Origin of the sequence: Janthinobacterium sp. Ant5-2-1, assembly GCF_001445815.1 — a bacterium.
Classification (GTDB): Bacteria; Pseudomonadota; Gammaproteobacteria; order Burkholderiales; family Burkholderiaceae_D; genus Janthinobacterium; species Janthinobacterium lividum_E.
This window is the reverse complement of the sequence record NZ_LNCE01000034.1, coordinates 1-57671: the sequence shown is the minus strand read 5'-3', so window position 1 is coordinate 57671 and position 57671 is coordinate 1. Positions and strand designations below refer to the sequence as shown.

Below are 57671 nucleotides of genomic sequence, written 5' to 3'. Positions count from 1 at the left end.
AACTCGGGCCGCCGCGAAATCCGCGAAATGAACGATGGCTGGACCATCAAAACCAAGGACCGCAGCCTGTCGGCGCAATGGGAGCACACGGTGCTGGTCACGGAAACGGGCTATGAAGTGCTGACCGTTTCGCCCGGCATGCCGCCACCACCGGCCTTTATCACCAGCAAAGCCTGATCCATACTGCCAGACCCCACCCGACCCACCGCCACCCAGAGCCCAGATGAAAAAGCAAGTTCGGGAACAGCTGAAACAGCAACTGAAAGCCGACCGCCAGGTCGTCATTGCGGCCTTCCAGGCCGACGGCAAGCCTGAAAAACTGCTGCGCAGCCTGCGCCACAGCGTCGATGGCGTGCTGGCGCGCGCCTGGCAGGAAGCGGGCTTGCCGCCAGGCACGGCTCTGGTGGGCGTGGGCGGCTATGGCCGCGGCGAACTGTTTCCGTATTCCGACGTCGACCTGCTGATCCTGCTGCAACAGGCGCCGGACGCCGCCACGCAGGAAAAGCTCGAGGAACTGGTGCAACTGCTGTGGGACCTGGGCCTGGAAATCGGCCACAGCATTCGCACGGTCGATGAATGCATGGTCGAATCGAAAGCCGACATCACCGTGCAAACGAGCTTGCTCGAAGCGCGCCTCGTGTGCGGCAACGCGGACCTGTTCGCGCAATTGCAGCAGCGCTATGACGCGGCCATGGACCCGCAGGCCTTCTTCCAGGCAAAAACGGCGGAAATGCGCCAGCGCCATGCCAAATACGAAGACACGGCCTTCAGCCTGGAACCGAATTGCAAGGAAAGCCCGGGCGGCCTGCGCGACCTGCAGGTCATCCTGTGGGTGGCCAAGGCGGCCGGCCTGGCCAACTCGTGGCGCACCCTGGCCACGGGCGGCCTGATCACCTTGACGGAAGCGCGCCAGCTGATGGAAAAGGAGCGCGCCTTCAAGGATATCCGCGTGCGCCTGCACCTGCACGCGGGCCGGCGCGAAGACCGCCTCGTGTTCGACGTGCAGACGGCGATCGCCGAATCGCTGGGCCTGCAAGCGACGGGCAGCGGGCCGCACATGCGCCGCGCCAGCGAATTCCTCATGCAGCGCTACTACTGGGCCGCCAAGACGGTGACCCAGCTCAACACGATTTTGCTGCAAAACATCGAGGCACGGCTGTTTCCGCAAGACGACGTGGCCGTGCCCATCAACGAGCGCTTCAATGAAGTCAACAGCCTGATCGACATCAGCGCCGACGACACGTTCGAGCAATACCCGTCGGCCATGCTGGAAATCTTTGTCCTGATGACGGAGCGCCCGGCCCTGAAGGGCATGACGTCGCGCGCCACGCGGGCCCTGTGGCATGCGCGCTTCAAGATCGACTCCGCCTTCCGCCAGGACCCCGTCAACCGCGCCCTCTTCCTGCGCATCATGCAGGCGCCGGTCGGCATCATCCACGCGCTGCGGCGCATGAACGAGATGAGCATCCTGGGGCGCTACCTGCCGAATTTCCGCCGCATCGTGGGCCAGATGCAGCACGACCTGTTCCACGTGTACACGGTCGACCAGCACATTTTGATGGTGGTGCGCAACATGCGCCGCTTCACGATGAGCGAACACGCGCATGAATACCCGTTCTGCAGCCAGCTGATGGCTGATTTCTCGCAGTCGTGGTTGCTGTACGTGGCGGCCCTGTTCCACGACATCGCCAAGGGCCGCGGCGGCGACCACTCGAAGCTGGGCGTGGCCGACGCCACCCAGTTCTGCCAGGACCACGGCCTGTCGCAAGAAGACACGGAACTGGTGGCATTCCTTGTGGAAAATCATCTGACCATGTCGCAAGTGGCGCAAAAGCAGGATCTGTCCGACCCTGACGTCGTCCAGGCGTTTGCGAAGGTGGTCAAGGACGAGCGCCATCTGACGGGCTTGTACCTGCTGACGGTGGCCGACATCCGCGGCACCAGCCCGAAAGTGTGGAATGCCTGGAAGGGCAAGCTGCTGGAAGACTTGTACAAGATCACCCTGCGCGTGCTGGGCGGCGAGCCGCACACGGCCGACCGCGAGCTGAAAAACCGCCAGCAGGAAGCGCTGGCCACCCTGCGCCTGTACGGCTTGCCGCCGGACGCCCACCTGAAACTGTGGCAACAGCTGGACGTCGCGTACTTCCTGCGCCACGACGCGTCCGACATCGCCTGGCAGACGCGTTCGCTTTATGACAAGCTCGACAGCAAGTTGCCGGTGGTAAAATGCCGGCTGGCGCCCATCGGCGAAGGCTTGCAGGTGGCCGTGTACATTCCCGACCAGCCCGACCTGTTCGCGCGCATCTGCAGCTATTTCGACCGCAAGAATTTCAGCATCCTCGACGCGAAGATCCACACGACGAAAAACGGCTATGCGCTCGACACCTTCCTAGTCACCGAGCAGAACTTCGCCAAGAGCTACCGCGACATCATCAGCCTGATCGAGCATGAACTGGGCGAGCTGCTGCAGTCGCAGACGCCGCTGCCGCCGCCGGGCAAGGGACGGCTGTCGCGCCTGTCGCGCACCTTCCCCTTCCAGCCGACGGTCGACTTGCGGCCTGACGAACGGGGCCAGTATTACCTGCTGTCGGTGGCGGCCAACGACCGCACGGGCCTGCTGTATGCGATCGCCAACGTGCTGACCAAGTACCGCATCAACTTGCACACGGCCAAGATCATGACCCTGGGCGAGCGGGTCGAAGACGTTTTCCTCGTCGACGGTCCCGCGCTCAACAATGCCCGCAACCAGATATTGCTGGAAACCGATTTACTCGATGCGCTGAAGGTGTGATGACCTCCTGTGCAACGCCTACCCTTACTGAAACTGAAACAACATGACCGAAGAATTATTACGCTTGTCCAAACGCATGTCCGAACTGGGCCTGTGCTCGCGCCGCGAAGCCGATGAATGGATCGCCCGCGGCTGGGTCCGCGTGGATGGCAAGGTGGTGTCCGAGTTGGGCAGCAAGGTCTACCCGAGCCAAAGAGTCACCGTGGAACGCCAGGCGGCGGCCGAGCAATCGAAGCGCGTTACCGTGCTGATCAACAAACCGGTCGGCTACGTCAGCGGCCAGGCCGAAGACGGCTACACGCCCGCCGTGGCCCTGATCAAGGCGGAAAACCGCTGGGCGGAAGACCGCAGCCCGGAACAGTTCCACCCGACCCAGCTGCGCAGCCTGGTCGCCGCCGGCCGCCTGGACATCGACTCCGTCGGCTTGCTGGTCCTGACCCAGGACGGGCGCGTGGCCAAGCAGTTGATCGGCCACGATACCGATATCGACAAGGAATACCTGGTGCGCGTGAGCTACACCAAGGGCGGCACCCTGCCCGACAGCGAGCTGAAAAAGCTCAACCACGGCCTGTGGCTCGACGGCAAGCCGTTGCTGCCGGCCAAGGTGCGCTGGCAAAACGAAGACCAGCTGAGCTTTACCCTGCGCGAAGGTAAGAAACGCCAGATCCGCCGCATGTGCGAAGCCGTCGGCCTGAAAGTGCTGGGCTTGAAACGCGTGCGCATCGGCAAGGTCAAGCTGGGCGATTTGCCGACGGGCCAATGGCGTTACTTGAGCGCAGACGAACAGTTTTAAGCGGCGACGTCAAGGTGGCCTGTCAGGCCAGGCCACATAAGCAACAGGAATATAGTGATATAAAAACAATTATTGTGATTTAATTAGTAAATATTGCTTTAAACCTATACACTATTCCCATTAGAACAAAAGAGATACGCTGTCGTGAACGATCCCATCCCCAATCCCCTGCGCAAGGGCGCGCCCAGCCTGGCCGACGTGGCCGAGCCGATGGCACCCGGCACCAAGCCGCACCACATGAGCGATCCGTGGGATATCGGCGAAACCCTGTGCAGCCTGGCTGACAACGGCGACGCCATTTCCATCTACCCGACGGGCGGAGAAGACGTCATCCTGGGGCGCATCCTGTCCGTCGACGATGACTTGCCGCAATTCGTGCTGGAACTCAATGAAGGCGCGACCCTGCCGCCTGGTGGCGCCACGTTCGTATCATGGGTGCAAAGCGCCAAACTGCAATTCACCATCAATGGCGAATGGCAAGCGTATCCCGACCGTCCGAACGTCTACCTGACGAACTTCCCCAGTCATTGCCTGGTGCTGGAACGGCGCGAATCGACGCGCCTGGAAACCCCGCTGGGCGTGTACTACCTGGCCGCCTTCGTGCTCGAAGGTCGTCCGTATGAATTGCAGCTGTATGATTTCTCGGCCGGCGGCATCGGCATGCGCGCCCATCCGCGCGATACGGTCGGCCTGTACGTGGGCCGCAAGCTGTCGCGCGTGCGCCTGGAACTGGGACCGAACAAGGTCATGATCGCCGACCTGGAAATCCGCCTGTCGCGCACCTTCCGCTCCTTCCTGCTGGGCGAACAGGTGCAGATCGGCTGCCGCTTCCTGAATCTGACGGACGCCATGCAGGATGAACTAAAAACCTTGCTCGATAACCTGGGCAGCAGCCGCAAGGTGCGCTAGGTTTGCTTCGCATATAAAAATGGCCGCCCAGCTGATCGCTGCGCGGCCATTTTTTATTTGATAGTGACAGCCACGAGGCGCCTGAAAAACGCTCAGGGCAAGGCGCATTGCCGAAGACAGTACGAATAGTACGGCGAGGCAATGCAACGCCGCCATGGGCGTTTTCTCAGGCGCCGATCAATCGTCGTCGTTCGGATCCAGGTCCGGAAACATGACCTCGGTATAACCGAACTGCGTAAAGTCGACGATACGCATCGGATACAGAATGCCGTGCAGGTGATCCACTTCATGCTGCACCACGCGCGCATGGAAGCCGTCGCAGTCGCGGCTGATGGGCTGGCCGAACTGGTCCACGCCTTCGTAGTGCAGCTCGCTCCAGCGCGGCACGCTGCCGCGCAAGCCGGGCACGGACAGGCAACCCTCAAAACCCTCTTCCTTGCGCTCCGACAAAGGCGTCAGCACCGGATTGATCAAGACGGTTTCCGGCACTTGCGGCGCGTCGGGATAACGCAGATTCTGCTTGAAGCCGTAGATCACCAGTTGCAGGTTGACGCCGATCTGCGGCGCCGCCAGACCCGCGCCGTTGGCCGCGTGCATGGTGTCGAACATGTCGGCGATCAAGGCGTGCAGTTCGGGCGTATCGAACTCACGCACGGGCTCGGCCATCCGCAACAGGCGCGGATCACCCATCTTCAGAATCTCGCGTACTGTCATTTTTCTTCTACTGCCGATTGCAGTTCTTGCAGATAGGTGCGGAAGGCCGCACCCGTTTCCGGATGTTTCATGCCCATTGCCGTCGTGGCCTTCAGATAGCCCAACTTGGAGCCGCAATCATAACGCTGCCCCTGATAGCGGTAAGCCAGCACGCGCTCTTCGCGCATCAGGGCGGCGATGCCGTCCGTCAACTGGATTTCGCCACCGGCGCCCGTGCCGATATTTTCCAGGTGATTAAAGACACGGCTGGTCAGCACATAGCGGCCCACCACGGCCAAGGTCGATGGCGCTTCTTCAGGCGCAGGCTTTTCCACGATGGCCGAGACCAGTTCCAGGTCAGGCTGATAATTCTTTGCCGATACGATACCGTACTGCTTGGTTTCCGCGCGCGGTACGTCCTGCACCGCCAGCAGCGAGCAATTTTCATACTGGAAGACATCGGTCATCTGCGCCAGCACGGGGCGCACACCCTCTTCCACGTCCATGAAGTCGTCGGCCAGCAAGACGGCAAACGGCTCGTCGCCGATCACGGGACGGGCGCACAGCACGGCATGCCCCAGGCCCAGCGGCGCCGACTGGCGTATGTAAATGCAATTGATGTGCTTGGGAATGACGTTTTGCACCATCTCGAGCAACTGGCGCTTGCCGGCCGCTTCCAGTTCCGACTCGAGCTCATAGGCGGTATCGAAATGGTCTTCGATGGCGCGCTTGTTGCGGCCCGTGATGAAGATCATTTCCGTAATACCTGCCGCCACGGCTTCTTCCACCGCGTATTGGATCAATGGCTTGTCAACGATGGGCAACATTTCCTTCGGTTGCGCCTTGGTCGCAGGCAAGAAACGGCTGCCCAGGCCGGCGACGGGAAAGACTGCTTTTCTAATTTTTTTCATAGATCTTCTGCAAGTAAAATGTTGAGATTCGATATTATTCAGGTGCAAATGGATCGGATTAATCGATCAACTTATTGCTGAGCCAGCAATACTAGCAGACCAGCCTCGTCAAGCAAAGTCACACCCAGTTCCTGGGCCTTGGCCAGTTTGCTGCCAGCGTCGGCGCCGGCCACGACATAATTTGTTTTCTTCGACACGGAACCGCTGACCTTGCCGCCGGCCGCCTCGATCAGCTCCGCGGCTTCGTCACGGCTCATGTTGGGCAAAGTACCCGTCAGGACAAAGGTCTTGCCGTCCAGCTTGCCGCCAGCGGCTGGCATTTCAGGCAATTGTGACAGTAATTCATTTCTCAGGGCGTCCAGTTGAACCAGCAGCTTGACATGGTTTTCATCGGCCAGCCATTGCGCCAGCGACTCGGCCACGGCGGCCGGCAAACCCGCGTGGAAACTGGCGCCTTGCGCGGCCAGGCTGGCCAGGGTCACGCCCCGCTCCACCAATTGCTTGCTGCGCGGCTCCGTCAGCTTCGGAATGCCGATGGCCGCCAACAATTTGGTTTCCTCGAGCTGCGTGCGCAGCTTGGCGCTGGGCGCATGTTCACCCTGTGGCGTCACGCCAGCGTCCAGCAATGCCTGCAGCGCCTGCTGGTTCTTTTCTTCGGCAAAGAAATCGGCAATCGATTCCGCCACCGTGCCGCCGATGTCGGGCAGCACGCGCAGCAAGGCCGCTGGCGCTTTCCGCACATACGCCAGGCTGCCCAGCCACTCGGCCAGGGTCTTGGCCGTCGATTCGCCCACGTGGCGGATGCCCAGCGCGAACAGGAAACGCTCAAGCGGTGGGCGCTTGCTCGCCTCGATACCTGCCAGCAGGTTTTCCGCCCACTTGGTGGGAATCTTGCCTTGTTGCACGGTTTCTGGCGTCGAACCGTCGCGCTCGTCGGCGCGCAGCTTCATTTCCAGCAGTTTATCGAGGGTCAGGCTGTACAGGTCGGCCAAGCCGTGCACGTATTCCAGTTCGACCAGGGTATCGATATAACGTTCCCCCAGGCCTTCAATATCCATCATCCGGCGGCCCGCGAAGTGGCGAAACGCTTCCTTGCGCTGCGCCGAACAGAACAGGCCGCCCGAGCAGCGGGCAATCGCCTCGCCCTCTTCACGCACCACGTGCGAACCGCACACGGGACACGCTTCGAGCATCTTGAACGGCAGCGGCGCCGGCGCCAAGCGTTTTTCCAGCACCACGCTCAGCACTTCGGGAATCACGTCGCCGGCGCGGCGCACGACGACGGTATCGCCCACGCGCACATCCTTGCGCAGCACTTCGTCTTCATTGTGCAAGGTGGCGTTGGTCACCGTCACGCCACCCACGGACACGGGCGCCAGGCGCGCCACGGGCGTCATGGCGCCCGTGCGGCCCACCTGGATATCGATGCCCAGCACCTGCGTCAGCGCCTCTTCGGCTGGAAATTTATGTGCAAGAGCAAAACGCGGCGCGCGCGACACAAAACCCAGCTCCTGCTGGTCTTCCGTCGCGTTCACCTTGTAGACGACGCCGTCGATTTCATACGGCAAGGCGGGGCGGCGCGCGCCGATATCGGCATAGTAGGCCAGCAAGCCCTGCGCGCCCAGCACCACCTTGCGCTCTTTGGACACGGGGATGCCCAAGGTTTCGTACCAGTCCAGCAAGGCCGAGTGCGAGGCCGGCATGGCGGCGCCATCCAGGGCGCCGATGCCGTAGGCATAGAAACGCAGCTTGCGCTGCGCCGTGATGCGCGAATCGAGCTGGCGCAAGCTGCCGGCCGCCGCATTGCGCGGGTTGGCGAATTCCTTCTGCCCCGCTTCGCGCTGGCGTTCGTTCAGGCGGGCAAAATCGCCCTTGAACATCATCACTTCGCCGCGCACGTCGAGCAGCGCCGGAATCTTGTCGCCATGCAGGCGCAAAGGGATGCCGGAAATGGTGCGGATATTCGCCGTCACGTCCTCGCCCGTGGCGCCGTCGCCGCGCGTGGCTGCCTGCACGAACAGGCCGTTTTCATAGCGCAGGTTGATGGCCAGGCCGTCGAATTTCACTTCGGCCGCGTACGCGACGTCCTGCGCATCGAGGCCCAGGCCTTCGCGCACGCGGCGGTCGAAATTGACGATATCGTCGTCGGAGAAACCATTATTCAGCGACAACATCGGCACCGTATGCGTGACTTGCTCGAATTGCGGCAAGGGCGCCGCGCCCACGCGCAAGGTGGGCGAATCGGGCGTGCGCAAGTCGGGATGGGTCGCTTCCAGCACCTGCAGTTCGACAAACAGCTTGTCGTACTCGGCGTCGGGGATCGTGGGGTTGTCGAGCACGTGGTAGGCGTGCAGGTGCCGATTGAGTTCGGCGGTGAGATCCAGGACGCGCTGGGCGGCGTCCTGGTTGATCGGATCAGTCATTGTTGCGGGATTCTTCAGCTAAATAAACGCAGGGCGCGGGTGGAACCGGCCGGAATGTCGGCCGCGTCCATTTCCTGGTAAAACTCTTGCACTTGGCCGGCGATCTCGGCCAGCGCCGCATCGGACAGGGCCTGGTTGTAATCGTCGACGATGGTCGCATCGAGGCGCCCCACCAGTGCCTTGGCGCAAGCGACCATGGCGCCGAAACCGTCGCGCGCGGGCGCCACGCAGGGCACGTCCAGCAGCAAGGTCAAACGGGGTGTCGTTTCCTCGGCCAACGTGACGTTCGTCGACAGCGAGAACAGATAGCCGCCCTCGCCGTCGGGCATGACGAAGCGGCCATCCGGACGCACGTCAAAGCCCTGCTTTTCCAGCGCGAACAGCAAGGTGGAAATGGCCCATGGCGCGCCATTCGTGTGCAGGTTCACGCCCAGCTGGGCATCGTGGCCGGCAACGAAACGGTGCAGATTGCGCGCTTCGGCCATCACTTCCATCATGTCGGGCACTTCCGGCTCGGCGCCGATTTCGTCAGCCACACCGCGCAGGCGCGTGACCAGTTCCGAGTATTCGAGTTCATTCAAGGCCGTGCTGCGGCTGGCCAGCTGCACGCCGCCCTGCATCTTGGTGTAGACACCGCCATGCGTGATCGGTTCCCAGTCGCCATTCACGTGCAAGCCGATGAAGTGGACGGGCTTGTTGCCCACCAGGCGCAGGGTTTGCAGCACGGGCAGGATCTTGTCGCCGCGCACGGGCGCGTCCAGCGACAAAGGCAGCAGGCAATCGATGAGCGGGTCGACCAGGCTGGTCGCCTGCTCGCTGGCGGCACTGACTTCCGGCTGCACCGGCGCGACAGGGGCGGCGGCAGGCGCTTCCATGCCGGCACCACCTAACGATGGTTCCGCATGCACGGGCGCGTCGGGCACGGGCGCCGCTGGCGGCGCGCCGAACGATGGTTCGGCCTTGGCGGCGGGTGCGGCATCAAAGCGCGGTTCCTGGCGCAAGACGGGTTCCTGGGCTTCCACCGCAGGTGCATCGCCCTCGCGCATCAGCACGTCGTCATGGTCTGTGGAAAAAGCCCGTTCCACGCTTTTCTTGGCCTTGTATTCCTGCCATTTGTTGTACGAGAAAACGCCGACGATAAAGACGCCGCCGGCGCCGAACAAGGTAATTTGAAGGTCTGTCATGCTGCTTGTGCCTCGGTTGCAAAATTTGCGGCGGACTCCATGTCCACCGCCACGATGCGCGATACGCCCTGCTCCTGCATCGTCACACCGATCAATTGATGGGCCATTTCCATCGCAATCTTGTTATGCGAAATGAAAAGGAATTGGGTCTGGTCGGACATGCGCTTGACCATGCGGCAGAAGCGTTCCGTGTTCGAATCGTCCAGCGGTGCATCGACTTCGTCGAGCAGGCAGAACGGCGCCGGATTCAGGCGGAACATGGAAAACACCAATGCGGTCGCGGTCAGCGCCTTCTCTCCACCCGATAACAGGTGGATGGTGGCATTTTTCTTGCCGGGAGGCTGCGCCATGACTTGTACACCGGAATCGAGAATCTCGTCGCCCGTCATGGTCAGCTTGGCCTGCCCGCCGCCGAACAGGATGGGGAACAACTCGGAAAAGTGATGGTTGACCTTGTCGAACGTGTCTTGCAGCAAGTCGCGCGTTTCCTTGTCGATCTTGTGGATCGCGTCTTCCAGGGTATTGATCGCTTCCGTCAGGTCGGCATTCTGGGCATCGAGGAAATTCTTGCGCTCGGATGCCTGCGCCAGCTCGTCCAGCGCGGCCAGGTTGACGGCGCCCAGGGCCGTGATGGCGTTGGTCAGGCGCGTCACTTCGCCCTGCAGATACGATGGACGCATGTCCGGGTGCAGCTTTTCGCTCAAGACAGCTTCATCGGCGCCCGATTCCAGCAATTGCTGGGCAAATTGCTCCTGGTTCAGGCGCGCGGCCTGTTCCTTGAGCTGCATTTCCATGATCTTGTCGCGCTGCGGCTGCAAGCTGCGTTCCGATTGCGTGCGCGCATCTTCGGACAGGCGCAGCTGCTGCGTAATCTGATCCAGTTCGTGGCGCGCGTCCGCCAGCGCCCGCTCCTGCGTCGTGCGGCGCTCGAGCAAGTCCTGCAAGCCGTCGGCAGCCGCGCCGCTTTCCAGGTTGGCCAGTTCCAGTTCGCCCGCCTGCAGGCTGGCCGTCACTTGCTGGGCCTGCGTACTGGCCGTGGCGATGTTGCGGCGCAATTCCTCGATCTTCGCGCGGTGGGCTTTTTCCGCGTATTCCGTATCCTTGGCGGCCCGCTCCAGGTCGCGCAAAGCTTCGCGCGCCTCGGCCAGGCGCTGTTCCTTTTGCAGGAAGTCCGTATGGCCGTCTTCGTGCGCTTCCTGCAAGTTGCCCAGTTCCATGTCCAGCTGTTCGAATTTCTCTTCCGATTCAGCCTTGATCTGCTGCTGCTCCGCTTCCTGTGCGGCGATTTCCGCCAGATCGGCGCCGATCTGCGTGCTGCGCTGGTTGAAGCGCGCTTCCACTTCCGACAGTTTCACCACGTCCAGCTGCAAGGTGTGCACAGAGGAAGTGAGCTGCTGTATGCGCAGGCGCAAGTCGGACAGGTTGCGCGTCAAGGTAGCGACGGCAGCGTCGGCCCGCACGGAACGGGCGCGCGCCTCTTCGGCCAGCAATTGCTGCGCGCGCAACTGTTTGCCGATATTATCGATTTCCTGCTGGCGGCCCAGCATGCCTTCCTGCTCCGAATCGGCCGCATAGAAGCGCACGCTGGTAGCCGTGACCACGTGGCCGGCGCGCGTGACGAAATAGCCACCCGGCGGCAATTTACTACGTTCGGCCAGCGCTTCGGCCGCGTCTTCCACGGCGTAGGCGTTGTACAGCCAATCCTGCAGCAAGCCGCGCAAGCCCGGATCATTGAGTTTGAGCAAGTTCAGGAAAGGCTTCAGGCCCGGCACTTCCGGTTGCGGCAGCGGCGCCACGGTCGACGGCGCATACAGGGCCAATTTGGCTGGTGGCGCATCGGCAAAGAAGGCCTTGGCCCAGTCAATGTTCGACAGTTGCAAGGCCGACGTGCGCTCGCGCAGGATCGATTCCATGGCAGCTTCCCAGCCCGCTTCGATCTGCAGCTTTTGCCATAAACGGGGCAAGGTGTCGAGCTCGTGCTTTTTCAGCCACGGCTGGACCTTGCCCTGGGTTTGTACGCGTTCCTGCAACTGTTTCAAAGCGGAAAGACGCGCTTCCAGCTGGGCGTTGGCGGCCGTCTCGGCATTCACCTGCGCCTGGGCTTCGGCCCGTTCCTGCTCCAGCTTCGGCTGCTGCTCCAGCGCTTCTTCCAGGTAAAAGCCCTGCTCTTCCAGGGTTTGCTGCTTTTCTTCCAGCTGCAGTTTCAGGTTTTCCAGGTGGCTGCTGTCGGGCAGGCTGAGGCTGTTCTTTTCCTGCTGCAGGCGCTCGCGGCGCGTGAGCAAGCTGGCCAGGATGTTCGAAGCGTTGCGCTGGTGCGCCGATTCCAGTTCCAGCTGCTGCTGGGCCTGCATGATCCGCGCCCGCGATTCCGTGCTCTTGTTTTGCGCGGCGCGCCAGGCGGCATCGAGCTCGGGCAATTGCTCGCCCTTCTGCTCGGCCATCATTTGCGACTGTTCCACCTTGGCGGCCAGTTCCTCGAGATGGAATTCCGCCTCTTCGATCTGCTCCTGGTATTCGGCGCCCTGGCTGTTCCACTGGTCGCGCTGGGCCGTCAGGGTGGCCAGCTGCGCCTGCAGGCGGGCGCGCGATTCGATGACGAATTTGATCTGTGCTTCCAGGCTGCCGATTTCCGCATTCGTCTGGTACAGATGGCCTTGCGCCGTATGCAGGCGGTCGCCCACGGCAAAGTGCGCCTGGCGCATCTGCTCAAGGGTCAGTTCCACATTGCGCAGCTTGGCCGTCTGCTCTTCCAGGTCCGTCTGCGCCTGTTCCACTTCGCGGAAATAGCGTGTCTGCTCGTTTTGCGCCTCGTTCTTGCGCAACAGCCACAACAGTTTCTGTTTTTCTTCCTGGTCCGCCTGCAAGGCGTGGAAACGGGTGGCCACGGCCGCCTGTGCTTCCAGCTTTTCCAAATTGGCATTGAGTTCGCGCAAGATGTCTTCCACGCGCAGCAAATTCTCGCGCGTATCCTGCAGGCGGTTTTCCGTTTCGCGGCGGCGTTCCTTGTATTTCGATACGCCGGCAGCTTCCTCGAGGAAGACGCGCAATTCTTCCGGGCGCGATTCGATGATGCGCGAAATCATGCCTTGGCCGATGATGGCGTAGGCGCGCGGACCGAGGCCCGTGCCAAGGAAGATATCCTGGATGTCGCGCCGGCGCACGGGCTGGCCATTGATGTAATAGGTGGACGTGCCGTCGCGCGTCAGGGTGCGCTTGACGGCGATCTCGGCGTACTGGCCCCACTGGCCGGACGCCTTGCCATCGTTATTGTCGAACACCAGTTCCACGGAAGCGCGCCCGGCAGGCTTGCGGTGGGTGGAACCGTTGAAAATGACGTCCTGCATCGATTCGCCGCGCAATTCCGACGCTTTCGATTCGCCCAGCACCCAGCGCACGGCGTCGATGATGTTCGACTTGCCGCAGCCATTCGGCCCGACCACGCCCACGAGCTGGCCTGGCACCTGGAAATTGGTGGGATCGACGAAAGACTTAAATCCCGACAACTTGATGGAAGAGAGACGCACGTGTTTTAGAGTTCCTGGCCTATGCTGGCGGTTATATTATGGGTGAACCCGGTTCATATTCAGTTCAGATGCAGCATCGCGACGGCTACCTGGCCATTCAACGCAAAAAAGTGGTTCATCATACCATTTCCTGATGCTTTTCTGGCCAAAAAACCGTAGCGCCAGGCGCCAGTTGTCAGCAGATCACCGGGCAGGACGGCCATCCTGCGCCAGTTTCCAGTCTGCACGAGAAAAAACGCGCTCATGGCCGGACAGCACCATGGCCAGTTTTTGCAGCCACTGCTCGGTCGGCATGGGTTCGGCCTTGAAGCTGAGCACCACCATCAGCACGAGGCTGGCCAAGGCCAGCGCATGGCTGACGGCGAAATTGACTGCGCCACGGGCATTCCACATGAAGCCCAGCGCCAGCGCCAGGCCCAGCACGCAGCCGCTGACGGCTTCCGACACGCTGTGCGCATGCACGACCACGCGAGAAATGGCCACCAGCACGGCAAAGGCTACGCCGACGAGCACGCCGGCATGGCGCCAGCGCGGTTCGGCCCGCTGTAGCAGCACATACATCAGCACGGGAAACACGGCGCCGGCGCGCATGGCGTGGCCGCTGAAACCAGTAAAGTCGAGAGTGCTGCTTCCCACGCCCCAGCTCATGAACGCCAGCTTCGACAGCACCACGAGGGCCAGGCCGCCGCCATACCACAAGCTCCAGCTGAGCACCAAACGCCACTGGCGCGACACGAGCAGCCACAGGGCAATCGCCACGCCAGCCGGCCCCATCACGGACATGTCGGCCGCAAAAGAAATCCCATTCCACCAATTCATCGTGCATGCGCTTATTTCATGATCAGCGTGCACTATGCCACGACTCTGCCCTGTTCCGCGCGGCTTTTGCTGTGCTGCAGCGAAGAATTACATTCCATTACAAAATTTCTACGCAAAACCATTCGCTTGGCCAGCGCGGCAGGGGCCTCAGATATTCGTCAGGCGCTTGCCCTTGGGCGGCGCAAAGTCGCGGATCGATTCGATCAGGCCCACGTCCAGCGCCTGGTCGGCCGTCAGGTGCAGGTCGGAATACGCGTGCACCTGCCACTGCTCTTCCGTCAGGTTGACGTGGCCGCGCAGGATGCGTTCCGTGCGCATGTCGTCGGCGCGCAAGCCCTCGACGATGATGCTGAGCGCATCGGGGCGCGAACCGGGTGACGCTGTCGCATGCGACTTGTGCACCATGAAGCGGGCCGTGTCGCTGGCGTGGCGGCGGCGCCCTGCCAGGAACAGGGTGACGGCGATGGACGCCACGGCGCCCGCGTTATAGGTGATGATGTCGAGCGGCAACTTGCTGAGGAAGTTGTACAGACAGATGCCGTCGCTGACATAGCCGCCGTTGGACTGTATCAAGATGTGCGCGGTGGTGAGCTTGTCTTCCGTGATGTCGGCCACGGCGTTGAAGACGCGCCGCACCATATCGCTGTTGACGTCGCCCGAGAGGGTAAAGTAACCGTGCTGCTCGGTGTTGTTTTGCGTCTCGCTTTGTGTAGTGTTCATGGCAGGCACCCGCAAGAAAGCCAGGATTTCATCATAGCGCATTCCCGCGCGGCCGGGCGCCCTTTTGCACCGGGCCAGCGCCCCTCCCAGCCCCGCAAACCGGGGCTTTTGCTGCAATTTGGCAACGTCTTTTCAGATTGACAGAAACACCCTGCTGGCATATATTCCTCCCACTTGATCGGGAGAGGGCAACCCAGCGTTGCCGCCGAAGGGGCACTACCCAAAAACTCTCAGGCAAAAGGACCGATCAGGCGGACTGAAGTTGTTGCTTTGGCGACACTACAGCTCAACTCTGGAGAGCGGCCGCGGCTATTGCCGGCGGCCCACCGAAGGGGCGCACGGGGCAAGCCCCCGTAATCTCTCAGGTACAAAGGACAGGGGGGTCAGTGTTCACGCCGGAAAGCCGTGTTTGGCTCCGTGTGTTCTGTTAACTTCCCCCTTTACCTTCGTCCCGAGGAATCCATGACGCTCAAAGCGACCCCACTCAACAACGCCCACCGTGCCCTCGGCGCCCGCATGGTCGATTTCGGCGGCTGGGACATGCCTGTCAACTACGGCTCGCAAATCGAAGAACACAACGCCGTGCGCGGCGACGCCGGCATGTTCGACGTGTCCCACATGTGCGTGGTCGATATCGAAGGACCGAACGTGCGCGCCTTCCTGCGCGGCTTGCTGGCCAATAACGTCGACAAGCTGCAAGTGTCGGGCAAGGCCCTGTACTCGTGCATGTTGAATCCTGAGGGCACCGTCATCGATGACCTGATCGTCTACTTCTTCAATGAAAACTGGTTCCGCCTCGTCGTCAACGCGGGCACGGCTGAAAAAGACGTGGCCTGGATGCAGCAGCAAAACACCGCCACCAACAGCGGCCTGACGATCACCCAGCGCCGCGACGGCAATGACGCCATGGCCCTGGTAGCCGTGCAAGGCCCGAATGCGCGCGCCAAGGTATGGCAAGTGCTGCCGGAAACGCAAGCCGCGTCCGAAGCCATCAAGCCATTCAACGTCGTCATCGTCAAGGACACGGCGTTTGGCGAAGTCATGCTGGCGCGTACCGGCTACACGGGCGAAGACGGTTTTGAAATCGGCGTGGCCGCGACCCAGGTGGAAGCGCTGTGGAACGCATTGATCGCCGCTGGCGTCAAGCCGGCCGGCCTCGGTGCGCGCGACACCCTGCGCCTGGAAGCGGGCATGAATCTGTACGGCCAGGACATGGACGAAACCGTCAACCCGCTCGACGCGGGCCTGGCGTGGACCATCGACCTGGTCAGCGAGCGCGACTTCATCGGCAAGGCCGCTCTGCTGGCCAAAGGCCAGAACGCGCAATTCGTCGGTCTGATCCTGCGTGAAAAAGGCGGCGTGCTGCGCGCCCACCAGAAAGTCATCATCGCCGGCAGCGACGCCACGGGCGAAATCACGAGCGGCACCTTCAGCCCGACCATGCAGGAAGCGATTGCCCTGGCGCGCGTGCCCAACGGCGTCAACGTGGGCGACACTGTGCACGTGGAAATCCGCGGCAAGCAATTGGCCGCTTCTGTTGTCAAGCTGCCTTTCGTGCGTAACGGTAAAATCCTGGCTGCGTAAGCGTATTTATAGAGCCGCCCGCAAGACCGAACAATCATAATCAATAACGAACACTTACCATCTGGAGCCACACATGAACATTCCTGCAGACCTGAAGTACACCGCTTCCCACGAATGGGTACGCCTGGAAGCCGACGGCACGATCACCGTCGGCATCACCGAATACGCGCAGGATGCACTGGGCGACATCGTCTTCGTCGAACTGCCTGACGTCGGCGCCACCTTCACCGCCGGCGACGACGCCGCCGTGGTGGAATCGGTCAAGGCAGCAAGCGACATCTATGCGCCGCTGTCGGGCGAAGTCGTGGCCATCAACGACGACGTCGTCAACTCGCCTGAATCGATCAACGCCGACGCCTACGCCAACTGGCTGTTCAAGATCAAGCCAGCCGACGTGTCGGCCCTGGACGGCTTGCTCGACGCTGCCGCCTATGGCGCCACCACCAGCGCCTGATCGCGTTTGACTCACGGGCCGCAATTGCGGCCCGTTTGCATTTAATTTTGTAGCTATGCCCCGGCGCCGCGCCCGCGCGCCGCATTCCGGTTTTTCAGTCTTTTTTGGCCTCTATATCATGACCCGCACCAGCCTGACCCAACTCGAAGCACGCGATGCCTTCATCGCCCGCCACATCGGCCCTTCCGCCACCGAACAGCAAGCCATGCTGGCGACCCTCGGCTATCCATCGCGCGCCGCGCTGATCGACGCCTTGGTGCCTGCCAACATCCGCAACAAGGGCGCGCTGCCCCTGGGCGCGTACTCGCAGCCGATGCCGGAACAGGAAGCGCTGTCGCGCCTGAAAGCCATCGCCGGCAAGAACCAGGTACTGAAATCCCTGATCGGCCAGGGCTACTACAACACGTTCACCCCTGGTGTCGTGTTGCGCAACATCTTTGAAAACCCGGCCTGGTACACGGCGTACACGCCTTACCAGCCGGAGATTTCGCAAGGCCGCCTGGAAGCGATTTTGAACTTCCAGCAAGTGATCACGGACCTGACCGGCATGGGCATCTCGAACGCCTCGATGCTGGACGAAGGCACGGCCGCCGCCGAAGCGATGACCCTGATCCAGCGCGTGGGCAAGTCGAAGTCGAACGTGCTGTATGTCGCCAACGACGTGCTGCCGCAAACCCTGGAAGTGGTGCAGACGCGCGCCCAGCCGATCGGCATCGAGGTGCGCACTTTTGATCCGGCTGAAATCGAGTCGCTGGACGCGTGCTTCGGCGTGCTGCTGCAATACCCTGGCGTGAACGGCGTCGTGCGCGACTACCGCGCCGGCGTGGAAAAGCTGCATGCGAATGGCGCCATGGTCATCGTCGCGGCCGACCTGCTGGCCCTGACCATGCTCACGCCACCGGGCGAATGGGGCGCCGACGTCGTCGTCGGCAACAGCCAGCGCTTCGGCGTGCCGCTCGGTTTCGGCGGCCCGCACGCAGGGTACCTGTCCACGCGCGATGAATTCAAGCGCAATATGTCGGGCCGCCTGGTCGGCGTGACCGTCGATGCGCAAGGCAACAAGGCCTATCGTCTGGCCCTGCAAACGCGCGAACAGCATATCCGCCGCGAAAAAGCCACCTCGAACATCTGCACGGCGCAAGTGCTGCTGGCCGTGATGGCCTCGATGTACGCCGTCTACCACGGCCCCGCCGGTCTGCTGCAGATCGCCCAGCGCGTGCACCGCTTTACGGGCGTGCTGGCCGCCAACCTGAAGACCCTCGGCTATGGCGTCGTCAACGCGAGCTACTTCGACACCCTGACCATCAACGTGGCCGATGCGGCGCAGCTGCACGCGACGGCCATGCACCACGGCGTCAACCTGCGCAAGATCGACAACACCCACGTCGGCGTGTCGCTCGACGAAACCACCACGCGTGACGATATCGCGCTGCTGTGGAAAGTGTTCGCACACGGCCTGGCCAACGCGCCTGCCGCGCCGGACCTGGACGCCGTTGAAGCAACTGTGACCAGCGCACTGCCGGCCAACCTGGCGCGCGAAAGCGCCTACCTGACCCACCCCGTCTTCAACAGCTACCACTCGGAACACGAAATGCTGCGCTACCTGCGCAGCCTGGCCGACAAGGACCTGGCGCTGGACCGCACCATGATCCCGCTCGGTTCGTGCACGATGAAGCTGAACGCCACGTCGGAAATGATTCCCGTCACCTGGCCCGAGTTCTCGAACATCCACCCGTTCGCGCCGGACGCGCAAACGGTCGGCTACCGCGAAATGATCTCGCAGCTGGAAGAGATGCTGTGCGCACTGACGGGCTACGCGGCCGTCTCGCTGCAGCCGAACGCCGGCTCGCAAGGCGAATACGCAGGTCTGCTGGTGATCAAGGCGTACCACGAATCGCGCGGCGAAGGCCACCGCAACATCTGCCTGATTCCTTCGTCGGCGCACGGCACCAACCCCGCATCGGCCAACATGGTCGGCATGCAGGTCGTCGTCACCAGCTGCGACGCCAACGGCAACGTGGACCTGGCGGACCTGAAAGCGAAAGCGGAAAAGCACAGTGCCAACCTGGCTTGCGTAATGGTCACCTACCCGTCCACCCACGGCGTGTTTGAAGAAGGCATCCAGGAACTGTGCGAAATCATCCACGCGCACGGCGGCCAGGTCTACATCGACGGCGCCAACATGAACGCGCTGGTCGGCGTGGCCGCTCCCGGCTCGTTTGGCGGCGACGTGTCGCACCTGAACCTGCACAAGACCTTCTGCATTCCGCACGGCGGTGGCGGACCGGGCGTCGGCCCGATCGGCGTGGGCGCCCACCTGGCGAAATTCCTGCCGAACCAGCGTTCGAGCGGCTACCAACGCGACGCTGCCGGCATCGGCGCCGTCAGCGCCGCGCCATTCGGCTCGGCCAGCATCCTGCCGATTTCGTGGATGTACATCGCCATGATGGGCGCGGAAGGCTTGACGGCGGCCACCGAGACGGCGATCCTGGCGGCGAACTACATCGCGCGCCGCCTGGCGCCGCACTACCCCGTGCTGTACTCGGGCCACGACGGCCTGGTCGCGCACGAGTGCATCCTGGACCTGCGCCCGATCACGGACGCCACCGGCATCAGCAACGAAGACGTGGCCAAGCGTTTGATGGACTTCGGTTTCCATGCGCCGACCATGAGCTTCCCCGTGCCGGGCACCTTGATGATCGAGCCGACGGAAAGCGAATCGAAAGTGGAGATCGACCGCTTCATCGACGCCATGATCGCCATCCGCGCGGAAATCGCCAAGGTCGCCAGCGGTGAATTCGACCACGACGACAACCCTTTGAGGAACGCGCCGCACACGGCACAAGTCTTGATGTCGGACAGCTGGGACCGCAAGTACAGCCGTGAAATCGCTGCCTACCCCGTCGCTTCGCTGCGCCAGCGCAAATACTGGCCGCCGGTCGGCCGCGCCGACAACGTGTACGGCGACCGCAACCTGTTCTGCGGCTGCGCACCGATCAGTTCGTACGAAGAAGAGTAAGCGCCACGCGCCTGCTTCGGCGGGCGTGCCAGCGACAGGAAGGCAGGCCAGGTGGCCTGCCTTTTTTCATCGTAGGTCGGATTAGCGAAGCGTAATCCGACATCACCATATACGCCAACCATGTTGTCGGATTACGACCCTTCGGGCCTAATCCGACCTACGCGACCTACAACGCCAGCAAGACCGCCCCCGGCAACCCCAACACGGTGCCTAGCACCGTCAGACACACGACATCGCGCCGCTCGCAGCGGGCGCGGTGCGAACTCCAGGCGGCAAACAGCAGCGCGACAGCCACGCCGCTGAGCGAAATTCCCACTTCCGTCATGCCAGCCCTCCCGTCATCGTTTCTTTCTTCATCGTTCCCGTCCTTTTTATTGATTGAACAAGCTACCTACCGGTAGGCAGTAAGTGTACAATAAAAAACACGGCGGCGTCCATGCCCCGTTTTTTCACGATATGAAGGAAGCGCAATGCAGCAGCAAACCACAATCCCCGCCGCCAGTCTCGGGCTGGCGGCTTCCCTGGCCCTCGTGGCCGTGCTCGGCCCGGCCGGCATCGACATGTACCTGGCCTCGATGTCGGCCATGGCGCGCGAACTGCACACCTCGTATCCGAATGTGCAACTGAGCCTGACCGTTTTCCTGCTGGCCCTGGGTGGCGGACAGCTGCTGTGCGGGCCGCTCACCGACATGCTGGGCCGGCGCCGGCCGCTCCTGGCCGGCATCGCCGTCTACATCGTGGCCGCCGTGTGGGCGTCGCAGGCGGATCAGTTGAGCACCCTGCTGCTGGCGCGCACCTTGCAGGGCCTGGGTGCGGCGCTGACCCTGGTCGTGGTGATGAGCATGGTGCGCGATGTGGCCGACGGGGTCAAAGCGGCGCAGCTGTTTGCCCTCCTGATGACCATCGTTGGCCTGGCGCCCGTGCTGGCGCCGGCCGTGGGCGGCTTGCTCGACGCGCACTACGGCTGGCGCGCCGTGATGCTGGCCCTGGCCGCGCTGGGCGCCTTGACCCTGCTCAACAGCGCGCTGTTCCTGCCGGAAACCTTGCCGCCTGCCCGCCGCGTTTCGCCACGCGGCATGCACCGCACCTATGCGCGCATCGCGCTGGACCGCGCCTTCCTGCTGCCCGCGCTGGCCCTGTCCGCCACTTTCTTTTTCCTGTTCGCGTATATCGGCGGCGCATCGCTCGTGTACCAGCGCGACTTCGGCCTGTCCGCCGGCAGTTTCGGCCTCGTCTTTGGCGCGACGGGCGTGGCCGTGCTGCTGGGGGCCATGGCCAGCGCCCGCCTGGTGGAAAGGCACGGCGTGGCGCGCCTGAGCGTGGCGGGCAGCGTCGCCATGCTGGGCGGCGCGGGACTGGCCATGCTCGGTGCCTGGGCAGGAGCGGGCATCGCGGCCGTCGTGCCGGGCATGTTCGTGGCCCTGTTCGGCCTGGGCATCACGGAAGCGGCACTGATGGCCATGACCATGGGCTCGCAACGCAAAGCGCTCGGCTCCACGGCCGCCCTCCTGGGCGCCATCCAGATGAGCTTGTCGTCCCTGGCCACGCCGCTGGCGGCCAGCCTGTCCGAATGGGGGCCGCTGCCCTGGCTGCTGTTCTTGACCGTGGCCGGCCTGCTGGTATCATGGCTGACCCTGGCCACTGCGCGCATCCATCCGGTCCATGCCAGCAGCCTGGGAGCGCACTGACGCCTCACTCACACTCACCCCAATGATGAAAAAACGCTCGGCCTCGGCCGATAACATCTGCGCCGTCGCCGTCGTGCACTTTTCCGAGCACGGCTACGACGCTTCGTCCCTCAGCGACATCGCCGAACAGGCGGGCATGCGCAAGGCTTCGCTGTATTCGCACTTCGCCGGCAAGGACGCCCTGTTTCTCGACGTGTTTGCCGACGCGCTGGCCGAGGAACAAGCGTTCATGGATGGCTGCTTCGCCGACGAGGCGGCGCTGGCCGCGCCCGGCGGCCAGCTGGCCGGCGCCCTGTATTGCGACCGCATGGCGCAGCGCTACGCGGAGTCGGCCCATCTGCGCTTCTTGCTGCGCACGGCATATTTGCCGCCTGCAACCCTGCGCATCGAAGTCGGCACGGGCTACGAAGCCTTGCTGGCGCAATTGCAGCAGCATTACGTGGCCAGCCTGGGCCGGCTGGCCCCCGCCCTGCCGCAGCAACGCATCGACCTGTATGCGCAAGCCTACCTGGGCATCGTCGACAGCCTGCACGTGGAACTGATCTACGCGGGCGGCGCCGCGCTGCAGCAGCGTCACGCGGCGTTATGGCAAATATTGTCCGATTCGCTGGCGATGGCGCAAACCAAGATATAAGTTGTACGGAGAAAATTTAGTGCAAATAAATTAAATAGACGATGATTTAGAAAACTCCTATCGACTTCCACTTGTCTAAGGTATTTTGTTGCTCTAATGTGCTGGCTATATAGCGACAGGGTGCCAGTTTTTCAGGTAGCGCTAAAAGCATATTGCTTTGCAAGCAGCTCTACCATGACAACACTAACGACAGGACGAGGTTACCTATGAAAATTAGTGATTTTATTCATCGCTACCCTACTGAACTTGGCCTCAGAACAGATGGAATTTGTCGCGTCAGAACTTTTGTCGATGAACAATTAAATCTGTCCGCGCTGCTAACAGACCTTGATGATAAGAATACCGCCGCATCAATAACAAATGCTATCGAGACAGTATGCGGCTCACTCGTCACAAAAGGAATTGTGCCAAATCAATGCCGTTTCGTAGAGCACTATGAAGCCGATAGCTTGGGGAGCGACAAATTTGATTTAGTCACGTTTACTGAGTCTGGAGTCCCAAAGTGGAAGTCCATTACGCGGGCCAACCTTGAGACTCTAATCGCCTGCGACAAAAGAGAACTAGATACGAAAACTCGAGACGAACCACGCCTACTCAATGAAATTGATCGCTTACGAAATGAAATCGATCCTTTTCTTGATTCCCCATGGCTTGAGTCGCCAGCAGTCACTAAAAGACGTAATGACATCGAATCACGCATGATCAGCAAAAAAATGATCGTTGATCTCGTGGCGCGGGGATCAGGTGAACAAGAACTTCAAAGTATCCTTAAGCAAGACCTCTCAATCTTCGCCGAGGTCTACGCGCAACCAAAGGACGAGTACATTTGTTTTTCCGAATTCCCAGTAGCGGAGGGAGCGGTTGATTTTGCCATTTTTTCAGGCCGGTCTCGAATGGACGTCACACTGTTTGAGATAAAGGGAGCAGAGTTCGATTTGGTAAATAAAGGGCACTACGACAAATTCTCCGCCAAAATTGACATTGCTATTGACCAGATCAGGAAACGGTCAAGACATATCATTGATAACATACAGGAATTCAGGGTGCACACTCATCAAACCCGTCAAAGTGTTGAAGATGGAAAGCTACTTCACAACTCTCTGCTGGGACCTGCCGGGTCGCTTGAAGTTGATCCAGATAAGGACATCAACATACGATTTGTCGTCATAGGAGGGAGAACTCGAGACGATCTCGAGGAAAGCAGAAAGCGCCATGATGTGGAGCGAAGTACTCATCCACCTATACGAGTGGAGTCTTGGGACACTTGGCTGAGAAAAATTAGACGAGAGTAAGAGAATACCCTCCGTTTGCGAGGCACGACATAGCCAACGAAACCCCAAACAACAGCGCGCATGCACTTGCGCGCCTCCTTGACATAGTCCAGTGCTACGCCCTGACAATGGCTAAGCAAGTAAATTCAATTACACATTTCGAGTGCATTTCCACCACCAACATTACACTTTGGAAACCTAAGATTTCTTCAGTTGACACCTGGTCAGCCCATCCATAATATGCCCTCATTATTCATTTACGGAGTCCCACGTGGGTACTTGTTCTAGTGACAGTAGCCGATCTTGTATCGGTGATTGCCTCGGCAGCTAAACAGCAAGCAACGCGGAACTCTCTTTCCTCCGTGCCTTGCTGAGCAAGGTGCGGTGTCTCGTGCGGCCAGTCCGGCTGCGCGCCTCCTCCCTCTTTCCGATCGCGACCGGCTACTGACCCGGATTGCCCGCCTGCGTCATGGTTCGCCATGTTGCGTCGGCGGCACGCAAGTCTTGCCTGCGGCTGCGCCGCCCGTCAACACCTCGCCGTGAAAGGAAGAGCCATGAATCTCTTCACCCGCTTATTCGAATCGTTCCTGCGCAAGCGCCATACGGCCGGCCATTTCCGCCGCCGTGCCATGCCGCTGGAAAACAGCACGGCCCGTCCCGTGCCCGACCACCTGGCGCGCCAGCTGCTGGCGGCCGCCCATGAAGACCTCGACAGCGCGCTGAACCGCCTGCACACGCGCCTGGAAGGCTTGCGCGATGCCGAGGCGCAAGTCATCGGCGCGCAAACGGGGCCGAACGAAGTCGAGCATGAAAAGCCGCTGGCCTGGTACCAGCATCTGTGGCTGTGCTACAAGAATCCGTTCAACCTGCTGCTCACCGTGCTGGCCATCGTTTCCTACCTGACGGAAGACCCGAAGGCGACCATCGTCATCGGCACCATGGTGATTCTCTCGACCCTGCTGCGCTTCGTGCAGGAAGGCCGCTCGAACCGGGCCGCCGAGCGCCTGAAAGCCATGGTCAGCAATACGGCCACCGTGCTGCGCAATGGCCAGCAGATCGAACTGCCCATCCGCCAGCTAGTGCAGGGCGACATCATCGTGCTGTCTGCCGGCGACATGATCCCCGCCGATTGCCGTCTGCTTTCAGCAAAGGACCTGTTCGTCAGCCAGGCCGCCATGACGGGCGAATCCTTGCCGGTGGAAAAGATGGCCGAACTGGCCGACAGCGCAGGCCGCGATCCCATGGACCTGGCCAATCTGCTGTTCATGGGCACGAACGTGATTTCGGGCGCGGCCACGGCGCTGGTACTGGCGACCGGCAATCGCACGTATTTTGGCACTATCGCCACGAGAGTGACGGCCACCGAGCGCACGCCGACGGCGTTCGAAGCGGGCGTGAACAGCGTCAGCTGGCTCTTGATCCGCTTCGCCCTCGTGATGGCGCCGCTCGTGTTCCTCATCAATGGCTGGACCAAGGGCGACTGGATGGAAGCGTTCCTGTTTGCCCTGTCGGTCGCCGTGGGCCTGACGCCGGAAATGCTGCCCATGATCGTCACCAGCACCCTGGCCAAGGGCGCCGTGAAACTGTCGAAAAAGAAAGTCGTCGTGAAACGCCTGGACGCGATTCAGAACTTCGGCGCCATGGATGTGCTGTGCACGGACAAGACGGGCACCTTGACGCAGGACAAGATCGTGCTTGAGCGCCATACGGACGTGTTCGGCCAGCCATCCGATGAAGTGCTGCAATTTGCCTACTTGAACAGCCACTACCAGACGGGCCTCAAAAACCTGCTCGACCGCGCCGTGCTCGACCATGTGGAATTGCAGACGGAAATGCAGCTGGCGCGCGATTACGTGAAAGTCGATGAAATCCCGTTCGATTTCGTGCGCCGCCGCATGTCTGTCGTCGTCTCCGAACGCAACGATCACCATGAACTGATCTGCAAGGGCGCCGTCGAGGAAATCCTCGCCGCCTGCAGCCATCTGCGCCTCGGTGGCGTCAGCATTCCGCTCGATCCTGCGCTGCTGGAAAAGGTGCTGGAAACCACGCATGGCCTCAACGCGGAAGGCTTGCGCGTCGTGGCCGTGGCCGTCAAGGAAGTGCCGCCGCATAAAACCGTGTATGGCGTGGCCGATGAAACGGCGCTGACCCTGATCGGCTACGTGGCCTTCCTCGATCCGCCGAAGGAATCGACGGCGCCTGCCCTGCGCGCGCTGGCAGAACACGGCGTCACCGTGAAAGTGTTGACGGGCGACAACCACCTCGTGACGGCGAAGATTTGCCGCGAAGTGGGCCTGGCCGTGCATGGCGTGCTGCAAGGCCCGCAACTGGACGACATGGACGATGCCACCCTGGCCAAGGCAGCCGAAGACAATACCGTGTTTGCCAAGCTCAGCCCGCTGCACAAGGAACGCCTCGTGCGCGCCCTGCGCGGCAATGGCCATATCGTCGGCTTCATGGGCGACGGCATCAACGACGCGCCCGCCCTGCGCGCGGCCGACATCGGCATTTCCGTCGATTCGGCCGTCGATATCGCCAAGGAAGCGGCCGACATCATCTTGCTGGAAAAAAGCCTGATGGTGCTGGAAGAAGGCGTGCTGGAAGGCCGGCGCACCTTCAGCAACATGCTCAAATACATCCGCATGACGGCCAGCTCGAACTTCGGCAATGTGTTTTCCGTGCTGGTGGCCAGCGCCTTCTTACCGTTTTTGCCCATGCTGCCGCTGCACTTGCTGGTGCAAAACCTGCTGTACGACGTGTCGCAGATCGCCATCCCGTTCGACAATGTCGACGCCGAACTGATCCAGCAGCCGCTGAGCTGGAACCCGCGCGACATCGGCCGCTTCATGGTGTTCTTCGGCCCCATCAGCTCGATTTTCGACATCAGCACGTTTATCCTGATGTGGCATGTGTTCGGCGCCAATACGCCCGAGCAGCAGACGCTGTTCCAGTCCGGCTGGTTCGTCGTGGGGCTGCTGACGCAAACCCTGATCGTGCACCTGATCCGCACGCCCAAGCTGCCCTTCATCGACAGCATCGCGTCCGTGCCCCTGCTGGTAGCCACCACCGCCATCATGGCCGTGGGAGTGTTCCTGCCGATGGGACCGCTGGCGACTTACTTCAAGCTGCAAGCCTTGCCGCTGGGCTATTTCCCCTGGCTGCTGGGCATCCTCGTCTGCTACACGGTGCTGACGACGTTCATGAAACGCGTGTATCTGCGCAAATTCGGCTGGCAATAGTATGATGAGCCGCTCTTTCTCCTCACAAAGGCACGCATGAGCGGCTCCACCCTTTCCAAACGTAATCTCGCCCTGCTGCTGTCGGGTCTCGTGTTTCCCGGCAGCGGGCATTTTGTATTGAAACGCAAGGCGCGCGGCTGCCTCTTCCTCGTGCCGGCCCTGATCGCGCTCGTGATCGTATTGCGCCAGATCATGGCACGTTTGGACCAGGTAATGGCACAGATCGACAACGGCGCCCTGCCACTCGACGTGCAGCTGATCGTGGAAAAAGTCGATGCGCTGTCCGTCAATGACGGCCCGGCCATGACAGTGGCCGTGGGCGTCCTGGTGGCGTGCTGGATAGCCAGCCTCATCGATACCTTCCTGATCAAGCCATGACGGAAGAAGCAGCGGCGCGAAAACTGCGCAAAGAAGCCAAGATGCAGGCGCGCCGCGCGCAGCTGGCGCTCAGCCGCCAGGACCACGGCGGCCCGCTGGCCTGGCGCGGCTGGTTCGACGGTTCCGCCCATCCGAACCCGGGCAAGCTGGGCATAGGCGCCCTGCTGCTGGGGCCGAATAGCGAACGCATCGAAGTGAGCGAGGCGGCCGGTTATGGCAGCAGCAGCGACGCGGAATACGCGGCCCTGACGGCCTTGCTGCAGGCGGCACTGTGCGTGCGCCCGCGGCCCGTGCAACTGCTGCTGTATGGCGACAGCCAAGTGGTGATCAATGACGTGCTGGAAACGACGCCGGTGGGCGCCAAGGGACTGGAAACGCAAAGGGCCACCGTAGTGGCCCTGCTGGAACAATTCACGGATGTGAGCTTGCGCTGGATTCCTCGCCACAGGAATGGCGAGGCGGACCGGCTATCGCAGCTGGCGATTACCGGCTGGGTGGAGAAAGATTAAGCGGCGCGGCCGATCCGCAATGCTTCCTTCGGCTCTTTCGCCACCGGACGCTTCATCCCCTTCAAACCGCTGACACTGGCCTGCTGCCCATTCAGCTTGAATACGCTCACCACTTGCGCCAGGTTATGCGCCTGGTGCTGCATCGATTCGGCGGCCGCCGCCGACTCTTCCACCAGCGCCGCATTTTGCTGTGTCACGGCATCCATCTGGCCGATGGCGCGGTTGATCTCGTCGATTCCCACGCTTTGCTCGCTGCTGGCCGCCGTGATTTCCGTGATGATGTCGCTCACGCGCTGCACACTGTCGACGATATCGGTCATGGTCGAACCGGCTTGCGCCACCAGCATGCTGCCCGCGTTGACTTGCTCGACCGACGCGCCGATCAGGGTCTTGATTTCCTTCGCGGCCGAAGCGGAACGCTGTGCCAGGTTGCGCACTTCGGAGGCCACGACGGCAAAACCGCGACCCTGCTCACCCGCGCGCGCCGCTTCCACGGCCGCGTTCAGGGCCAGGATATTCGTCTGGAAGGCGATGCCATCGATGACACTAATGATGTCGACGATCTTGTTCGACGAGGCGTTGATCGATTCCATTGTGCCCACCACCTGCGCCACGACTTCGCCACCCTTGACGGCCACTTGCGCCGCCGACGCCGCCAACTGGTTGGCCTGGCGCGCATTGTCCGCATTCTGTTTCACGGTGCTGGTCAGTTCTTCCATCGACGACGCCGTTTCTTCCAGCGAACCTGCCTGCTCTTCCGTGCGGGACGACAGGTCCTGGTTGCCGGCGGCAATTTGCGTCGACGAGGTCGCGATGCTGTCCGTGCCCGTACGCACTTCGCTGACGATGTTGAGCAGGCTCGTGTTCATGTCCTTCAACGCTTGCAGCAATTGCCCCGTTTCATCCTTGGCGCTGGCGTCGATCTGCGCCGTCAAGTCGCCATCGGCCACCTTGCGGGCAATGTCCACGGCCGTGCGCAGGGGACGCACGATGCCCATCGTCAACAACCAGGCGCAGACGACGCCAAAGCCCAGCGCCAGCACGGCCAGGGTCAGCAGCAGGTTGCGGCTCGTCTTGGCGACCTCGTCGATCTCGCGCGCCGTCGTGTCGATGCTGGCGCGCTGGTGCTGCAGCATGTCGTTGACCACTTTCAAGTATTTCGTCGAGCCGGGCACGAAGACGCCCTTGAAAGCTTGCTCCGCTTCCGCTTCCTGTCCATCCGCCTTCAGCTTCGACACTTGCGCGCGCGAATCGAGGTAGACCTTGCGCTGTTCGCTCACGAGGCGGAACAACTCCTTTTCTTCCGGGCTGGAAATCAAGGCTTCGATTTTCTTTTGCAATTCGCCCGAGACCACCGACGATTGCTTGGCTTCTTCCGCAAAATACGCGCCCAAGGTCGTGTCGCTGCTGCGCGCGATGGCCGTGGTGCGGCGCACGCCGCTGTCGATCTTGGCGTACCAGTCGGAAATATAGCGTTCCTTCGCCAACGGCAATTCCATCATGGTGCGCGTGGCCATGGCCACGTCATGCAAGCGCCACACGCTGATGCCCGTGATGAGCATGGAAAACAGCAAGATCACGGCAAAACCCAGGCCGAGGCGCACACCGATACTGACGTTTCTTAACAAATTCATGTGAATATCCTAAAAAAGCGGAACCAGACTATATAAAAGGGTTGCGGCTGCTCGGGGCAGCCGCGGCTGCCATCAGCGTGTGCCGATGCGCAAGGCGGTTTGCGGCGCCGCCGGGCGTTTGGGCGCCAGCTGGCCGTTCAATTTAAAGACGCTGACGACCTGCGCCAGGTTGTGCGCCTGGTGCTGCATCGATTCGGCGGCCGCCGCCGACTCTTCCACCAGCGCCGCATTTTGCTGTGTCACGGCATCCATCTGGCCGATGGCGCGGTTGATCTCGTCGATGCCCACGCTTTGCTCGCTGCTGGCTGCCGTGATTTCCGTGATGATGTCGCTCACGCGCTGCACACTGTCGACGATATCGTTCATGGTCGAACCGGCTTGCGCCACCAGCATGCTGCCCGCGTTGACTTGCTCGACCGACGCGCCGATCAGGGTCTTGATTTCCTTCGCGGCCGAAGCGGAACGCTGTGCCAGGTTGCGCACTTCGGAGGCCACGACGGCAAAGCCGCGGCCCTGCTCACCCGCGCGCGCCGCTTCCACGGCCGCGTTCAGGGCGAGGATATTCGTCTGGAAGGCGATGCCATCGATGACGGAAATGATGTCGACGATCTTGTTCGACGAAGCGTTGATCGATTCCATCGTGCCCACCACTTGCGCCACGACTTCGCCGCCCTTGACGGCCACTTGCGCGGCCGACGCCGCCAACTGGTTGGCCTGGCGCGCATTGTCCGCATTCTGCTTCACGGTGCTGGTCAGCTCTTCCATCGACGACGCCGTTTCTTCCAGGGAACCTGCCTGCTCTTCCGTGCGGGACGACAAGTCCTGGTTGCCGGCGGCAATCTGCGTCGAGGACGTGGCGATGCTGTCCGTGCCGCTGCGTACTTCGCCGACGATGTTGAGCAGGCTCGTGTTCATGTCCTTCAACGCTTGCAGCAATTGCCCCGTTTCATCCTTGGCGCTGGCGTCGATCTGCGCCGTCAAGTCGCCATCGGCCACCTTGCGCGCCACTTCCACGGCCGTGCGCAGGGGGCGCACGATGCCCATCGTCAAGACCCACGCGCAGATGACGCCAAAAGCCAGCGCCAGCGCGGCCAGCACCAGCATCAGGTTGCGGCTGGTATTGGCGACGGCGTCGATCTCGCGCGCCGTTGTGTCGATGCTGGCGCGCTGGTGTTCCAGCAAGTCCAGCACCATCTTCTGGTACTTGGCGGCGGCCGGCACGAAGGTCTTTTCAAACACCTCGTTGGCGGCATCGACCTGTGCTTCGCCCTTCAGCTTGTAGACCTGGTCGCGCGAACCGATGTACACCTTGCGCTGTTCCAGCAAGCCCGCGAACATGGCTTTTTCTTCCGGCTTGTCGATCAGTGCCTCGATTTTCTTTTGCAGTTCGGCCGAGCTGGACGACGAGACTTTCGATTCTTCGGCGAAATAGCCGCTGAGCGAGGTATCGCTGCTGCGGGCAATGGCGATGGTGCGGCGCACGGCGCTGTCGATACGGCCATACCAGTCGGAAATATAGCGTTCCTTCGCCAGCGGCTGCTCCATCATGACGCGCGTGGCGCTGGCCACGTCGTGCAGGCGCCAGACGCTGATGCCCGTAATGAGCATGGAAAACAGCAAGATCACGGCAAAACCGAGTCCAAGGCGGACACCGATGCTGACGTTGCGTAATACATTCATGTGACTATCCTAAAAAGCCCCGACGCCAGCATGCCGAATGGCTGATGGCATCCCTTTGGCGCGCACTGGCTGGCTGCGGTATCAAAGCGGGCGTGAAAAAGTGAAACCAAAGTGAAACTGGCGCACGGTTCGGCTGAACCGTGCGCCAGGAAAGGCGCTAGCGTGCGCCTTGTACAAAAAGCAAACAATGCTTGGGGTCAATTATTTCCGATAAACTTGGCCTGCTGGCCTGCAGCAAGACTCAAGCGGCTAGTTTTTCGATCAAGCCCATGTCGGCGCTGGACATCAGCTGGTCGATATCGACCAGGATCAGCATGCGCTCGTCGATGGTGCCCAGGCCGATCACGTATTCCGTGTTGATCGAACGGCCCATGTCCGGCGCCGGCTTGATCTGTTCCGGCATCAGGGTGGTGACGTCGGAGACGCGGTCGACGACCATGCCGACGACGCGGTTGCCGATGTTGAGGATGATGACAACGGTGAACTGGTCATAGCTGGGCGTGCCCAGGTTGAATTTGATGCGCATGTCGACGATGGGCACGATGATGCCGCGCAGGTTGACCACACCCTTGACGAACTCGGGGGCGTTGGCGATGCGGGTCGGCGTTTCATAGCTGCGGATTTCGCTGACTTTCTGAATGTCGATGCCATATTCTTCCTGGCCCAGGGTAAAGGCCAGGTATTCGGCAGCCTTGGCAACGGTTGCGCCAGTGTCGCTGGAATTGGTGTTCATGATAATCCTTTCGTTAACTCGCCTGGGGCGCAGGCCAGGGCGCGCTGCATGCAAGCCCTGGATGTGACGCGCCAAGCACGATGGAATGGCTGCCACTTGTATGTTTTTGCAAATACTTTCTCGCAATTAGCTTATGCTTCTAATTTCCGTGCGGCAATGTTACCCCATGTAAATTTTACATGCACTAAAAAAGAGCATTCGTCTGACTGGCGCTTTCCAAAAATACAATTTATGTGGCAAATACGGCACGCCGAAGTGCCGGGCGTCCCGCCGCACGCGGCGGCGTTTTATGCCACACTGGCGGCCCCTGCTTTTTACAACGTTGAACCATGCATTCTTTGCTTTCCCAATGGCAGCCACGCCTGCTGGCGCTGGCCACGGCCGGCCTGGGCGATGACAGCGCCCACGACATCAACCATCTGCACCGTGTCTGGCGCAACGCCAGCGTCCTGCTGCAGGAATATGCGCAAGCCGACGCCCTCACGGTGATGGCCGCCTGCTATCTGCACGACCTGGTCAACTTGCCGAAAAACCACCCCGAGCGCCACCTGGCCTCGCGCCAGGCGGCAGCGCTGGCTTGCCGCCAGCTGGCCGAACTGGATTTCCCGGCAGAAAAATTGGCCGGCGTGGCCCACGCCATCGAGACGCACAGCTTTTCCGCCAACCTGCCGCCGCACACCATCGAAGCGCAAATCGTGCAGGATGCCGACCGCATCGACGCGCTGGGCGCCGTGGGACTGGCGCGCCTGTTCTATACGGCCGCGCGCATGGATAGCGCGCTGGCGCATGGCAGCGACCCGCTGGCCGCGCATCGCCCGCTCGACGACAAGGCCTACGCACTCGACCATATCGTCACCAAGCTCGACAAGCTGCCCGGCAAGATGCAGACGGCGGCGGGCCGCGCGCTGGCTGAACAACGGCTGGCCGTGCTGACGGATTTCCGCGCCGCCTTTGCGGACGAATGGGGCGCGGGCGCATAAACCTGGTGGCGATAGCCAGCAGCGCGCATGCTGTCTATAATGCAAGGCTCAGCTATCGCGCCGCGCGCCAGCAGAAAACTGCAGGACGCCGGCGCAATACCAACGCGCCGAAAGCATGCATGTCCGATAAAACCAGCCCCGACAGCCATTCCCCGTCCTCGTCCGCAGCGCCCGCGCGCGCCGGCAACCTCAATTTCATCCTCGTCTGCGTCTTCATCGATATGCTGGGCATCGGCCTGGTGGTGCCCGTGCTGCCCATCCTGATCGGCGACTTTGTCGACGGCAAGGATGCGCAGGCGTTCTGGTACGGCATCATGGCAGCCGTTTTTGGCTTGCTGCAATTCATCTTCATGCCCATGCTGGGCGCCATCAGCGACCGCGTGGGACGCCGTCCCGTACTGCTGTATTCGATGGCCGGCATGGGCGTCAACTTTCTCGCCACGGGCTGGGCGCCCAACCTGGCCTGCCTGTTCATCGGCCGCATCATCGGCGGCGTCTCGTCGGCCAGCATGTCGGTCGCGTCCGCCTACGCCTCCGACATTTCCACGCCCGAGAACCGCGCCAAGAGCTTCGGCAAGATCGGTGCCGCCTTTGGCCTGGGCTTCATTTGCGGTCCCATGCTGGGCGGCCTGCTGGGCGAGATCAATCTGCACCTGCCGTTTTACGTGGCGGCGGGCCTGTCGGCGGCCAATTTCATCTACGGCTATTTCTGCGTGCCCGAGTCGCTGCAGCCGGGTCCGCGCGCGCCCTTCACCCTGGCCCGCATCAACCCGTTTGCCGCCCTGCTGAAACTGGTACGCCGCGTGGAAATCCGCGGCCTGGTGCTGGCCTTCGGCCTGATGACGTTTGCGCAAATGATGCTCAACACCACGTGGGTGCTGTACACGCACTTCCGCTTCGACTGGACGCCGCGCCAGAACGGCATCGCCCTGTTCTGCGTGGGCCTGTGCGCGGCCGTCGTGCAGGCGGGCTTGCTGGGCATACTCATCAAGCGCTTTGGCGAAGTGCGCTTGTCCTTGCTGGGCATGGCGTCGGGCGCCCTCACCTACCTGCTGTACGGCATGGCCACGCAAGGCTGGATGATGTATGCGCTGATCCTGTGCAACTTGCTGGCCTTTGCCGCCGGCCCGGCCCTGCAAGGCATCATCTCGAAGTCATCGAACGCCGGCGAACAGGGGGAACTGATGGGTTCACTGCAATCGATCAGCAGCCTGGGCATCATCATCATGCCTTTGCTCGGCAGCATGATCCTCGGCGAAGTGAGCCATTTGCCGCCGCAGGACTGGCGCATCGGCAGCACCTTCTACCTGTGCGCCATCATGCAAACCCTGGGCATCGTGGTGGCCTGGCGCTACTTCAAGGCGCAACGCCAGGCAAGACTGATGGTTTCCACCACAAAGTAGCCGGCGGCATAATATTGCATTTGAGAAATAAATAGGCGAGAATGGGATAATCAGCGGGGCGTTACCGACGCCCGGCATTCGATGGCAAGCAAGGATGGGTATGACTGACTTTTATTCCAGCGCCTGGCGCCGAGCCATGGCCATGCTGGCGCTGGCGCTGCCGTCCCTGGCCGGCGCGCAATGCTCGCGCGACATCCAGGTGCCCGTTTCCGCCATCGGCGCCAGCGTGGTGATCAACGGCGCCAGCATCGGCGGCATCTATCCCGACTTGCTGCGCAGCATGGGCGCCAAGCTCGGCTGCAATTTCATCTTCACGGCCGTGCCGCGCGCGCGCCTGGAAGCGATGTTCGAGGCGGGCAAGGCCGATATGCTGATACCCGCCAGCAGCACGCCGCGGCGCGACCAGCATGGCCTGTTCATCCCCCTGATGGGCAACCGGCCCCTGCTGATCTCGCTGCAAGGCGCGCGCGCGCCCATCAACACCATGCAGGAACTGATCGAGCGGCGCGAACTGCGCGTGGCGCTCGTGCGCGGCTACGACTATGGCGTGTCTTACCAGGCGCTGGCGAAGGAACTGAGCAGCCAGGGACGCCTGTTCTACGAAGTCGACGCGCTCTCCGTGGCGCGCCTGATGCAAAGCGGCTTCATCGACGCCACCATCATGAGCCCCACCATCCTGGCCGGCGTGGCGCAAAACGATGCGCGCGTGTATGGCCTGGCAGACCGCCTGCGCCTGGAGGCCTTGCCGGAATTGCCGTGGGGTATGAGCGGCGCCTACCTGTCGCGCAAGTCGCTGACGGCGGAAGACCAGGCCACCTTGCGCGAACTGCTGGAAAAAGCTGGCCGCTCGGGTACCCTGATGGAGGGTTTCCAGCGCCATCACCGCCAGGAACTGTTGTCGCAGAGCATACGCCCCCGATAAGGCCCGCATGTCCGGTTTCGTCGTCGCCGTCGTCCTGTTTGCCGCCCTGCTGCACGCCAGCTGGAACGCCATCGTCAAGTCGGGCAAGGATACCTTTCTCAGCACAGTGCTCGTCTCCGTCGGCGCGGCCCTGATCTCGCTGGCCGTGCTGCCCTTCGTCGATGCTCCCGCGCCCGCCAGCTGGCCCTATCTGGCCGCCTCGGCCGTGGCGCAGCTGGCCTATTATTCTCTGCTGGCGGCCGCCTACAAGGCCGGCGACATGAGCCATGCCTACCCCCTGATGCGCGGCAGCGCGCCGCTCATCGTGGCGCTGGCCAGCTGGCCGCTGATCGGCGAGCGCCTGTCCGCCATGCAGATGGGCGCTGTCGCCTGCATCTGCGCGGGCATCCTTGGCCTGTATGTTGCCGCGCGCCGGCCCGCCACGCCTGGCGCCACGAAACAAACAGGGCGCGCCACCGCCTTTGCGCTGGGCAACGCCTGCGTCATCGCCAGCTATACCCTGATCGACGGCATCGGCGTACGCCTGTCCGGCGCGCCGTCCGCCTACACCATGTGGATTTTCGTCTTGAACGGAACGGGACTGCTGCTGTGGACGGCGTTGCGCCGCCCCGCCGACTTGCTTGCCTATGCGCAAACGCAATGGCGCCTGGCCGCCTTTGGCGGTTTCGGCACCCTCGCTTCGTATGGCCTGGCCCTGTGGGCCATGACGCAGGCGCCTGTGGCCGCCATCGCGGCCCTGCGCGAAACGTCGATTTTGTTCGCCATCGCCATTGCGGCCCTGTTCCTGCGCGAAAAAATCAGCCCCCGCCGCTACCTGTCCATCGCCCTGATCGCGGCGGGGGCCATCCTCATGCGGGCCGGCTAGCGGGCGTCGAGCGGCGCAATCGGCAACTCGATCGCGCTGGCCGCCCCTGCCGCGTGGTACACGCGCTGCGTCGCCTTTTTATAATCGCCAGGCTGGGCCAGGAAGATGTTCGGCACGAAGGTTTGCGGGTTGCGGTCGTACAGCGGAAACCAGCTCGACTGCACTTGCACGGCGATGCGATGGCCGGGCAGGAAGACGTGATTGGCGTTCGGCAAGGCGAAACGGTAGCGTTCGACCTTGCCGGCTGGAATCGCCGTCGGGTGCTCGAAGCTGTCGCGGTAGCGGCCACGGAAGATATCCATCGCCACGCCCAATTGATAGCCGCCCATGGCCGGCTGCGACGGCACTTCGTCCGGATACACGTCGATCAGCTTGACCACCCAGTCGGCATCCGTGCCGCTGGTGGCGGCGAACAGGTTCACCATCGGTGCGCCGGCGATGCGCACGGCCGTCTTCAACGGTTCGGAAACATAGCTGAGCACATCCGTGCGGTCCGCATAGCCGCGCTGGTCGCTGACCAGCCAGGGTTTCCACTGATCGCCATCGCCGAGGCGCACGGGACGCGCCACGAACGGTACGGGCTTGGCCGGATCGGCCACATATTCGTCGGATGCGCCTTCAGCCGCATTCGCAACGCCCGATGGCGCCGCAAAGCCCAGCTTGTAGCCATCCTGCAGGTAGATCGGCGTCAGCTTGGTGTCGCAGGTCTCGCAAGCCAGCGGCCACTGCTGCAGGCGCTGCCACTGGTTCGTGCCGCTCTGGTACGACACCACGGGCGCCGTGTTCGCTTCCGGCGCGCCATCCTTCAGGTATTGATTGAGGAATGGCTGCATGACTTTTTCGCGGAACTGGCGCGCCGTATCGCCGTCAAATTTCAGGGCGCCCAGGGTCGAACCTTCATAGTTGACGCCGCTGTGACGCCACGGCCCCACCGCCAGGTAATTAAGATTGTTGCGCTTGTCGCGCCCTTCCATCGCCGCGTAGGTGGCATAGGCGCCATAGATGTCTTCCTGGTCCCACTGTCCTACCACGTGCATGGTGGGCACGATCAGCGGACGCTTGGCGAGGATCTTGTCGAGCGCCTGTTCCTGCCAGTAACTGTCGTAGGCCGGGTGCTCGAACAGCTTTTTCGTGTACGTCAGCTTGTCGATGCCGAATTTCTTCGCATAGTCGCCAGCCGAGCCGATGCGCAGATACGCTTCGTAATCGTCGTACACGCCCAGCACGGGCGATTCGGCGCTGCCGCGCACGCTCGTCTGCCACGCCAGGTAAGACAAGCTCGGCATGCGGAAGGCGCCGTTATGGAACCAGTCGTCGCCGCGCCAGCCATCGACCATGGCGCTCATGGGAATGGCCACCTTCAGCGCCGGATGCGGGTCGACCAGGGCCATCAGCACCGTATGCCCTTCGTACGAGGAGCCCAGCATGCCCACCTTGCCATTACTTTCCGGAATATTCTTCGACAGCCAGTCGATGGTGTCCCACGCATCAGTGACGTTATCGACTTTGGTATTGTTGAGCGGGCCGCGCACGGGACGCGTCATGACGTAATCGCCTTCGGAACCATGCTTGCCGCGCACGTCCTGGAACACGCGGATGTAGCCATTTTCCACCAGGGTATCGTCGCCCTGCGGCAAGGTGGCCAGCATGCTGGCGCTGGTGGCGCGCTGGGCGCGGCGGGCCGCGTTGTACGGCGTGCGCGTGAGCATGATGGGCGCCCGTTTGGCGTCTTTCGGCACGACGATCACCGTGTACAGCTTGACGCCGTCGCGCATGGGAATCATCACCACGCGTTTGACGTAATCATTGACATCGGGCATGACCAGCTTGGCGCCGATATCGGGCGCCATCGGCGGCGTTTGCGCCAGCACGGGTGCAGCAAACAGGGAACTGATAACCAAGGCCAGGCCGGTGAGCCGGACGGGGGACGACACGCGCATACTGTTCTCCAATGGATTCATGCCACGCAAAAGTGGCCGAACGGCAATAATACCCTTAAAGCAAGTTCCGCAGTAGGCCAGTCTCTGACGCAGCGCAGCAGATAAATCGGGGCGCAACTTGACAGAACGCGCCCGAACTGCAACCATAACGCCATGAAATTTATCCCGTCACAACACGCCTGCTTGAATTGGTGGTCCCGCTCACTTTCGCGCGGCCACTGCATAGTGATGTGAATTTGATCCACGCCGCCTCGATCGGTGGCGTAACAGGCTCAGCCTGGATCATCCCCGATGCAGGCGGCTCAAAAGGAAACTTGATGAGCTTGCCTAACACCCCAGATACCCAAGACCAGAACGACGCACCGGCGGCACCGCTGTCGGCCGCCGCCATCGCTTCGCAATCCGTGATCCTGACGGGCGACCGCCCGACCGGTCCCTTGCACTTGGGCCACTACGTGGGCAGTTTGCGCGACCGCGTCAGCTACCAGAACAGCTACAAGCAATTCATCATGCTGGCCGACGCGCAGGCGCTGACGGACAATATGGACGACATCGACAAGGTGCACCGCAATGTCGTCGAAGTGGCGCTCGACTACCTGGCCGTCGGCATCGACCCGAGCAAGACTACCGTGTTCATCCAGTCGCAAATCCCGGAACTGGCCGAGCTGACCTTTTACTACCTGAACATCGTCACCGTGGCGCGCCTTGAGCGCAACCCCACCGTCAAGGAAGAAATCCGCCTGCGCGGCTTCGAGCGCGACATTCCAGCCGGCTTTTTGACCTATCCTGCCAGCCAGGCGGCCGACATCACGGCCTTCAAGGCGGGCGTGGTGCCTGTGGGCGAAGACCAGATCCCGATGATCGAGCAAACGAATGAAATCGTGCGCCGCTTCAACCGCATGTACAACCGCGAAGTGCTAATGGAATGCAAGGCGCTGGTACCGGACATCGGCCGCCTGCCCGGCATCGACGGCAAGGCGAAGATGAGCAAGTCGTTGGGCAACACCATCAACCTGGGCGCGACCTCGGCCGAAATCACGGCCGCCGTGAAAAAAGTCTATACCGACCCGCTGCACCTGCGCGTGGAAGACCCGGGCCACCTGGAAGGCAATATCGCGTTTACCTATCTGGACGCGTTTGATCCGGAAAAAGCCGCGCTGGCGGAAATGAAAGCCCATTACGTGCGCGGCGGCCTGGGCGACAGCATCGTCAAGAAACGCCTGGACGTGGTCTTGCAGGAAATGCTGGCGCCGATCCGTGCCCGCCGCGAAGAGTTCGCCAAGGACAAGGGGCAAGTCATCCAGATGCTGAAAGAAGGCACGTTCCGCGCACGCGAAGTGGCGGCCCGCACGGCCGATGAAGTCAAGGCGGCGCTGGGCCTCAACTACTTCTGATCACAGACACTGATAGCAAACTGATGCGCTCAGGCGGAGTCGGGTAAAATCCCGCTTCAGCCTGGGTGCGATGCATTTTTGTCACCGTGGCACCCGCAATCCGTAGAGAAGACAAGGCGCCATGACCGATACCCCTATCGAACAGCTGCTGCTGCAGCATTTTTCCATCGATGCGCTGCAACAGGCACCCGCGCCCTTGCAGCAAGCCTTGCGCATGCTGGGCGGCTGGCTGGCCGCAGAACGCGACACGCCCTATCCGCACACGCCGTATGCGGAACTGCTGACGCAACTGTCCGACACCAGCCTGCCCGCACATGGCATGGCCGTGGCGGATTTCCTGCAAGAACTCGACACCACCGTGCTGGCCAATACGGCCCAGCTGAACCACCCGCAATACATCGGCCACATGACGCAGGCCCTGCCGTGGATCAGCGTGCTGGCCGAAGCGTTTACAGCCACCTTGAACCAGAACCAGGTCAAGATCGAGACGGCGTACGTGTCGACCCTGATCGAAAAACAGATCCTCGGCTGGCTGCACCGCCAGGTCTACCAGCAGCCCGATCATGTCTACACGCAAGCGATGGCGGCCACCAGCGGCGCGCTGGGCAATGTCGTCAATGGCGGCACCATGGGCAACTTGACGGCCCTGGCCGTGGCGCTGGAGCAGCAACTGCCCGGCACGCGCAAGCGGGGGCTGTTTGCCGCCATGCAGGATTCTAGCCACGCGGGGCTTGCCGTGATCGGCTCGGCCCGCAGTCATTATTCCGTGAAGAAGGCGCTGGCAACCTTGGGCCTCGGTGAAAACGCCTTGCAGCTGGTGGCCGTCGACCGCGACAACCGCATCGACGTGGCCGCGCTGGAAGAGACGATTGCCGATTTAAAATTGCGCAGGATCAAGGTCGTCGCCATGATAGGCATCGCCGGCACGACGGAAACAGGCGCCATCGACCCGCTGGCCGCCATGGCGGCCATTGCCGCGCGAGAAAGCATCTGGTTCCATGTGGATGCGGCCTGGGGCGGCGCCCTCCTGATCGCGGAACAGTACCGCGCGCTGTACGACGGCATTGCCCTGGCCGACTCCGTCGTCATCGACGGGCATAAATTGCTGTGGGTGCCGATGGCGCAAAGCATGGTGCTGTTCAAGGATAGCGCCAGCCTGAACTTGCTGAAGCACAACGCCAACTACATCTTGCGCGACAACTCGGGCGACCTGGGCCAGACGTCGCTGGAGGGCTCGCGCCGCTTTGACGCCTTGAAACTGTGGACCTCGTTCAAGGTGCTCGGTGTGTCCGGCTACACGACCTTGCTGCAGCAGGCGGCCACCCTGTCCGGCCAGTTGCAGGATTTGCTGGCCGACCAGCAGGATTTCGAACTCGTCACGCGCTCGGACACCTTTATTCTGACCTACCGCTACGTGCCGGCGCACTTGCGCCAGCGCATGGAGGCCTTCCTGGCCGGCGGCCAGGTGGAGGCCGCCATCGAACTGAACAAGCAGCTGAACACGCTCAACGCCAAGCTGCAAAACCGGCAAAAGGAGCAAGGCCACAGCTTCGTGTCGCGCACGGTACTGGAATCGACGCGCTACCCTGGCCCCACCAATGTGCTGCGCGTAGTCATGACCAACGTCAGGACGCGCCCCCGCCACCTGCGCGCCATCCTGGCCGAACAGCGGGCCATCGGCCAGGCACTGGTGGCGGAACTGGGCTTGTAAGGAACTACCCACCCATCAGCCTTGACTGGATGCACGATGCGCCGGCTTGCCCCTCTTCGCGATTTATTTCTGCACCTGGTCAAATGGCTGCTGATCGCCGCTGCCGTGGCCGTGCTGGCCGGCACGGCTTCGGCCGGCTTCCTGTACGCCCTTGACTGGGCCACGCGCACGCGGATGGCCCACGCCTGGCTGATCTGGCTGCTGCCCGTGGCCGGCTTTGTCGTCGGCTGGCTGTATTTGCGCTACGGCAGCAGTGTCGAAGGGGGCGCGAACCTGCTCATCGATGAAATCCACGATCCGAAAAAAATCATCCCCTTGCGCATGGCGCCGCTGGTGCTGGGCGGCACTCTCATCTCGCATCTGTTTGGCGCCTCCGTCGGGCGCGAAGGCACGGCCGTGCAAATGGGTGGCGCGCTGGCCGACCAGCTCACGCACATGTTTCGCCTGAACAATGAAGACCGCCGCATCATCCTGATGGCCGGCATCAGCGCCGGCTTTGCCTCCGTCTTCGGCACGCCGCTGGCGGGCGCCATCTTTGGTCTGGAAGTGCTGGCCATCGGCCGCTTGCGCTACGAAGCCATGCTGCCCTGCCTGGCTGCTGCCGTCATCGCCGACCAGGTGGGCTTGCTATGGGGAGTCCACCATACGCATTACGCCGTGCCGTTGATCCCCGCCCTCTCCGCCTGGACCTTGTGCGCCATGGTGCTCGCTGGCGTGCTGTTCGGCGTGACGGGCAAACTGTTTGCGCAAGCCACGCACGGCTTGAACGGCTTGATGAAGCGCTGGATCGGCTACGCGCCGCTGCGTCCGCTCATGGGCGGCCTCGTCGTTGCCATTGCCGTGTGGCTGATCGGCACGGACAAGTATATCGGCCTGGGCATCCCCACCATCGTCGATGCACTCAAGGAACCCTTGCCCGCATACGACTTCCTCGGCAAGATGGCGTTTACCATTGTTTCATTGGGAACGGGTTTCAAGGGCGGCGAAGTGACGCCATTGTTCTTCATCGGCGCGACCCTGGGCAATGCGCTGGGCCCGCTGCTGCACCAGCCCGTCACCCTGCTGGCCGCCATCGGCTTCGTTGCCGTGTTTGCGGGCGCGGCCAACACGCCGATCGCCTCGACCCTGATGGCCATGGAACTATTTGGCGCCGAGATCGGAGTCTACGCGGCCATCGCCTGCGTCGTGGCCTATCTGTTTTCCGGCCACGCAGGCATTTACCGGGCGCAACGCAGCGGGCATGCCAAGCGCACGCCCCGCAAGGACATCGACGCATGACACAGTACATCTAGACCGGCGCGCCATGCTGCCTGGGCTAGGAGGCAAAAGTGTGCTCGACCTGGGCTGCGGCCATGAACAGCCGCCGCTGCTGGAGGATATGGCCTGCCCTGATTGCGCCGTCAACTTGCCACACTACGCGTAAATCGCAAGGTGGACTCGCCCGCATTCACGTAGGCATACGCTTGCGCGCTGCTGAAGACGAAAAAATCGCCCGTGGCCAGTTGCCTGGTTTCCGCCGCCAGCACGAGCTGCAGCTCGCCTTCGAGCACGTAGAGCATTTCGCTGAAACCCGCCGGATCGGCTTGCGCATCATAGCGCTCGCCCGGCGCCAGGGTCCACGACCACAGTTCCACCTGGCGGCTGGCGGGCGCCGCGCCCAGCAGCACGGCCTGGCTGGCCTGCGACGCGCTTTGCCACATCAGCACGCGCAGGCTCTCGTGCGGCTGCTGCGGCGGCTGGACCAGGTCGACAAAGGCCACGTTCAAGGCGGCCGCCACATGGTCGAGGTTGGCCAGGCTGATGTTGGTGCTGCCCGCCTCGACGCCATTGACCATGCGCCGGCTCAGGCCTGAGCTGCGCGCCAGTTCTTCCTGGCTGAGGCCGGCGGCAAGGCGCAAGCGCCGCAGATTGGTGGCCAGGTGTGCCAGCACGCCACCGGCCTCGACTTGACTGCGCAATATATTGCTCCTATGATGATGGGAAATATTTTGCTCATAGCATAGCCTCCCATGAAAACACACGCAAGTCCCCCGCCCGCCTTTGGCCTGCCCGAACTGGCGCTGATCGCCATCACCTTCATCTGGGGCGGCACTTTTCTCGTCGTGCAACATGCCGTGACGGTCAGCGGTCCGCTGGCCTTCGTGGCCGCCCGCTTTGCCGTGGCCGCCAGTATAGGCGCCCTGATTTGCCGGGGCCAGCTGCGCCATCTGAGCAAGGCCGAATTGCTGACGGGCATGGCCATCGGCGTGAGCATCTTTGGCGGCTACGCGCTGCAAACCTATGGCTTGATGCATATCACGAGCAGCAAATCGGCCTTCATCACGGCCTTTTATGTGCCCATCGTGCCGCTGGTGCAGTGGCTGGTCTTCAAGCAGCGCCCCCATCCTGCCGTATGGGCGGCCGTCGTGCTGGCGTTCGTCGGCTTGCTGCTGCTCACCGGCACGGACGGCTTGAGCATGGCCTTCGGCACGGGCGAGCTGATCACGGCCGTCGGCGCTATCGCGATTGCACTGGAAATCATCCTCATCAGCCGCGTGTCGCCGCAATTGAACATCCTTCGCGTGACCATCGTGCAGCTGGCCACGGCATCATTGATCGCCCTGCTGCTGATGCCCGTCATGGGCGAAGCGCCACCCGTCCTCGGCAAGACTTTCATCCTCAGCGTACTGGCCCTGGGCTGCGCCAGCGCACTGATCCAATATGTGATGAACTGGGCGCAAAAGCGCATTTCCGCCACCAAGGCCACCTTGATCTATGCGGGCGAACCCGTGTGGGCCGGCGTCATCGGACGTATCGCTGGCGAACGCCTGCCGGCCCTGGCCATCGTGGGCGCGATACTGATCATTTGTGCGGGCATCCTCAGCGAGTGGCGGCCCAAGCGCCTGCGTGCCGATGGCAAGGCCATCGTGCCAGCGGATTAAGCCTCGGTACGCCGCAGCGCCAGCGGCACGGCCCTGGCCCAGCGGTTCGAGGACAGGGAAAACGTCAGCGCGCGCACCTGGTGGTACCAGCCGGCGGGCACGTACAGCATGTCGCCCGGCTCGACGATGCATTCGATCATGGCGGCCTGGCGCGCCAGCGGGAAACGCTCGAAATCGGGCGCTTCCGGGTCGAAAGGCGAGCCGAACAGGATGGCGTTCGCTTCGCTCGGGTAAAGAAAAGCGTCATGGTGCGGCGGCGACAAAAAGATGCGCTTGCGGCCCCACACTTGCGCAAAGATATTGTCGTCGTAATCGCAATGCAAAGGTGTCACCGTGCCGGCCGGCCCCACCCAGAAGCGCGGCGGACCCATCTTGTCGAAATACGTGGGCCAGTGGCACAGGCGGTTCAGTTCGCGCAATTCCAGGTTGCCCAGGTAAGGCGGCAGCGCGTACTTGCCCTCTGCCACCAGGTCCAGGTATTGCCCCATCGACATATCCTGCATGGCGCGGTCGGCCGCAAACGCCGTGTTGATGTAGTCGCCCACCCGCGCGCGCACGGGCACGTGGCTGAACTGCTCGCGCAAGACGTCGGGCAGCAACTGGGATAAGGGCCAGCGCTGCACCAGCCCGCGCATCAGGAATGGCAGGCCCAGCGCGGCGCGCGCGCGGAAGGCGGCCGCGTCCAGCATGGCCAGGCGCGGCACCTCGGTGATGGCGGGCAAATCACGCGCCGCCTGCTTGATGGCCTCGCGCATGGCGTCGATAGAGGTAACACCGCGCACCTGCGCATCCTTGGCTTCGCGCGCCTGCTTGCGGGCCAGGGCCGCTTCGGGCGAACTGAATTCTGCTGGCGGCCTGGGCGGCAGCGCGCGCGGCAATACGGGGGCTGCCGCAAGCGGAAGCGGCTCTTTTTTTTCTGCAGACATAAACCTTCTTTGCGATCAGGCGTCGCGCGCCATGGCGCGACCGTGCGCTATTTTAAGCCAGCAAGGCCCGTTTCAGCACATCGGCCTGCTCGCCTGCCTGGCGCGCCTTGGCTGCATACTCGCTGGCCGTGCCCGGATGCAGCCAGGCCTGGGCCTTGGCTGCCAGGCTCAGGTACAGCTTTTCTTTTTCCTGCAGCGCCCTGACGGCGGCCCACATGGCATCTTCCGCCTTTTCATGCTGCAACTCGCCAAGCGTCAGCGCCGTGAAACTGTGGCCCGTATGACAGCGAAAACGCTGCGGCTTCTGGCCATGCAGCTCCCACAGTGTGCCTTGGCATTCGGGACAGGTGAACGTCGATGGCGTGGCAATTTTTTCCAGTTGGTCCATATTCCCCACTCCCCGGGCAAAACGGTTTTCCACGGCGATCCACTGGGGCACGGGCGGCAAGGACTGCGCGGCACCGGCTGGCGCTGGCGCGCCGCTGGCCAGCGCCAGCAGGGCCGGGCCGATCTCGGCGCACGGCAGGCGCCAATCCACCCCGGCATAGTCAATTGCGCTTTGCGGCATCGACGGCGCCACCGCCTCCTGCGGCTCCTGCACCAATGCCTTGCCGCCGCAGGCCTTGATGGCCTGCAAGCCTGCAGTGCCATCGTCGAGGTAGCCGCTGAGGATCACGCCCACTACCTTCGGTCCAAAAGCGGCGGCGGCACTGCGAAACAGGGGGTCGATGGCGGGACGCGTATGGTTTTCCTTCGGTCCCCGGGTCAGCTCGACCGTCGCCTGGCCGGCCACGTTGGCAACGAGCATGTGACGGTCGGGCGGCGCCAGCAGGATGCGCCCCGCGCGCACGGGTTCGCGCTCTTCTGCAAAGCGCACGGGCAAGGCGGAGGTCTTGCCGAGTATCTCGGGCAGCACGCTGTTGCGCGCGCCTACATGCATGACGGCCAGGATTGCCGCGGGCAAATTCGCGGGCAAGGCGGCAAAGATGGTGGACAGTGCGCTCACGCCGCCCACCGAGGCCCCCATGACGATCAGCGTTTCCATGCCGGCCCCTTTCGCGCCTGGATCACTGAGCTATTTTGCCGCGTCTAGTAACACGATTCCGTGCGCCGACTAACAGAGCCCCCTAACGTAACGACTTCAGACAGGTGTTTTGAAGATCGGATCCACGATGAACTGCTGCGCCTTGATGCGCAAGGTGCGCTCTTCGTCCAGCTCGGCGCGCGTTTCGCCCAGCTCTTCGCGTTCCGCTTCCAGTTCCAGGCGCGCAGCCGCCAGTTCCGTTTCCACGCGCGTCAGGCTTTCCAGCTTCAGCTGGGCCTGGATCAGTTCCGCACGCGCCGCTTCGGCAGCCTCTTCCAGGCGCGGGATGCCTTCGAGCTTGAATTGCGCCTTGGCCAGATCCATGCGCGCCTGTTCGGCCGCTTCTTCCAGACGCGGCAAGCCTTCCAGGCGCAACTGCGCCTTGGCCAGGTCCGTGCGGGCCTGGTTCGCCACTTGCCGCTCGCGCTCGAGCTCCTCGCGCAAGGTTTCCAGCTCGCCCGCCTGCAGGTCGAGCAGTTCTTGCTGGCGCTCGTTCTCGCTGGCCAGGTCCATCAATTCCTGTTGATTGTCGTTCATCTCGGCTTCATGCGCGCTGTGGCTGGCGCTTAATTCCTGTCCTACATAATCGAGGATGGCTTGCTGCAGCACGGGCGACAATTCGGCGGCGGCGGCGATCTGGCGCTGCGCACCGGCCTTGCGGCGCTGCAAGAGCTTGCTGATGGTGCCCAGGCAGGCGCCATTGCCCAGCCGTTCGCGCAAGGCGCGCACCGTGATGGCCTGGCCTTCGCCCGCCATCGCTTCCATTGCCGCATTGATCTGTTCCGCGCTTACTTTTGCCATGTGTGTGCTCTTGAATGTTGCCCAGGGCAATCTTGCCCAGGGGCATTATCTTATGCCAGCGGCGGCAAAGCGTAAAGTATTTCTCAATAGAAATTGCAATTGCACAACGGAACGGTGAGAAAACATGCGGCCCGGGATGTTTTACTCTTCGAGCAGACCATTTTCCGTGAGCATATCCTGCACCAGCTCCAGGCGCAGCACGGGATTGTCCTGGCTCAGCAATAGTTGTTTTTGCATGGCGCTCAAGGACAGCAGCTCGCACCAGCGGTTCGCCACCCAGCCGCACTCGTCGAGCCGGTATGGCGGCTGCAGGGGCATTTGGTCAGGCGGGATCTTTTGCTCCTGCAAGGTGCGGATCAGGGCGCCGAGCGCGTCGGCCACGTTCTGCTGCTCTTGCGGGATGGGAATGGTTTTATCTGGCGGCAAGGTTTCAACGTGTGCCATCCACAAGCCATGCTTCAGCTGTTCGCTGGAAACGATGTGAAAGCGCTGCATGCCCATGCATTTGATTTGCAGCAGGCCAGACAGGGGCGCGGCCCAGTCGACGATGCGCGCCAGGGTGCCCACGGGCGCCAGGGCTTCCTGCTGGCCCGGCTTGCGCACTTCCGCGCCGTCCAGCAGCTGCACCACGCCAAACGGCTGCTCGCCCATGATGCATTTACGTATCATGTCCAGATAGCGTACCTCGAAGATCTGCAGGGGCAGATAGCCATCGGGATACAGCACCGTATTGAGCGGGAACAAAGGTATCGAGGTCATAGGCGCATGATGGCACGAATGGCATATCCGTGCAGCGCGCCTTGCACCTTCCGATTATTTGTAGAAGCGGCGCCTTTTCGCTCTCTCCGCGGCCTTCGGCGCCAGCACTTTCACGGCCTTTTTCTGGATGGTGCCGCCTGCGGACGTGCCCGGCACGCGGTGTTCCGCCTCGAAGCCGGATTCCTCGTTGCGTTTCAGGGTTTGCCGCGTCAGCGCTTCCACGGCCGACAGCAATTCCACCTCGTCGGCGCAGACGAGCGAGATCGCTTCGCCTGAAGCTCCCGCGCGTCCCGTGCGGCCGATGCGGTGGATATAGTCTTCCGCCACGGTCGGCAAGTCGAAATTGACGACGACGGGCAATTGGTCGATATCCAGGCCACGGGCGGCCACGTCGGTGGCCACCAGTACCTGCACTTCGGCGGATTTGAAACGGGCCAGCGCGCGCAAGCGGTTCGGCTGCGTCTTGTCGCCGTGAATGGAATCGGCACGCACGCCCTGCTCCAGCAAAGTGTTCACCAGCAACTCGACACCCTTGCGCGTCTTGACGAAGACCAATACCTGGCCCCAGCGCTTTTTCTTCAGCAAGTGCAAGAACAGTTCCGGCTTGCGTTTCTTGTCGCACACGATGACCGATTGCTTGACGGCCTTGACCGTGCTGTTGCGCGCACTCACCTCGACCGAGACGGGATCCTTCAGCATGGTTTTCGCCATGGCGCGGATGGCGTCCGAGAACGTCGCCGAGAACAGCAGGGTCTGGCGCTGCTTGGGCATGGTCATCAGCAATATATCGAGCTCGCGCTCGAAGCCCAGATCCAGCATGCGGTCGGCCTCGTCCAGCACCAGGGTTTGCACCTGCTCGAACTTGACGGCGCCCTGCGTCTGCAAGTCCAGCAAGCGGCCTGGCGTGGCCACCAGCACGTCGAGGCCCTTGCGCAATTTGCTGATCTGCGGCTCGATGGGCACGCCGCCGTACGCGACAAAGCTGCGCAGCGGCAAGTTGCCGCCATAGCTGCGGAAGCTGGCATAGACTTGCTCGGCCAGTTCGCGCGTGGGCACGAGCACCAGCACGCGCACGCACTGCGGCGCCACCACGCCTTCCAGGGTCAGGCGCTGCAGCAGCGGCACGGCGAAACCGGCCGTCTTGCCCGTACCCGTCTGGGCGGCGGCCATCAGGTCGCGCCCGGCCAGCACGGCAGGAATCGCTTGCGTCTGCACGGGCGTGGGCTTGGCATAGCCGAGCTCGTCAAGTTTGCGGACCAGGGGATCGATCAGGCCGAGGGAGGAAAACGTCATGGGGAAAGCAATCTTGGCAAAGTAAAAGGTGGCGCGCACGGACTGGCCGTGCGCGCAATTGCCGAGATTATAGGCCAGCGGGGATGCCGGCCGGGGTTTTCAGTATAGAAACAGCGCGCTCAGAACTTCATTTCCAGGGTCGCGCGCGCCTGCGGCGAACTCGGCGAAATGCTGTTGCGGGCTATCGTGCCGCCGGCGTCCGCATACGTGGTGGTGCTTTCGAAGTCTTGCGCCAGCAGGTTCGACACGGCCAGACGCAGCTGGTTCTTTGCATCGAATTTCCACAGCGCATAAATGTCGAGGTCGCGCCGCGGCGAAGTGTAGGCGCTCTGGCGCTCCGTGATGCGCACGGGGCCGCCATTGCGGAAGTTGAAGCTGCCGCCCGTCGTCAGCACGCCGTCGGGCGTCTTGTAGTCGAGGCCGAAGTTGCCGCTGACGGGGGTTTGCTGGTCGAGCCGGTTGTCAGGCCCAGGCACCTGCTCCACCTGCGACCAGTTGCGGCTGATGCTGGCGCGCAAGTCGATGGCCGGCACGGGCGCAGCCAGTACGGCGCGCAGCGGGAACTTCGCTTCCAGTTCCAATGTCTGAGTATTGGCGCGACCATCGTTGACGGGCGTGGATACCCAGCGGTCATTGATGAACAGCAAGCCCTGGCGCGTGTAGCCATCGATACGGCGGGCCGAGGCGCGCGCGCTGAGCAAGGCGCCTTCGGCCCAGTAGTGCTCGTACGAAGCGTCGATGCCCAGCGCCAGCTCCGGTTTCAGGTAGGGATTGCCTTCGCGGTCAGGGTCCGTCTGGCTATTGTTGGTCGAGGTATTGCGGCGCGGAATCAGGCTCGCCGTGGGCTGCGCCTTGTAGGTGCGCGTCAGGGCCAAACGTACCTGGTCGCCCTTGGTATCGGGCAGCTTCCACAGGGTCTGCAGCAGCGGGCTCCACACGCTGGTGCGCTGGTTCACTTCGTCATAGGTATCGCCCGCGCTGCGCGTATCGATGCCTTCCCAGCGTACGCCCGCATACATCGACCAGCGCGGCGTGATTTCCCAGTCGTCCTGCACGTACAGGGCCAGGCGCTTGATGGTGGCATCGAAACCTTCGTCGCTGTTGAGGGGCGGACGCGCGCCCAGGGCAGCCAGCGCCGCTTCACGCTGGCGGCGCGTTTCATCGCGCTCCGTGTAGGCGCCGTCCCAGCCCATCGACAGGGCATGGCCGGGCAGCAAGGGCGAGGAATACTTGCCCGTCGAACTGACGCCGTTTTCCGTCGACTTCACGCCCACCTTGCGCTCAAGCGCCAGGCCGCCGCCATCGATAAAGCCTTGCTGCAAGCTGTCGGACGTATTGCGGGCGGCCGAGGCGCCGATTTTCAGTTCCAGTCTGGCGCCGCCAGCCAGCTTGTGCATCCACGTCAGGTCGCTGCGGCCGAAGGCGTTGTGGTTGCTTGAGCTGCCCGTATTGGTGTCGTAGTCTGGGCGCACGCCCTGCTGCGTTTCGGCCCGGCTGAAATTGCGGTGATTCGAGCGCCCGCCATTGAAGAAGAATTGCGCCGTCACATTGTCGCCGTTGGCCAGCACCCAGTTCAGGCGCGGCGACAGGTTGATGCCTTCCGGGCGGCCATCGCCCGTGCCATTCGTGCGGCGCAACAGGTTTTGCCGGCCGTCGGGCGTATAGCCCAGTTCCAGTCCCGGATTGTCGTAATGGTAGTCGTAGCGGAACAGCGAACCGGCCAGCGAATACGAGAAATTGCCGTCGCGGTCGGACAGCTGCACGTTGACGCTGGGCGAAAAGCTCACGTCGCTGCGCTGCACGCCCAGTTTGAACTCGCGCTGAGCCGTCTTCACGGCTTTCTTGAGCACCACATTGATGGTGCCGGCGATTGATTGCGTGCTGTATTCGGCGCTGGCCGCGTGCAAAATTTCGATGCGTTCGATCACGTCCGGCGACAGGGTGTCGAGCGAGAAACCGGCCGGCGCCCGCTCGCCATTGAGCAATATCTGCGTGTAGCCGCTGCCCAGGCCGCGCATGCGGATTTCGCCGCCCGAGCGTCCGGCCGCGCCGGAGACGGTAATGCCGGGCAAGCGCTTGAGCACGTCGGTGACATTCGTGTCGCCGTACTTGAGGATTTCCTCGCTGCCGACCACCATCTTGCTGGCCGTATCGTCGCGGCGCGGATCATAGCCGCTGCCCTTGACTTCGACGGTTTGCATGGCCGGGGCGGCAGGCTTTTCAGCCTTTAGCGGCGCAGCGGTGGCAGCAGGGGCAGCGTCGGCTGGCGTTTCGGATTGCTGGGCCTGGGCATTCCAGGCAAGTAAAACGGCGGAACAAAGGACGGTAAGGCGGAGGCAACGGCGTGGCATCATGACCTGGCTGAAAAAAGTTGGCTGAATAAAAATGGCTAAAAGCTAAAAAACAGGCCGCCGTATTGTGCTGCAATTTTTTCCGAGTGGCGCAGTTTCCCGAAAATATTTCTTATAGCAAATTAAATTCGGCGGAGGACTGCGATACGCACCATTGCATACGGCGCATATCATTGCGCGCCACATCGCCGCTATAATGCGTTTTCACCATTGTTCCCATCACCCCGTCAAAGGCTTCCCATCGTGTCTGACCGTCTTGCCGTCCTGCCTCAATATCTGCTACCAAAAGGAGCATTGACCAACTTTGCCGGCCGGATCGCCGGCGCCAAGGGCGGCGCCATGACGACGCGTTTGATCCGCTGGTTCGTCGGCCGCTACAACGTCAACATGGATGAGGCGCTGGACCCGGACATCACGCACTACACGAGCTTCAACGACTTTTTCACGCGCGCGCTGCGCCCCGATGCCCGTCCGCTGGCCCAGGCCGACTACATCTGCCCCGTCGATGGCCGCATCAGCCAGTTCGGCACGATCGACAAGGACCAGATCTTCCAGGCCAAGGGCCATAACTTCAGCACCACGGCCCTGGTCGGCGGTGACGCGTCCCTGGCGGCCCAGTTCGAACACGGCAGCTTCGCCAATCTGTACCTGAGCCCGCGCGACTACCACCGCATCCACATGCCGTGCGACGGCCGATTGACGCGCATGATCTATGTGCCCGGTGAATTGTTTTCCGTCAACCCGACGACGGCGCGCGGCATTCCCGGCCTGTTCGCCCGCAACGAGCGCGTCGTCTGCGTATTCGACACGGCCAACGGCCCCTTCGTCATGACCCTGGTCGGCGCCACCATCGTCGGCAGCATGGCCACCGTCTGGCACGGCGTCGTCAACCCGCCCCGCACGGGCCAGGTGCGCGACTGGAGCTATGCGAACGACAATGTCGTGCTGAAACAGGGCGAAGAACTGGGCCGCTTCCTGCTCGGCTCCACCGTCGTCATGCTGTTTCCGAAAGACACCGTGCAATTCAACGCCAACTGGCAGCCGGCCGGCCCCGTGCAGCTGGGCGAAGTCATGGGCAACCTGCCCAAGTAAGCCAACGGGACGCGCGCTACACGGGCGCGTCGGTCTTGTACATTTCTTCCATCAAGTCCAGGAACGCGCGCGTCTTGGCCGGCATCAAACGCCGGCCGGGAAACACGGCCCAGCCCGTGACCAGCGGGAAACTCCACTCCGGCAGCACGCGCACCAATTCCCTCGTCGCCACATAGGCCTTGGCAAAGCGGTCCGTGCTGGCCGCGATGCCCACGCCCGTGCACGCCATGCGCACCAGCAACTCCGGTGAGTTCGCCAGCAGGCGCACGGGCAAATCGCGTTCCCACGTCGTCTTGCCGCGGATCAAAGTCCAGTGCACGAGGCCATGCACTGCGCGGGGCAAACTCAGCAGATCGTGGCCGTACAGATCGTCGGGATGCTCGGGCAAGCCGTGCACGCTCGTGTATTGCGGCGAGGCATACAGTGCCAGGGTGCTGAAGGCCACGCGGCGCGCGGACAGGCTGGCGTCGTCGGGCAGGTTGCCCATGCGGATGGCCAGGTCGAAGTTTTCTTCCAGCAAATCCACCCTGCGCGCCGACAAGTCCAGTTCCAGCGAAATGGCCGGATAGCGGCGCACGAACTCGGCCAGCACCTGGCGCATCAGGGTGTCGCCGAAATCGGCCGGCATGGAAATGCGCAGCAAGCCGCTGGGCCCGGCCTGGCGGTGCTGCGCCAGCGCGCCGGCCGCCTCCGTTTCTTCCACCACCTTGCGCGCATGCTCGAGCAGGCTGGCGCCAAACTCCGTCAGCGCCAGCTTGCGCGTCGTGCGCAGCAGCAATCGTTCGCCCAACTTCGCTTCCAGCAGCGAGATACGGCGCGACAGGGTCGACTTGGGCAAGTCCACGCGCACGGCGGCGCGACTGAAACTGCCGCATTCGACGACTCTGGCAAACAGCAGCAAATCTCCGGGATCGATATCCATACAAGCTCATTGTTCCATTGGTGGGTTAATGTTATCCATTTTAACGTCTTCCGCATGAATTTTGGAATTGCTATAGTTCATCCATCGCAAGACACCTCACAACGGAGAAAACAAGATGAACATCCTGCAAATCAATTCCAGCGCCCGCAGCACCGGGTCCGCCTCGACCCGCCTGGCTGACGCCATCGTTAGCCGCGTACAAGCGGCCAACCCTGGCGCCGCCCTCGTCCGTCGCGACCTGGCTGCCGCACCGCACCCCGTGCTCGACGAGCCGACCCTGCAGGCACTGTTCACGCCAGCGGACAAACGCACGCCGGAACAGGCGGCCCGCATCGCCCTGGACGACGCGCTGATTGCGCAAGTGCAAGCAGCTGACGTGATCGTCATCGGCGCGCCGATGTACAACTTCGGCATTACCGTGCAGCTGAAAAGCTGGTTCGACGCGATTGCCCGCGCCAATGTCACCTTCAAGTACACGGAAAACGGCCCTGTTGGCCTCTTGAGCGGCAAGAAAGTCTACGTGGGCCTGTCCCGCGGCGGCTTGCACCGCGACAGTGCCAACGATAGCCAGGTGCCTTACCTGAACACCATGTTCGGCTTCCTGGGCATGACCGACGTGCAATATGTGTATTCGGAAGGCATGGGCATGGGTCCGGAAGCCGTGGCCAAGGCGCAAGCGCAAGCGGACGCCGAGATCAACGCCATTTTGGTGTAATTCCCAGCAGTGAAAGGGGCGGCGCACTGGCGCCGTCCTGGCCTAGAGGAGAAAGCAATGAGCGATATCACCACCGTCAACAAGCCACGCGCCGTCGAGCGCGTGATCGCCGGCCAGGCCGTCATGGATGGCGCCGGCGTGAAGATCAACCGCGTGCTGACGCAGCAACTGCAGCGCCGTCTCGACCCGTTTTTGATGCTCGACAATTTCGCCAGCGACAAGCCGAACGACTATATCGCCGGCTTCCCCGAACATCCGCACCGCGGTTTCGAAACGGTGTCGTACATGATCACGGGACGCATGCGCCACAAGGACAGCGCGGGCAACGAAGGCTTGCTGACCTCGGGCGGCGTGCAATGGATGACGGCCGGCAGCGGCGTGATCCACTCGGAAATGCCGGAGCAGGAAGAAGGTGTGATGGAAGGTTTTCAGCTGTGGCTGAACCTGCCCGCGCGCGACAAGATGCGCACGCCGTGGTACCGCGATTTCACGAGCAGCGAGATCCCCCGCTACACGACGGACGCTGGCGTGGCCGTGCAAGTGATCGCCGGCGAGAGCCATGGCGTGACGGGCGCCGTGCAGCGCGAGCTGACGGAACCGTTGTACCTCGACATCGACTTGCCGGCCGGCGCCAGCTTCGAACAGCCATTGCCGCCAGGCCATAACGCCTTCATCTACACCTTTCGTGGCGAAGTGCAGGTCGACGGCAAGGCCGTGCCCGCCCTGCGCATGGCGATCTTCAGCAACACGCCGGGCAGCGACGGCGTGCGCATCGAAGCGCCCGAAGGCGGCCGCGTGATCCTCGTCGCCGGCCAGCCCTTGAACGAACCGATTGCGCAGTATGGCCCGTTTGTCATGAATACCCAGGCGGAAGTATTCCAGGCCGTACAGGATTTCCGCGAAGGCAAGTTTGGCGAGACGACGCCGCAGTAAGTCTGTCTCAATAACATTGCTTGCTCCAGGAAAAACCTGCAGCGCCGCAAGGCCTGCAGGTTTTTTTATGCGCCGACTGTTTTGTTGCTTTTCAATTACACTGACGGCAAGATCATTCAACAAAGCATTCCATGCAACCGACGCACACCGAACACGACGCCACCCATTTGCATGCCCACCTGAAAGGCGACGCCAAGCACACCCACTCGTTCGAGGGGCGCAGCCAAAGCATCCTCGCGTGGGCGCTGGGCCTGACCCTGTCGTTTGCCGGCATCGAGGTGGCGGCCGGGTTCCTGTCCAATTCGCTGGCCCTGATTTCCGACGCGGGCCACATGGTCACGGACGCGGCCGCGCTGGGCCTGGCCCTGCTGGCGCAGCTGATCGCGCGCCGCCCGCCGTCGCCGCGCCACTCGTTCGGCTTTGGCCGCGCCGAAGCGCTGGCCGCCTTCGTCAACGGCCTGGCCATGCTGTGCGTCGTGGGCTGGATCTGCTATGAAGCCGTGCTGCGCTTTTCCGCCCCGCAAACCGTGCAAGGCGGCATGGTCTTCATCGTCGCCTTCATCGGCCTGGCGATCAATCTGGTGGTGGCGTGGGTCTTATCGAAAGACAAGCAAAGTGTGAACACGCGCGCCGCCCTCGTGCACGTGATGGGCGACTTGCTCGGCTCGGTCGCCGCCATCGTGGCCGGCGCCGTGATTTACTTTACGGGCTGGATGCAGATCGACCCGCTGCTGTCCGTGCTGGTGTCCCTGCTGATCCTGAAATCCACGTTCGGCGTATTGAAAGAGTCGTACCACTTCCTGATGGAAGGCGTGCCCATGCACATCGACTACATCCAGGTGGGCGCGGACGTGGAGCAGGTGGACGGCGTGATTTCCGTGCATGACCTGCACGTATGGGACATGTCGCCAGGCCAGCCGGCCCTGATCGGCCACGTGGAAATCGAACACCTCGACCATTGGCCGAAGGTATTGCGGGCGATCAAGAAGATGCTGTTAGCCAAGCATGGGATTGACCATATTACCTTGCAGCCGGAGACGGCGGCGATGGCGGGGCTGCATGCGGGTGACAAAACCCACTAGCAAGGACCGGGGTCAGACCCGCCGGGGCATTGCGTCCCAATGGGGCGCAATGCGATCGCGCAGCGACAGACCCCAAAGTACACTAACTTCTGCGTGCCTCTAACACGCCGCTCACATCCTTGATCACATTCAGCGCCTTCAACAACTGCGCCGTCGAGCTGATCTCGGCCGTAAAGGTCATGCGGGCCTGGCCCTTGGCGCTTTGGGTGTTGACGCCGATGACGTTGATCTTTTCGCGCGAGAAGATTTCGGAGATGTCGCGCAGCAAACCCTGGCGGTCGCCAGCGAGAATAAAGATGTCGACCGGATACACGGTGTCGTGCCCGCCCGTGCTGCCCCATTCCGTGAAGATCACGCGCTCGGGTGACTTGGCGCGCATTTCCTCGAAATTCTTGCAGGTGGCGCGGTGGATCGACACGCCCTTGCCGCGCGTAACAAAACCGACGATGCTGTCCGGCGGCGCCGGCTTGCAACATTTGGCCAGCACCGTCATCAAGCCTTCGGTCCCCACCACCAGCACGCCGGATTTGGCGCCCTGCTCCACGCTGGAAGCGCGGCTTTTGCCGACCAGCACGGCGTCTTCCGGCACCACCACTTCGCCATTGTCGTGCAGCGCCTGCTCCACGTGGCGCAGGCTGAATTCATCCTTGCCCACCGACAGGAACAGCTCGTCGACTTTCGCAAAGCCCAGCTTTTGCGCCAGCGCCTCGAGGTTGACGGCTGTCTTGCCTTCGCGCTGCAACGACTTTTCCACCAGCGCGCGGCCGTGGGCCAGGGTTTCCTGCATGTCGATGGCGTGGAACCAGGCGCGGATTTTCGAGCGCGTGCGCGTGCTGACGGCGTAGCCGGCGCTGAGCCAGTCGCGCGACGGTCCGGCCGTGCCTGGCGCGCCCTTGGCCGTGATGATTTCGCAGGTCTGGCCGTTTTTCAGCTGGGTATTCAAGGGCACCATGATGCCGTCGACCTTGGCGCCGCGGCAGCGGTGGCCCACGTCCGTGTGCAGGTGATAGGCAAAGTCGACAGGCGTCGCGCCGACGGGCAATTCCAGCACGCGCGCTTGCGGCGTCATGACGAAGATACGGTCGTCCAGGGTGGCCGATTTGAGCTTTTCCACCCACTCGCGCTGGATTTCTTCCTGGCCCACGACGGCGTCGGCCACTTCCGTTTTCCAGGCCAGCAACTGGCGCAGCCAGGCGATCTTTTCGTCGTACTTCTGGCCGGCAAAATTCGAGCCGCCCTCTTCCTTGTAGCGCCAGTGCGCGGCCACGCCGTATTCGGCAAAGCTGTGCATTTCATTCGTGCGGATTTGCACTTCCAGCGGACGGCCATCCTCGGCCGTCACCACCGTGTGCAGCGACTGGTAACCGTTCGGTTTCGGCCGCGAAATGTAATCGTCGAATTCTTTCGGGATGGGGGTCCAGATATTGTGGACCACGCCCAGCACCGTGTAGCAGGTTTTCACGTCGGCAACGATGACGCGGAAGGCGCGCACGTCGTACAGGGCCGTAAAGTCCAGCTCCTTGCCGCGCATCTTGTTCCAGATGCTGTAAATATGTTTCGGGCGGCCAAATACTTCCGCCTGGATACCAGCCGACGCCAGCTCCGTCTGCAGGCGCAAAATCGCCGAGGCAACGAAGCCCTCGCGCATCATGCGCTTTTCTTCCAGCATTTTGGCGATACGTTTATACGCTTCCGGCTCGATGAAACGGAACGACAAGTCTTCCAGTTCCCACTTCAGCTGCCAGATGCCGAGACGGTTGGCCAGCGGCGCGTACAGGTCCAGGGTTTCCTTGCCGTACTCACACGTCATGTCGTTGAACAGCTTCAAGTCGGCAAAGTAACGCAAGGTCGTCACGCAGGCGGCCAGGCGCACCAGCACGACACGCATGTCGGAAGCCATCGCCAGCAACATCTTGCGCAAGGTTTCCACCTGGGCCACGGCTTGCTGCGCCGCATTCTTGCCGCGCAGCAAGCCGTGCTGCGCCTG

At 62.3% G+C, this 57671-nt stretch carries 46 protein-coding genes and 2 riboswitches (1 of these 48 running past the window's edge); of the genes, 25 read left to right on the top strand and 21 right to left on the bottom strand.

The features are described 5' to 3' along the window. The 4 genes from map to ASN89_RS12345 form a co-directional block, all read left to right on the top strand. A protein-coding gene (gene map / locus ASN89_RS12360) for a type I methionyl aminopeptidase (protein ID WP_058049470.1) crosses the window boundary here: on the top strand, nt 1-177 show its final stretch. Its footprint begins 636 nt before the window's first position; only the last 177 of its 813 coding nucleotides appear in the window; its start codon lies off the left edge, out of view; its stop codon occupies nt 175-177. Nucleotides 178-223: 46 nt separating this feature from the next. Beyond that, the gene (locus ASN89_RS12355; RefSeq protein WP_058049456.1) at nt 224-2791 is read left to right on the top strand and encodes a [protein-PII] uridylyltransferase; all 2568 of its coding nucleotides are present in this window, start codon (nt 224-226) and stop codon (nt 2789-2791) included. 43 nt (nt 2792-2834) lie between these two features. Next, nucleotides 2835-3584, top strand: coding sequence for a pseudouridine synthase (locus ASN89_RS12350; RefSeq protein ID WP_034752263.1), 750 nt, complete (start codon nt 2835-2837; stop codon nt 3582-3584). A 144-nt stretch (nt 3585-3728) separates the two neighbouring features. Continuing rightward, a complete protein-coding gene (locus ASN89_RS12345; RefSeq protein WP_082127806.1) occupies nt 3729-4493 on the top strand; it encodes a flagellar brake protein in 765 nt (254 codons plus the stop codon). 177 nt (nt 4494-4670) lie between these two features. On the opposite strand, the gene def is transcribed toward ASN89_RS12345, so the two are convergent. The 7 genes from def to ASN89_RS12310 all read right to left on the bottom strand — a co-directional run bounded on the left by def (nt 4671) and on the right by ASN89_RS12310 (nt 14767). Next, complete coding sequence (gene def, locus ASN89_RS12340) at nt 4671-5207, bottom strand: peptide deformylase (protein ID WP_034752265.1); 537 nt, start codon at nt 5205-5207, stop codon at nt 4671-4673. Then, nucleotides 5204-6097: a UTP--glucose-1-phosphate uridylyltransferase GalU gene (galU, locus tag ASN89_RS12335; protein ID WP_046684959.1), complete on the bottom strand. Its 894-nt coding sequence runs from the start codon at nt 6095-6097 to the stop codon at nt 5204-5206. The genes def and galU overlap by 4 nt, the downstream gene beginning before the upstream one ends. 71 nt (nt 6098-6168) lie before the next feature. After that, the gene (ligA, locus tag ASN89_RS12330; protein ID WP_046684958.1) at nt 6169-8520 is read right to left on the bottom strand and encodes an NAD-dependent DNA ligase LigA; all 2352 of its coding nucleotides are present in this window, start codon (nt 8518-8520) and stop codon (nt 6169-6171) included. A gap of 14 nt (nt 8521-8534) precedes the next feature. Next, nucleotides 8535-9704: a cell division protein ZipA C-terminal FtsZ-binding domain-containing protein gene (locus ASN89_RS12325; protein ID WP_046684957.1), complete on the bottom strand. Its 1170-nt coding sequence runs from the start codon at nt 9702-9704 to the stop codon at nt 8535-8537. Beyond that, complete coding sequence (gene smc, locus ASN89_RS12320; RefSeq protein WP_082654541.1) at nt 9701-13228, bottom strand: chromosome segregation protein SMC; 3528 nt, start codon at nt 13226-13228, stop codon at nt 9701-9703. The genes ASN89_RS12325 and smc overlap by 4 nt, the downstream gene beginning before the upstream one ends. A 183-nt stretch (nt 13229-13411) precedes the next feature. Further along, complete coding sequence (locus ASN89_RS12315) at nt 13412-14047, bottom strand: phosphatase PAP2 family protein (RefSeq protein ID WP_235501958.1); 636 nt, start codon at nt 14045-14047, stop codon at nt 13412-13414. A gap of 147 nt (nt 14048-14194) precedes the next feature. Further along, nucleotides 14195-14767, bottom strand: a complete 573-nt coding sequence (locus tag ASN89_RS12310) for an ATP-dependent Clp protease proteolytic subunit (RefSeq protein ID WP_046685528.1) — start codon at nt 14765-14767, stop codon at nt 14195-14197. Nucleotides 14768-14936: 169 nt separating this feature from the next. Further along, a riboswitch (glycine riboswitch) is annotated at nt 14937-15023 on the top strand. 26 nt (nt 15024-15049) lie between these two features. Then, nucleotides 15050-15155, top strand: a riboswitch (glycine riboswitch). Nucleotides 15156-15229: 74 nt separating this feature from the next. On the opposite strand from ASN89_RS12310, the gene gcvT reads away from it, so the two are divergent. The 3 genes from gcvT (at nt 15230) to gcvP (ending at nt 19824) form a co-directional block, all read left to right on the top strand. Then, nucleotides 15230-16351 carry a glycine cleavage system aminomethyltransferase GcvT gene (gene gcvT / locus ASN89_RS12305; RefSeq protein ID WP_046684955.1) on the top strand — a complete coding sequence of 374 codons (1122 nt, stop codon included), beginning with the start codon at nt 15230-15232 and terminating at the stop codon, nt 16349-16351. 73 nt (nt 16352-16424) lie between these two features. Then, nucleotides 16425-16805, top strand: a complete 381-nt coding sequence (gene gcvH, locus ASN89_RS12300; protein WP_046684954.1) for a glycine cleavage system protein GcvH — start codon at nt 16425-16427, stop codon at nt 16803-16805. 118 nt (nt 16806-16923) lie between these two features. After that, nucleotides 16924-19824, top strand: a complete 2901-nt coding sequence (gene gcvP, locus ASN89_RS12295) for an aminomethyl-transferring glycine dehydrogenase (RefSeq protein WP_058049468.1) — start codon at nt 16924-16926, stop codon at nt 19822-19824. A 166-nt stretch (nt 19825-19990) separates the two neighbouring features. On the opposite strand, the gene ASN89_RS29000 is transcribed toward gcvP, so the two are convergent. Then, on the bottom strand, nt 19991-20149 hold the full coding sequence (locus tag ASN89_RS29000) for a hypothetical protein (RefSeq protein ID WP_160309306.1): 159 nt from the start codon (nt 20147-20149) through the stop codon (nt 19991-19993). Nucleotides 20150-20294: 145 nt separating this feature from the next. Here ASN89_RS29000 and ASN89_RS12290 point away from each other — a divergent pair, with 145 nt between their 5' ends. From ASN89_RS12290 to ASN89_RS12265, 6 genes are all read left to right on the top strand, one after another. Further along, entirely contained in the window at nt 20295-21512 is a 1218-nt protein-coding gene (locus ASN89_RS12290) for a Bcr/CflA family efflux MFS transporter (protein WP_058049454.1), read from the top strand. A gap of 22 nt (nt 21513-21534) precedes the next feature. After that, the gene (locus ASN89_RS12285; RefSeq protein WP_082127803.1) at nt 21535-22146 is read left to right on the top strand and encodes a TetR/AcrR family transcriptional regulator; all 612 of its coding nucleotides are present in this window, start codon (nt 21535-21537) and stop codon (nt 22144-22146) included. Between the two features lie 206 nt (nt 22147-22352). After that, a complete protein-coding gene (locus ASN89_RS28180; protein WP_035818124.1) occupies nt 22353-23438 on the top strand; it encodes a Shedu immune nuclease family protein in 1086 nt (361 codons plus the stop codon). 533 nt (nt 23439-23971) lie between these two features. After that, a complete protein-coding gene (mgtA, locus tag ASN89_RS12275; RefSeq protein WP_058049453.1) occupies nt 23972-26656 on the top strand; it encodes a magnesium-translocating P-type ATPase in 2685 nt (894 codons plus the stop codon). A 36-nt stretch (nt 26657-26692) separates the two neighbouring features. Then, nucleotides 26693-27034, top strand: coding sequence for a hypothetical protein (locus tag ASN89_RS12270; RefSeq protein WP_058049452.1), 342 nt, complete (start codon nt 26693-26695; stop codon nt 27032-27034). Then, nucleotides 27031-27543 (top strand): ribonuclease HI family protein, encoded by a 513-nt coding sequence (locus ASN89_RS12265; protein WP_058049451.1) that lies wholly within the window; start codon nt 27031-27033, stop codon nt 27541-27543. The genes ASN89_RS12270 and ASN89_RS12265 overlap by 4 nt, the downstream gene beginning before the upstream one ends. Here ASN89_RS12265 and ASN89_RS12260 read toward each other — a convergent pair. From ASN89_RS12260 to ASN89_RS12250, 3 genes are all read right to left on the bottom strand, one after another. Beyond that, the gene (locus ASN89_RS12260; protein WP_058049450.1) at nt 27540-29177 is read right to left on the bottom strand and encodes a methyl-accepting chemotaxis protein; all 1638 of its coding nucleotides are present in this window, start codon (nt 29175-29177) and stop codon (nt 27540-27542) included. The genes ASN89_RS12265 and ASN89_RS12260 overlap by 4 nt on opposite strands. A gap of 72 nt (nt 29178-29249) precedes the next feature. Beyond that, entirely contained in the window at nt 29250-30857 is a 1608-nt protein-coding gene (locus ASN89_RS12255) for a methyl-accepting chemotaxis protein (RefSeq protein WP_058049449.1), read from the bottom strand. A 241-nt stretch (nt 30858-31098) separates the two neighbouring features. Then, entirely contained in the window at nt 31099-31590 is a 492-nt protein-coding gene (locus tag ASN89_RS12250; protein WP_034752308.1) for a chemotaxis protein CheW, read from the bottom strand. A gap of 329 nt (nt 31591-31919) precedes the next feature. On the opposite strand from ASN89_RS12250, the gene ASN89_RS12245 reads away from it, so the two are divergent. From ASN89_RS12245 to ASN89_RS12230, 4 genes are all read left to right on the top strand, one after another. Next, entirely contained in the window at nt 31920-32570 is a 651-nt protein-coding gene (locus tag ASN89_RS12245; RefSeq protein ID WP_058049448.1) for an HD domain-containing protein, read from the top strand. A 119-nt stretch (nt 32571-32689) separates the two neighbouring features. After that, on the top strand, nt 32690-33973 hold the full coding sequence (locus tag ASN89_RS12240; RefSeq protein ID WP_046684946.1) for a TCR/Tet family MFS transporter: 1284 nt from the start codon (nt 32690-32692) through the stop codon (nt 33971-33973). Nucleotides 33974-34073: 100 nt separating this feature from the next. Beyond that, entirely contained in the window at nt 34074-34895 is an 822-nt protein-coding gene (locus tag ASN89_RS12235; RefSeq protein WP_058049467.1) for a substrate-binding periplasmic protein, read from the top strand. A gap of 7 nt (nt 34896-34902) precedes the next feature. After that, on the top strand, nt 34903-35760 hold the full coding sequence (locus tag ASN89_RS12230; RefSeq protein WP_058049447.1) for a DMT family transporter: 858 nt from the start codon (nt 34903-34905) through the stop codon (nt 35758-35760). Here the strand turns inward: ASN89_RS12230 and ASN89_RS12225 are convergent. Further along, entirely contained in the window at nt 35757-37700 is a 1944-nt protein-coding gene (locus tag ASN89_RS12225; protein WP_058049446.1) for a CocE/NonD family hydrolase, read from the bottom strand. The two genes, ASN89_RS12230 and ASN89_RS12225, sit on opposite strands and share 4 nt — an antisense overlap. 317 nt (nt 37701-38017) lie before the next feature. On the opposite strand from ASN89_RS12225, the gene trpS reads away from it, so the two are divergent. The 3 genes from trpS to ASN89_RS12210 all read left to right on the top strand — a co-directional run bounded on the left by trpS (nt 38018) and on the right by ASN89_RS12210 (nt 42083). Continuing rightward, complete coding sequence (gene trpS, locus ASN89_RS12220; protein WP_235432960.1) at nt 38018-39094, top strand: tryptophan--tRNA ligase; 1077 nt, start codon at nt 38018-38020, stop codon at nt 39092-39094. A 121-nt stretch (nt 39095-39215) separates the two neighbouring features. Next, nucleotides 39216-40805: a pyridoxal-dependent decarboxylase gene (locus ASN89_RS12215; RefSeq protein WP_058049445.1), complete on the top strand. Its 1590-nt coding sequence runs from the start codon at nt 39216-39218 to the stop codon at nt 40803-40805. 36 nt (nt 40806-40841) lie between these two features. Further along, nucleotides 40842-42083: a voltage-gated chloride channel family protein gene (locus tag ASN89_RS12210; RefSeq protein WP_058049444.1), complete on the top strand. Its 1242-nt coding sequence runs from the start codon at nt 40842-40844 to the stop codon at nt 42081-42083. Between the two features lie 122 nt (nt 42084-42205). On the opposite strand, the gene ASN89_RS12205 is transcribed toward ASN89_RS12210, so the two are convergent. Next, entirely contained in the window at nt 42206-42763 is a 558-nt protein-coding gene (locus tag ASN89_RS12205; RefSeq protein WP_082654540.1) for a helix-turn-helix domain-containing protein, read from the bottom strand. Between the two features lie 51 nt (nt 42764-42814). On the opposite strand from ASN89_RS12205, the gene ASN89_RS12200 reads away from it, so the two are divergent. After that, complete coding sequence (locus tag ASN89_RS12200) at nt 42815-43726, top strand: DMT family transporter (protein ID WP_058049443.1); 912 nt, start codon at nt 42815-42817, stop codon at nt 43724-43726. Here the strand turns inward: ASN89_RS12200 and ASN89_RS12195 are convergent. From ASN89_RS12195 to ASN89_RS12170, 6 genes are all read right to left on the bottom strand, one after another. Further along, nucleotides 43723-44652: a cupin-like domain-containing protein gene (locus ASN89_RS12195; RefSeq protein ID WP_046684940.1), complete on the bottom strand. Its 930-nt coding sequence runs from the start codon at nt 44650-44652 to the stop codon at nt 43723-43725. The two genes, ASN89_RS12200 and ASN89_RS12195, sit on opposite strands and share 4 nt — an antisense overlap. Before the next feature lie 52 nt (nt 44653-44704). Beyond that, the gene (locus ASN89_RS12190) at nt 44705-45697 is read right to left on the bottom strand and encodes a chemotaxis protein CheB (RefSeq protein ID WP_082654539.1); all 993 of its coding nucleotides are present in this window, start codon (nt 45695-45697) and stop codon (nt 44705-44707) included. Nucleotides 45698-45793: 96 nt separating this feature from the next. Continuing rightward, complete coding sequence (locus ASN89_RS12185; RefSeq protein WP_046684938.1) at nt 45794-46537, bottom strand: DNA-binding protein; 744 nt, start codon at nt 46535-46537, stop codon at nt 45794-45796. A 141-nt stretch (nt 46538-46678) separates the two neighbouring features. Continuing rightward, nucleotides 46679-47296, bottom strand: coding sequence for an LON peptidase substrate-binding domain-containing protein (locus ASN89_RS12180; RefSeq protein WP_058049442.1), 618 nt, complete (start codon nt 47294-47296; stop codon nt 46679-46681). Between the two features lie 54 nt (nt 47297-47350). Continuing rightward, entirely contained in the window at nt 47351-48589 is a 1239-nt protein-coding gene (locus tag ASN89_RS12175) for a DEAD/DEAH box helicase (protein WP_058049465.1), read from the bottom strand. Between the two features lie 119 nt (nt 48590-48708). Continuing rightward, on the bottom strand, nt 48709-50790 hold the full coding sequence (locus tag ASN89_RS12170; RefSeq protein WP_235501957.1) for a TonB-dependent receptor plug domain-containing protein: 2082 nt from the start codon (nt 50788-50790) through the stop codon (nt 48709-48711). 393 nt (nt 50791-51183) lie between these two features. On the opposite strand from ASN89_RS12170, the gene asd reads away from it, so the two are divergent. Next, complete coding sequence (gene asd / locus ASN89_RS12165; RefSeq protein ID WP_058049441.1) at nt 51184-52032, top strand: archaetidylserine decarboxylase; 849 nt, start codon at nt 51184-51186, stop codon at nt 52030-52032. 16 nt (nt 52033-52048) lie between these two features. Here asd and ASN89_RS12160 read toward each other — a convergent pair whose 3' ends face one another. Beyond that, nucleotides 52049-52954, bottom strand: coding sequence for a LysR family transcriptional regulator (locus ASN89_RS12160; protein ID WP_058049440.1), 906 nt, complete (start codon nt 52952-52954; stop codon nt 52049-52051). Between the two features lie 115 nt (nt 52955-53069). On the opposite strand from ASN89_RS12160, the gene ASN89_RS12155 reads away from it, so the two are divergent. From ASN89_RS12155 to ASN89_RS12145, 3 genes are all read left to right on the top strand, one after another. Further along, nucleotides 53070-53669 (top strand): FMN-dependent NADH-azoreductase, encoded by a 600-nt coding sequence (locus ASN89_RS12155; protein ID WP_046684933.1) that lies wholly within the window; start codon nt 53070-53072, stop codon nt 53667-53669. 57 nt (nt 53670-53726) lie between these two features. Then, nucleotides 53727-54602: a pirin family protein gene (locus ASN89_RS12150; protein ID WP_058049439.1), complete on the top strand. Its 876-nt coding sequence runs from the start codon at nt 53727-53729 to the stop codon at nt 54600-54602. Nucleotides 54603-54733: 131 nt separating this feature from the next. Continuing rightward, a complete protein-coding gene (locus ASN89_RS12145) occupies nt 54734-55684 on the top strand; it encodes a cation diffusion facilitator family transporter (RefSeq protein ID WP_058049438.1) in 951 nt (316 codons plus the stop codon). A gap of 82 nt (nt 55685-55766) precedes the next feature. Here ASN89_RS12145 and ASN89_RS12140 read toward each other — a convergent pair. Further along, nucleotides 55767-57671, bottom strand: a 1905-nt coding sequence (locus ASN89_RS12140; RefSeq protein WP_058049437.1) for a RelA/SpoT family protein, incomplete at its 5' end; no start/stop codon positions are given.

Excerpts from the sequence above, each read along its gene's own strand:
- ASN89_RS12355 (WP_058049456.1), top strand. The coding sequence starts at position 224 with ATGAAAAAGCAAGTTCGGGAACAGCTGAAACAGCAACTGAAAGCCGAC.
- ASN89_RS12350 (WP_034752263.1), top strand. The coding sequence starts at position 2,835 with ATGACCGAAGAATTATTACGCTTGTCCAAACGCATGTCCGAACTGGGC.
- def (WP_034752265.1), bottom strand. The coding sequence starts at position 5,207 with ATGACAGTACGCGAGATTCTGAAGATGGGTGATCCGCGCCTGTTGCGG.
- galU (WP_046684959.1), bottom strand. The coding sequence starts at position 6,097 with ATGAAAAAAATTAGAAAAGCAGTCTTTCCCGTCGCCGGCCTGGGCAGC.
- ligA (WP_046684958.1), bottom strand. The coding sequence starts at position 8,520 with ATGACTGATCCGATCAACCAGGACGCCGCCCAGCGCGTCCTGGATCTC.
- ASN89_RS12325 (WP_046684957.1), bottom strand. The coding sequence starts at position 9,704 with ATGACAGACCTTCAAATTACCTTGTTCGGCGCCGGCGGCGTCTTTATC.
- ASN89_RS12315 (WP_235501958.1), bottom strand. The coding sequence starts at position 14,047 with ATGAATTGGTGGAATGGGATTTCTTTTGCGGCCGACATGTCCGTGATG.
- ASN89_RS12310 (WP_046685528.1), bottom strand. The coding sequence starts at position 14,767 with ATGAACACTACACAAAGCGAGACGCAAAACAACACCGAGCAGCACGGT.
- gcvT (WP_046684955.1), top strand. The coding sequence starts at position 15,230 with ATGACGCTCAAAGCGACCCCACTCAACAACGCCCACCGTGCCCTCGGC.
- gcvH (WP_046684954.1), top strand. The coding sequence starts at position 16,425 with ATGAACATTCCTGCAGACCTGAAGTACACCGCTTCCCACGAATGGGTA.
- gcvP (WP_058049468.1), top strand. The coding sequence starts at position 16,924 with ATGACCCGCACCAGCCTGACCCAACTCGAAGCACGCGATGCCTTCATC.
- ASN89_RS29000 (WP_160309306.1), bottom strand. The coding sequence starts at position 20,149 with ATGACGGAAGTGGGAATTTCGCTCAGCGGCGTGGCTGTCGCGCTGCTG.
- ASN89_RS12290 (WP_058049454.1), top strand. The coding sequence starts at position 20,295 with ATGCAGCAGCAAACCACAATCCCCGCCGCCAGTCTCGGGCTGGCGGCT.
- ASN89_RS12285 (WP_082127803.1), top strand. The coding sequence starts at position 21,535 with ATGATGAAAAAACGCTCGGCCTCGGCCGATAACATCTGCGCCGTCGCC.
- ASN89_RS28180 (WP_035818124.1), top strand. The coding sequence starts at position 22,353 with ATGAAAATTAGTGATTTTATTCATCGCTACCCTACTGAACTTGGCCTC.
- mgtA (WP_058049453.1), top strand. The coding sequence starts at position 23,972 with ATGAATCTCTTCACCCGCTTATTCGAATCGTTCCTGCGCAAGCGCCAT.
- ASN89_RS12270 (WP_058049452.1), top strand. The coding sequence starts at position 26,693 with ATGAGCGGCTCCACCCTTTCCAAACGTAATCTCGCCCTGCTGCTGTCG.
- ASN89_RS12265 (WP_058049451.1), top strand. The coding sequence starts at position 27,031 with ATGACGGAAGAAGCAGCGGCGCGAAAACTGCGCAAAGAAGCCAAGATG.
- ASN89_RS12260 (WP_058049450.1), bottom strand. The coding sequence starts at position 29,177 with ATGAATTTGTTAAGAAACGTCAGTATCGGTGTGCGCCTCGGCCTGGGT.
- ASN89_RS12255 (WP_058049449.1), bottom strand. The coding sequence starts at position 30,857 with ATGAATGTATTACGCAACGTCAGCATCGGTGTCCGCCTTGGACTCGGT.
- ASN89_RS12250 (WP_034752308.1), bottom strand. The coding sequence starts at position 31,590 with ATGAACACCAATTCCAGCGACACTGGCGCAACCGTTGCCAAGGCTGCC.
- ASN89_RS12245 (WP_058049448.1), top strand. The coding sequence starts at position 31,920 with ATGCATTCTTTGCTTTCCCAATGGCAGCCACGCCTGCTGGCGCTGGCC.
- ASN89_RS12240 (WP_046684946.1), top strand. The coding sequence starts at position 32,690 with ATGTCCGATAAAACCAGCCCCGACAGCCATTCCCCGTCCTCGTCCGCA.
- ASN89_RS12235 (WP_058049467.1), top strand. The coding sequence starts at position 34,074 with ATGACTGACTTTTATTCCAGCGCCTGGCGCCGAGCCATGGCCATGCTG.
- ASN89_RS12230 (WP_058049447.1), top strand. The coding sequence starts at position 34,903 with ATGTCCGGTTTCGTCGTCGCCGTCGTCCTGTTTGCCGCCCTGCTGCAC.
- ASN89_RS12225 (WP_058049446.1), bottom strand. The coding sequence starts at position 37,700 with ATGCGCGTGTCGTCCCCCGTCCGGCTCACCGGCCTGGCCTTGGTTATC.
- trpS (WP_235432960.1), top strand. The coding sequence starts at position 38,018 with ATGAGCTTGCCTAACACCCCAGATACCCAAGACCAGAACGACGCACCG.
- ASN89_RS12215 (WP_058049445.1), top strand. The coding sequence starts at position 39,216 with ATGACCGATACCCCTATCGAACAGCTGCTGCTGCAGCATTTTTCCATC.
- ASN89_RS12210 (WP_058049444.1), top strand. The coding sequence starts at position 40,842 with ATGCGCCGGCTTGCCCCTCTTCGCGATTTATTTCTGCACCTGGTCAAA.
- ASN89_RS12200 (WP_058049443.1), top strand. The coding sequence starts at position 42,815 with ATGAAAACACACGCAAGTCCCCCGCCCGCCTTTGGCCTGCCCGAACTG.
- ASN89_RS12195 (WP_046684940.1), bottom strand. The coding sequence starts at position 44,652 with ATGTCTGCAGAAAAAAAAGAGCCGCTTCCGCTTGCGGCAGCCCCCGTA.
- ASN89_RS12190 (WP_082654539.1), bottom strand. The coding sequence starts at position 45,697 with ATGGAAACGCTGATCGTCATGGGGGCCTCGGTGGGCGGCGTGAGCGCA.
- ASN89_RS12185 (WP_046684938.1), bottom strand. The coding sequence starts at position 46,537 with ATGGCAAAAGTAAGCGCGGAACAGATCAATGCGGCAATGGAAGCGATG.
- ASN89_RS12180 (WP_058049442.1), bottom strand. The coding sequence starts at position 47,296 with ATGACCTCGATACCTTTGTTCCCGCTCAATACGGTGCTGTATCCCGAT.
- ASN89_RS12175 (WP_058049465.1), bottom strand. The coding sequence starts at position 48,589 with ATGACGTTTTCCTCCCTCGGCCTGATCGATCCCCTGGTCCGCAAACTT.
- ASN89_RS12170 (WP_235501957.1), bottom strand. The coding sequence starts at position 50,790 with ATGCAAACCGTCGAAGTCAAGGGCAGCGGCTATGATCCGCGCCGCGAC.
- ASN89_RS12160 (WP_058049440.1), bottom strand. The coding sequence starts at position 52,954 with ATGGATATCGATCCCGGAGATTTGCTGCTGTTTGCCAGAGTCGTCGAA.
- ASN89_RS12155 (WP_046684933.1), top strand. The coding sequence starts at position 53,070 with ATGAACATCCTGCAAATCAATTCCAGCGCCCGCAGCACCGGGTCCGCC.
- ASN89_RS12150 (WP_058049439.1), top strand. The coding sequence starts at position 53,727 with ATGAGCGATATCACCACCGTCAACAAGCCACGCGCCGTCGAGCGCGTG.
- ASN89_RS12145 (WP_058049438.1), top strand. The coding sequence starts at position 54,734 with ATGCAACCGACGCACACCGAACACGACGCCACCCATTTGCATGCCCAC.